Origin of the sequence: Pedobacter sp. SYSU D00535 (assembly GCF_017355855.1) — a bacterium.
GTDB lineage: Bacteria > Bacteroidota > Bacteroidia > Sphingobacteriales > Sphingobacteriaceae > Desertivirga.
Genome location: NZ_JAFEWD010000017.1, coordinates 1 through 55,686, shown reverse-complemented (window position 1 = coordinate 55,686; position 55,686 = coordinate 1). Strand labels below are relative to the sequence as shown.

Sequence of the window (55,686 nt, the reverse complement as noted above, 5' to 3'; positions counted from 1 at the left end):
TTTGCTATTCGATGAATTGACTTTGGATAATTTGTTAACGAGTAACTGTGTTATCTTACTCGTTATGCTACATGAATATTTCTTAAAGAACTTTCTCGCCTCCCCGTCTCAGTTCGGCTATATCTAAACTACTTCGCTAGGCTCCGTAGTATTTAGTATTTCAACTTTTTTTGTTTTGCTCTAAGCCTTGCGCTTTCAAGCTTTTGTCTCTTTCAAGACTCCCTCGTTTTGGGACTGCAAAGGTGAGAATCTTTTTTGATTCCTGCAAGAAGTTTTTGAAAATAATTTTGAAGCTTTTTTCTTCCTTATCTCCAGCATTTCCTGCCCCTCTTTTCATTCCAGTCAAGCCTTGCGCTTTCCCGTTTTTCCCAGCCCTTCTCCGTTTTGGGATTGCAAAGATGAGAAGTTTTCTGGCTTTTTGCAAGAGAAATTTAAATTTTCTAAAACTATTCTTGCTCCTGTTTGTAAATCAGCCTCTTACGACCTCTTAGCCCTTGCCATTCTTTCATTTTATCGCCTTCATCGCGAAAGCGGACAACAAAGATAAGAGGTTTTGACAATAGCTGCAAGAGTTGTTTTTACTTCGTCTCCCTCCACCGAACAGTTTAACTTGTAGTAGGAAAAGAAGAAGGATGGGGAAAGCAATTTAATTAAGAGAAACAAAACGGCTGGAAATTATAAATCCTGCGATTCTAATGTACTCCTTTTAGACTTTGACCGTTTAGACTTTTTCTTTTGGATCCGTTGTGGTCTCACCTGAAGAGCTATCGGGATATCTAAAAGGTCCCGAATGACAACAGAAGCACACATTCCGCCGAAAGCGGCAGGAAGATAGGAGATCGTACCGTAAGCAGAACGCTTGAAGTTGCTCCCATCTGTCATAATCAAGGAGTCCAGCTTTACCTCTTCCAATGAAAAAACTGCTTTGATTCCGGCCTGAACACCTAACCGTTTCACCCGTTTTCGTACATACTCAGCAAAGCGACATTGATAGGTCTCTAATAAGTCCGTTACTCTTAACTTTGACGGGTCGAACTTCCCTCCTGCTCCCATCGAACTTACTACCCGTTGACCCGATTGGTAAGCCGTAGATAATAAGGTAACCTTTGGAGTAATACTATCAATGCAGTCCATCACATAATCAAAGCGAACTTCCAGTATTTCACGACATTTCTGCGGTGTGAGAAACTCGCTTATGACATGCAGTTTCAGGTGCGGATTAATAGCTAATAATCTTTCGGCCATAATTGCTGCCTTAGACACCCCGTGGTTAGTTGCTAAGGCAGGCAACTGCCGGTTTCGATTCGAAGGATCAACCACATCACCGTCCACTATGGTCATTTCACCCACCCCGGAACGACATATAAATTCTGCCGCAAAAGAACCTACACCACCTAGACCTACTACTAAGACATGCGTTTTTTGCAATTTATCGATACCGTCATCGCCTACCAGCAGGGCAGAACGAGACAACCAGCCTAACTCTGACATATTAAAAGCTATACGAAAGGAGAAAGAAGAGGTTATAGTTCTTCTTCAATTTTTAAACTCATCCAGTTGGCAAAGATAATGTCTCTCATCCGATTAAGGCTAATGTTTCTAAGTCTGGCAGCCGTCTGATACACGTCTTCAATCGAAACGTCCCGATCGTCCGTCTCTAAAAAAAGAGACTGCTCCGGAATATCTTTTACCATCGCCGCAGCATTGGAATTCTCCTGCAGCAATGCGGCGCCAAAGGATAGACGAAAACCGTATTTTAAGAGTTGAGCAGCTATCTGACGATTATTATTGAAGCCATGCACTATCAGGGGAATGCTTAGTTTGAGGTTCTGCCTTATTTGAACTAATTCGCTAAAGGACTTAACGCAATGTATTATTACCGGCTTCTTAAATTCCTCAGCCATTAGGAGCTGCTCTTTGAACACCTCTAGTTGAATAGAAAAAGCAGGACCCTTTAGACGATCGAGGCCGCACTCCCCAAGAAACACTACCTTTTCCATACTCAAAAGCTCGCGCAGGTTCTGAAGCTGTAGCTCCTGGTGCTCAAGCTGTATATACCATGGGTGAATTCCGGCAGAATAAATAAGGCCCTTTGACGAAGCAAAATTATCCTCTCCCACAATGAGATTTGCAATCGCTTTGACTCCTGGTTTGGGATCTTTTAAATGCGTGTGTATATCGATGTACATCGAAAAGAATCTTTTATGCAATAATAAGGATACGTCGCTAAAGAAGCAGCAAGTGGATTAATAGACCTGATTGCAGCGGCAGCTTTTTTGCCCGAAGGGGTCGAAGCCAAGGTGGCAAAAAACTATAGCGGAAAGCAGGACCGTGGCCAATAGAAGGCAATTCCGCTGTTCTTCTAAAAAATCAACCTTTTACATCTAATTTCTTGACGTTGTTGAAAAAACGGAGATGGTAAGCATTTTTTGCCGTTGCGCCGAGCTGTTCGAGCAACTTGTAATTGACAACCGCACCTACCGCCGCTCCAATGAAGGGTATCAGCTGAGCAATTTTTGCCAGATCTATGTAGTCCCGGTATTCCTGTTGAAAAGTGCGCCAGTCAAATTCCTCTGCATTCGCAGGCAGCTCCGAAACATAGGTGTCCCAGCTCTCAATAAGTTTATAGATTTCCTTCCGACGCTTGCGACTTGAAAACGTCAACTGAAAAATATGGAGGATGTACAGTCTTTCCTTGTAATCTTTCGTATCATGTCCATAAATAGAAGCGGCGCTAAAGAGCAGTTTAATTTTCAAAGCAATTAAAATTGGGAAGTCCGCCAGTCCCAGCAGAATTCCACCGGCACCCGTAATAGCTCCTTCTGTTGCTGCCGCATTCCGGTAAAACTCGAGCCTCTCTTTGAACTGCTGATCTCGAAAAACCAAGGGAACATGTAGCAAGGGAGGGGCAGTTGTGTACTTTGACCCGAAGAGCACAGCTTCGACCATCTTTTGTATAGTTACAGTGAGGAGCTTATGAACCTTCTCCGGGATGAACTGATTGACTTTGTTCTGCATCCCCTTAGATATTCGATCCAGCAAGCCTGGGTTTTGTTGCATTTTCAATTGCCATAGTTGGAGGTTGGCAAAGGCGGTTTCTTCATAGGTTTCCATAATGGGCGGAGGGTCAATTAGATGCAATTACGCTATTCCTCCCTAAATAACAAAATTGATTTGTGGTAATCTAGTGTGAAGATAACAGGAAAATAGAGTAACTCAGATCTATTTTCCTGTTTGTTGCAATCAGCTCAGTAAGCCCTGTTGGTTTGATTATAGATGTAATAGAAAATATCAAATTGCGAAGCTGTTTCGATAGCTCGCTAAATTGTAATTTTGGACCATGAGCAACAAACTCCCCTCCTCCCTTATAAAAAGACTAAATGAAGAATTTGGATTTGAAGAGCATTTATTCTTCAAGGTGCATGAGGAAGCTGAACAGCTCACTTCAATAAGGCTAAACCCTTTTAAAAAATCGGACGTTTTTCCAGATGCCGCCCTTATCCCCTGGACCAACAACGGGCGTTACCTGCAAGAAAGGCCATCCTTTATTGCCGATCCACTGTTTCATGCGGGTTGCTATTATGTGCAGGAGGCTTCTTCGATGTTTTTGGAGCACATTTTAAGAGAAGCAGTCGATCTGGACGAGGAACTTCGGATTTTAGATCTATGTGCAGCGCCGGGGGGCAAAAGCACTTTAATTTCTTCGCTAATTAATCAGGACAGTCTGCTTATATCGAACGAGATAATTAAAACGCGGGTACCTGTATTGGCAGACAACCTAACGAAGTGGGGCAGAATTAATACGGTGGTAAGCAGCAACGATCCTCGCGATTTTCAAAGATTGGCAGGGTACTTTGATGTAATGGTAGTAGATGCACCTTGCTCTGGTTCTGGAATGTGGCGGAAGGACCCGGGAACGTTGAACGAATGGTCGGAAGCAAACGTTGCGTTATGCAGCCAGCGACAGCAACGCATTTTAGCGGACGCCTACCCTGCCCTGAAAGAAGGGGGACTGCTAATCTACTCCACCTGCTCTTATTCCCGTGAGGAGAATGAGGAAATAGCAGATTGGCTTTTTGATAATTTCGACTTAAGTCCTGTCAGAATTCCCACAAATTCGTCTTGGAACATTGTAGAGACAGAATCGGAGAAACATCACTGTCCGGGATATCGGTTCTACCCTCATAAGGTTAAGGGAGAAGGTTTTTTTGTTAGTTGCTTCAAGAAAAACGAGGAAGAAAGTCCGGTTGCAACGCCACGGTCTAAACCGATAAAACCAAATAAAAACGATACCGCTATTGTTGAAACCTGGATACGGACGGATAGCGATTTAGCTATTATTCCGGTAAAAGAGAGTTATGCTGCAATTCAGGGGGGCCAGCTGGAGGATATACAATTACTACAATCAAAATTATATCTGAAGAAATCAGGGGTTATGGTTGGGAAAATAGTCGGTAAAGACTTAGTCCCTGACCATGAATTGGCACTTAGCTTAATTCTAAATGAGCGCATCAGCAGAACTGAGCTAAACTATGAGCAAGCCATTTCATATTTACGAAAAGACGAACTGCGAATTTATGAAATAAGCCAGGGATGGAGTTTGATGTGCTACAGCGGCTTTGGATTGGGTTGGGCCAAAATCTTACCTAACCGCCTAAATAATTACTATCCCAAGGAACTACGTATTCTAAAAGACATCTAAGCAGAGTTAGTATCGTTTGGCCTCTTTTAAATCTTTGACCCTAATAATGTCCCGTGGATAACATTACCAGGGTGCAGGCGTAAAGAGTTTCAATTCCCTTTTGGTTAGCCATCAGCTCCAACTCGGGATTTTCAGTCCCCGGATTGAAGATGATCCTCTTCGGTTTCGTATCAAGTATGTAATCGTACAGGCCCTTTTGATTCTGCGGTCCCACATAAAGGGTAATGGTGTCAACGTCTGTATGAATCTTTTCCGGTTTTTCAATTTGCACTCCGGCAACTTCCCCCTTTTTTATCCCGACATTAATAATTGGATGCCCATATCTCACCAGTTTGTTAGCGGCCAGGTAAGCATATCTGCTGGTATCAGGAGTTGCGCCAAGAACTAAAGTCTTTTTCATTTTTATGCGAGATTAATTTATCCTTTCACTAGTTTCCACGCAGCATCTGCACAATTCATGCCATCGATAGCGGCAGAAACAATCCCTCCCGCGTATCCAGCCCCTTCGCCGCAGGGAAAAAGGCCTTCGACGCCGGGATGCTGTAAAGTGTCCCGATCCCTGGGGACCCTCACGGGAGATGAAGTTCGGGACTCTACCCCGACCAAAATCGCCTCATTTGTAAAATACCCCTTCATCCTCTTACCGAAAGCAGGCAGGGCCTTTTTCAGCGAAGTATAAACGAAGTCAGGAAGCACCTCTTTTAGATCAGCGCTGTTAGTTCCAGGAAGATAAGAATTACCTGGAAGATCGACAGAGATTTTCCCCTCAACAAAATCAACCATCCGCTGAGCGGGAGCTACGAGACTTCCTCCTCCGGCTATAAAGGCCTGATGTTCTACCTGAGCCTGAAAATTCAACAGTTTAAAAGGGTCCTGATCCGACCCTTTAACGTCTTCCATGTTTATTTGAACGACAGTTCCTGAGTTTGCATACGGGTTATTTCGCTTAGAGGGCGACCAGCCATTCACTACGATCTCATCAAAATCAGTTGAACAAGGCGCAATAATTCCACCTGGACACATACAAAAAGAAAATACTCCCCGATTATCCACTTGCTCTACCAGGCTATAATAGGAAGGTGGCAGGTAGGCATCGCGCGATTCACACTTGTATTGCGCCTGATCAATAACAGATTGAGGATGTTCGATTCGTACGCCGAGTGCAAACGGCTTCGCTTCTAATAAAATATTTTGCTTACTAAGAAGGTGGAAGATGTCCCGGGCTGAATGACCTGTTGCCAGGATTAGTGCTTCTGCGCTAAAACCCCTTCCGTCCGCTGTTTTCGCTCCTTTTATCTTTCCTGCCGAAATCTGAAACTCGGTTACTTTTGCATCAAAATGAACCTCTCCGCCCGCATTTAAAATGCTTTCTCTTATCGCTGTAATTATTTGAGGAAGTTTATTGGTTCCGATATGTGGCCGTGCATCCACCAAAATTTCTTCCGTCGCTCCGTGAGCAACAAATGTCTTCAACACATACTGCACATCGCCCCGTTTATTGGAGCGGGTATAAAGCTTTCCATCCGAATACGTTCCTGCTCCCCCCTCACCGAAGCAGTAATTCGATTCGGGGTTGATCCGTCCTTCTTTATTTATGGCTGCCAGATCTCTTCGACGCTGTTTTACATCTTTTCCCCGTTCCAGGATAACGGGCTTCAGTCCAAGCTCAATACATCTTAGTGCTGCAAACAAACCCGCTGGGCCTGCTCCTACAATTAAAACCGGCTTTTTGTCGCTGACATCAGGATAATTTACTGCAAAAACTTCAGGTATAAAAACTTCGTCCAGGTATACGTCTGATTTTACGCGAAATACTACCTGGCGCCCCCTGGCATCAATAGAACGTTTGCGGACTTTAACTGCTGAAATGCGTTTTTCGGGAACTCGAAGGGCTTGAGCGGCCTTTTTGCGTAAAACAGATTCATCACTTGCTTCGTTAGGAAGAAGCACTAATTCAATTTCCTTTACCATTGTTTGCCGGGTTTTTATCCTGGATTGGTAACAAAGGTATGAAAATTGATATCTAAGCCGTAACATTGAAAAAGTTTTAACCCTTACAAAAAAATGAGAAGAGTATTATTTGCAATAGTAGGTTTATTTGGAATCCTTTCCTTATCCTCATGCGGCTACAACACGATGGTTCAGTTAGATGAGCAAGTACAGTCACAGTGGGCACAGGTGCAGAATGTGTACCAGCGACGGGCAGACTTGATTCCTAACCTGGTAAATACCGTGAAAGGAGCGGCCAACTTTGAAAAAGAAACCCTGACACAAGTTATCGAAGCAAGAGCCAAAGCAACATCAATTCAGGTTGATCCTAACAAGCTTACCCCCGAGAATATTCAAAAATTTCAGCAAGCGCAGGGAGAGTTGAGCACTGCCCTGGGACGTCTGATGGTAGTGACGGAAAATTATCCGCAATTGAGGGCAAACCAAAATTTTCTAGAGCTTCAGGCGCAACTGGAGGGAACTGAAAACCGCATCACAGTAGAAAGGCAGAAGTTTAATGAGGTGACCCAACAATACAATTCGAAAATCAGAAGCTTCCCAAATAATCTAATGGCGGGCATTTTCGGGTTTGAGAGGAAAGGCTATTTTGAAGCGCAAGCTGGCGCTCAAAACGCACCGAAAGTAGAATTTTAAGTTCAAACAAGCCCTGCCACAAAACAGGGCTACTTTATAAAAAATAGTACCGTGGCTCTATTTACGAAACAAGAAGAAGAAGAAATTCGGAAAGCTGTTGAAGCAGCCGAAGCAAAGACCTCAGGTGAAATCCGCATTTGTGCTGAAAAAAAATGCCCGGAAGATCCTTTAGATAGAGCCGTTGCTTACTTTACACAGTTGGAGATGGACAAAACGGCACTGAGAAATGGGGTTCTGATCTACATTGCCACAGAAGACCACAAGTTCGCTATTATAGGCGATTCTGGTATTAATAAAGTGGTACCACCGAATTTCTGGAACACCACCAAGGAGGCAATGCTCGCCCATTTCCGCAAAGGAGAGTTAGCAGAGGGTATTATTACTGGGATTCATATGGCCGGAGAAAAACTACAGGCGTTTTTTCCTCTACAAGATGGAGACGTAAATGAACTTTCGGACGACATTTCTTACATGTAGAGGCAAACTAATAGATTGATGAAATTGAGAAAATTTTTCTTTGTCCTAACAACAACCGTTCTCGCTTTTTTACAGTTAGCCGCGCAGGAATTTCCGGCAACTCCAAATACACTCGTCAACGACTTTACCAACACCCTATCTGCGGCTGAAATTAATAGCCTCGAGCAGAAGCTTGTTGCTTTTGATGATTCTACCTCCACTCAAATTGCTGTAGTAATTATGCGATCAGTGGGCGCTTATGATATTGACGATTACACCGCCCGCCTTGGTGAAAAGTGGGGAGTGGGAAGAAAAGGAAAAAACAACGGACTTGTACTCCTGGTAGCTTTGGAAGACCGGCAGGTGAGTATCCAGACGGGCTACGGGCTTGAAGGAGCTGTACCAGATGCGATTGCTAAGAGAATTATTGAAAACGAAATTAAGCCAAATTTCAGAGCTGGTAATTATTATGAGGGGTTGGATCAAGCGACCGATGCTATAATATCCTATACCAAAGGAGAATATAAGAACGAAGACCCAAAACGCAAACAATCAAGTAAAAGCGGAGGTTTTCCCTGGGGACTAGTTATTATCATCATTATCGTTCTCCTTATATCAAGAAGAGGCGGCGGGGGTAGAGGCGGACAAATAATTGGTGGTCGCGGCGGTGCAAGTCCGTTCTGGTGGATGCTAATGGGTTCTCAAATGGGCAGAAGTCGAGGTGGCTGGGGCGGTTTTAGCGGAGGCAGTGGCTACGGTGGTGGTTTCGGCGGCGGTGGTGGCTTCGGAGGTTTCGGCGGCGGAAGCTTCGGAGGTGGTGGTGCCAGTGGTGATTGGTAGTCTTAAAATCAAACAAAATTCTTGGATTATGTACCGGAAAGACTTTATTGACGCAGAAATACAGAAACTGGCTCAGGTATTAGCCAGGATAATTGGTTTAAAAAATGAAGGTAACGTGGACGAGGCGATGGAAATCGCTAATCAAACCCTCCGTGATAATTTTGGCCTTGAAAGATCTTTTCTAGAGCAGGAAGCAACGGAGGACTTTAGAACCTGGGTAGACGAAAAAAACCTCTCAGCAGAGCAACTCAACTTGCTGGCACAACTTCTTTTTGAAAGTGTTTATCCATTTACAGAAACCGAAGAAACGATGCAAGTGCTGCATAAAACAGCCCTTATCTTAAACCTACTGGAGGAACAGTACCACCAGCAATCTCTCGAAAACTTGCATAGACGCGAGATGATTGACAAATTTTTTAGTAATCGTCAGTATGAGTAACCTTAAGTGGGAAAAGTTATCCTCTAAATATCTTGTAAAAGAAAAATGGGCAACGCTTCGAGTAGACGCGTGTAAAATGCCGAACGGTACAGTAATCGACGACTACTACGTTTTAGAATATCCGGACTGGGTGAACGCGGTTGCTCTCACAGAGGACAATCAGGTTGTATTGATAAGACAGTACAGACATGCAGCGGGAGAAGTATTTCTGGAAGTCCCCGGGGGATGTGTGGATCCTGGAGAAGCCCCGGAAGTGGCAGTGCGAAGAGAACTGCTGGAAGAGACGGGGTACGAATTTGATTCGCTAGAACTAGTTTCAACTATCTATGCTAACCCCTCCACGTCTTACAACAAAACCTGGTGTTATCTGGCAAAGGGCGGTAAAAAAGTAGCTGAACAAAGTCTGGATGGTGCCGAAGAGATAGAAGTTCTTACGGTCAGCCTTGCTGAACTCAAAAAACTGCTACTTGGAAATAAATTCGGGCAAGCTCTACATATCAGCTCGATCTTTTACGCGTTGACGAAGCTGGGAGAGCTTAAGTAATAAAATTGTACTTTCGCCTTCAATTCGAAGGATGAAAGTACAAGATATTTATACCTATCCCGTCAAGTCCCTTGGTGGAATAAAAACTGATTCAGCGCTAGCATTAGAAAAAGGCTTTCAGTTTGACCGGAGATGGATGCTAGTTGACTTGGATGGCAAGTTTTTATCCCAACGTACCGAACATCAACTCGCACTATTCCAAACCCAAATAACAGAGGGGGGCCTCCTCGTCACACATAAACTTGATTTTGAAAATGGGGTTACTATTCCCTTTTCCACAACCCTGCAGAATTCCCTTGAGGTTTCTGTGTGGGATGATACAGTGGAGGCTCTCGCGTTAAGCGAAGAAATTGACGACTGGTTTTCTTCATATTTAAAAAAGCCCTGCCGCCTTGTATTCTTTCCTGAAGGTTACGAGAGAGCCGTAAGCCCTAAGTACGCAGACCACGGAGAGAACGTTAGCTTTGCTGACGCATTTCCCTACCTTCTCATTTCCCAAGCCTCACTTGATGATCTGAATCAAAAGCTTGACAAGCCAGTGCCAATGAACAGGTTCAGGCCCAACCTGGTTGTTGCCGGAGTGGAACCCTTCTCGGAAGATATCTGGAAGGAGATCCAAATTGGCGAAGTTAGGTTCAAAGTGGCAAAACCTTGCGCCAGATGCGTCCTCACTACTGTTGACCAGGAAACAGGAATAAAAGGCCGGGAACCACTTGCAACATTAGCAAGGTATCGTACGGTTGACAAAAAAGTACTTTTTGGGCAAAATCTTCTGGCCTTGAACGAGGGTAGAATTAACGCAGGCGACCCGGTTAGAATCATCAGCTATAAATCTTAACAGTCAATCTTACTTCATAAATGATAAATTACAATCCTAAAGAATGGCTTCCCTTTATTTTCCGGCTTAGAAAGGAAGATACCTTCAGAAAACTTCTGCCACTAATGGTGGCCGTGGGTATTTATTCCGGTTTGATAGCATACCTTGAACTTGAGGTATTCGAAGTAACGAAAACAAGCCATATAAATAACTTTGGCCTCATGCACGGAGTACTAGGCTTTGTCATTTCCCTTCTTCTTGTTTTTCGTACGAATACTGCTTATGACCGCTGGTGGGAAGGCAGGAAGCTTTGGGGCTCTTTAACCAATAACTCCAGAAACCTGGCGATCAAAATCAACAGTTTGATTTCGGGAGCGGAAGACCGCGCTTTCTTTCGATCAACGATTCCAACTTTTGCCTTTGCGCTTAAAAGTCACTTGCGGGAAAATGAAAACTATGAAGTGGACCCATTGCTACAACTGGAGAAAGACCTCCATCAGCCTAATCAGCTCGCTTCACTTATTTTTTCAAGATTTGCAATGTTGGCACAACAGGGGCTGATTACAACCGAGCAGCTGTGGTTAATGAATGAAGAAATACGCTCGTTTACTGACATCTGCGGCGCTTGCGAGCGAATTAAAAATACACCCATCCCCTACACCTACAGTGTGTACATTAAAAAATTCATCTTCCTTTATGTGCTCACTCTCCCATTTGGGTGGGTAAACAGTCTTGGGTACTTTATTATCCCTGTTGTTATGTTCATCCTTTACGCGTTTACGAGTTTGGAGCTGATTGCCGAAGAAATAGAAAATCCATTTGGAACCGATGCCAATGATTTACCTGTTGATCAAATTTGCAACAACATAAGAAAGCATGTGACAGAGCTAATTCCCTAAGCTCTATAAAATAAAAAAGTCCCGCCGATCGGCAGGACTTTTTCTTTCACATTATACTCTCGTTAACTCATTTTCAATTTCTTCTGGATATCCTGCACGTAGGCTTTGAACTTTTTATCGGTGTCGATCAGGTCTTCTACTGTTTGACATGCGTAAATTACAGTTGAGTGATCCCGCCCCCCGAAGAAACTACCTATAGATTTTAAAGATGTCTTCGTATGATTTTTTGCGAGATACATGGATATCTGGCGAACCTGAACTATTTCACGTTTACGGGTTTTCGACTTCACCATCTCTACCGGTACCTCGAAATACTCACACACCAGCTTTTGGATATACTCCATCGAAATCTCTTTTGAGGTATTCTTGATGAAGTTTTTCAGCATCGATTTAGCTAAGCCCAAATCGATCTCCTTTTTATTTAGGGTAGACTGCGCAAGTAACGAAACCATGGCGCCCTCCAACTCTCTCACATTATTATCGATATTATGTGCCACATACTCGATAACCTCGCCTGGGAGTTCTATACCGTCTGTATACATCTTCTTTTTCAGGATAGCCATTCTGGTTTCGAGATCCGGCACCTGAAGATCAGCCGAGAGTCCCCACTTAAATCGACTCAGCAAACGCTCCTCTAAACCTGCAAGGTCTTTAGGTGCCTTATCAGAAGTAAGAATCACCTGCTTTCCTGACTGATGCAGCTGATTGAAAATATGAAAGAAGATATCCTGAGTTTTTTCCTTACCGGCAAAATTGTGAACGTCGTCCATAATGATGACATCCATGGCCTGGTAAAAGTTAACAAAATCGTTGATCGTGTTATTTTTTAAAGAGTCAACAAACTGTTGACAGAATTTTTCGCACGACACATAGATAACAAGTTTATCCGGCTGAGAACGCTTTATCTCATTTCCTATCGCTTGAGCCAGGTGTGTTTTTCCAAGCCCTACCCCTCCATACAACATCAACGGATTGAAAGACGTGCCTCCGGGTTTACCCGCAACTGCATATCCGGCAGAACGGGCAAGTCGGTTACAATCACCTTCAATAAAATTCTCAAAGCTATAGTTAGGATTTAATTGCGGATCGACCTGTAGTTTTTTTAATCCTGGGATTACGAAAGGATTTTTAATATCCTTATTCAGGGCAACAGGGATTGGCATCGACTGATTCTTCGCCTCGGATCCGTTGCCATTAGAAGGCATATTCGTAGTGTATGGCTTGTTGTTAGATGACTTCTCTACAACGATGTTATATTCTAACCGACCTTCGTCCCCTAATTGCTTCTTTACCGTCTTCCGCAATAGACCTACATAATGCTCTTCAAGCCACTCATAGAAGAATAAACTTGGTACCTGTATGGTAAGTACGTTACCTTCCAGACGCAAAGCTTTGATTGGTTCAAACCAAGTCTTAAAACTTTGAGCCGGAATGTTGTCTTTTATGATTTGAAGACAGTTTTCCCATACGCTTGTACAAGTTTTTTCCATTGTTAATTTGTTAATAATCTGATTTACAACTGGCCCTGAAATCATTTTCATGGCCGGTTTTGAACCTCGAATATTCTAAAAAATTTCTGTTAATAAAACTAATTTTTCAAATAAGTGTTAACCGACTCAACAGCAGAAGTATACCCCAATTTTCCTCCTGTATTCCTTTCAAACACGAAATCTAACCGGCCCAAATTCAAGCCAGCGAAGCCCACCTGGTTGATCAGAACAGGCTTTTTATCTAAATTCATCATCACCTCAGGGGTATTCATAAAGGTATGTGAATGCCCCCCGATTATGAGGTCAATATAACGAGTATTTTCCGCAATTACCACATCAGAAACTTTTTTATTGGGGTATCTGAAACCTAAATGAGACAGGCAAACTACGAGGTGACATTTTTCGTCTCTTTTTAATATAATTTCCATCTCCTGTGCTGTTTTCACCGGATCAAGGTAGACGGTATCACCATATTGCGGCTTGTTTACTATACCTGCCAATTCAATTCCAAGTCCAAACACACCAATTCTTATCCTACCCTTTTCAAAAACCTTGTATTTGCGGGTTTTCCCGGAAAGGATTGTATTGGAGAAATCATAGTTAGCGGTGAGAAAGGGAAATTTAGCGTGCATCAGTTGCTTGGCGAAACCATCAAGCCCAATGTCAAAATCGTGGTTGCCCATCGTGGCTGCGTCATAACCCAGCATGCTCATTAGCTTAAACTCCAGCTCTCCTCCATAGAAATTGAAATACGGGGTTCCCTGAAAAATGTCGCCGGCATCCAATAACAACACATTCTTTTCTTCAGCCCTAATCCTATTGATCAGTGCTGCACGCTGTGCAATTCCTCCTCGCCCGGGATAATCTACGTCGTCCATAGGAAAGGGATCTATTCTGCTGTGCCAGTCGTTCGTATGAAGAATTGTTAATTTGGTTATGTCGTCAAATGAAAAAGCACTGCCAAGCCCTCCAAGGGCGATTAAGGCCGAGCTTGCCAACGTATTCTTGATAAAGCTTCTTCTATTCATTGCTACTCGGCTTATCGCTGATTATCCTACCTTCTATTGCGGGATTAATTGACTTTCCCTTGGCCGTCTCACCTTTTAAGTACGAGATAATCGCATCCCGAACTTTTATCCTTGAATCCCTACGATCCAAACCCTTTTTATAAAACACAGCATCATCTCCCCCGTTAGCCATATAATCGTTCGTTAGTACGATATATGACCTTGATAGATCGATCGGTCTTCCCTGAACTTTTATATTCACCGCTTTACCGTTGCCGATTTCAAACGATGCCTTCGCAATCGGATCTCCTCCTCTCGCGGCTATGTAGTTAAAGACCTCCAGGATCTCCGATCCCTTGAGCTTCAATGTTACCAGGTAGTTTTCAAAAGGCATCAGCTCATACACCTTGTAGGTCCTGATGTCTCCTGCGGGAAGCGGAACCCGTAATCCCTTATAATTAGCGTGAACAAAATCGAAATCTATTCCATTTGCTGCAGCTGCCGCAGCCATTGCGTCAGTAACCAGGTTATTAAGCCTTCCTTCCGGCTTTTTCCGTAGGATTTCTGCCGAGGACCTGGCAATTACAGCATTCATTTGAGAGTCTATCGACGTTTTGTAAGGTTGGTAAAATCGCCAAACCGTTGAATCTTTCGGCATGTCCTTCTGCAGCTCATACAGCGCCGAATTCTGTTTCCTTGGGACTAGCCTTGGAGCGCAGGAAGAAAGTAATATACAAGAAAAAGAAACTAACGCTACGTAGTAATATTTCATTAAAAAGAGACCGTATGAATCAGAAAATTTGCTGGATGTCGGCTTTTACAACTGCCAATGCTACTTCGTAGGGGTTCTCGTCCATAGCTGCCAGATGCGCCAGAATTGTTTTACTTAGGTCTACAGATTTCGCATCAGCTGGCAATACTTTAGCTGTGTTGTTGATCATCGCTATAGTCTCTTCTTTGAGTCGCACTATTACAGCCCAGGATTCCTGGCTTAAATACACCTGCTGAGTAACATTATGGCCATACTCGTTTTTGATCTCGTTAACCAAAACGTGCTGCATTTCCTGTGCTGACATACCAGCTACGTGCAGGCGGACCAGCAAACTGGAAGGATTTAGCCGTTCTATAAATAACACCATTCGCTCGTAGGCCTGAAGCCTCAGCGGAAGAACGGTTTGCTGAGCCGCGTTTTTCAAATCAATCAACTTCATATGTCTATTTTTATCAACCTCTGGCTTTATAACAGAATACGCGATAAAAAAGACAATCGTGCCTGCTGCCGAAAATTTTATAATATCTAGGAGAAAAGGGATCAGAGCGTTCATTGTATGTTTTGTTATTTAAGAGTCAAATAGGTGTGAGGCCGACAAAAATGGTCAATTTCGCTTATATTTGTACTAACAAAAAAAGAAAGAAAAAAGTATGGAAACAACCACTTCAATTTCACCGGTTTCTTTTACTGAAGGTGCTAAAAAAGAGTTACGAAAATTAAAAGATCAACAGGAATTAGGTGAAGATTTTGGTTTGCGTGTTGGCGTTGAAGGTGGTGGATGTGCGGGTATGAACTACATTCTTGGCTTCGATCAGAAAAAAGAAGGTGATCAGGAATTTGACATAGATGGAATTAGAGTTTTAATGCACAAAGCTCACGGACTGTATCTTGCGGGCATGGAGGTAGATTTCCAGGATGGACTTAACGCCCGGGGTTTTACCTTTAATAATCCAAATGCAAGTAAAACTTGCGGATGCGGAACATCCTTTTCCGTTTAAAACTTCTTCTTCAGACATAGAAAATCCCGTCTCTGAAAATGCGGGATTTTTTGTAGAGCATAACTCTTTATTGTAACTAATACGCGGCCCACAAGCTAACTTTCTAACTGCAGCACCTACCCCAGTAAAACTAAAGCATCTGATTTTGCAGCGGATAATTCGATAATAGCTTATGGACATAAGGCAACCTAAGGGCATGATCTAACATTTGAACGTGCTTCATCTTATGCAAATCAGTACCAATAAAATCGATCAAAAAAGCATCTACCAGTTCTTCTGCGGCTTTCTGGGCCGTCTTCCCGTAAAAGCCTGTTAGCGAAGTAGTGTTCAACTGCAAGTAGCAACCGGCGTTCTTAATCCGGTGATAATTTTCGATATCAGAGGCCAGATAAGAATACCGCTCGGGATGAGCGAGCAAGGGAGTATAGCCCTTATCTTTTATTTTGGAGATCGTATCCATCAGGTTTTGAGGGTAGTTGACAAAAGACAATTCAAATAGCAGAAATTTCCCTCCTATCAATAAAATATCTCCCTTCCGGATTTTATTTTCAAGTGTTTCATCCAGATAATACTCGGCCGCAGCATCTATTTCGATTTCAACCTGCTGCTTCTGTAACTCCTCACGCACACCATCCAAGCCTCTTCGGATCCCGTCTGAGGTGTTGCGATAATAGTCGGCCATAACGTGGGGCGTTGTAATCACCTTTTTAAAGCCAAAATCCATCATCCTTTTTATCAGGATGATAGATTCTTCCATGGTTTGCGCACCATCGTCGATTCCCGGTATCAGGTGAGAGTGCATATCCGCTCCCACTGTCGAGAAGTCAACACCCTGATGCTCTGTATCTTTTTTCTTCTTTCTAAAAAGGTTAAAAAACATTAGCGGTTTGCATATTGCTCTTCATAATAAGCCTGGTAATGTCCTGAAGTAACGTCATTCAGCCATTCTTCATTCGTCAGATACCAGTCTACTGTCTTCTCTAAGCCTTCTTCAAACTGGAGGCTCGGTGTCCAACCCAGCTCCTTCTGCAGCTTGGAAGAATCAATTGCGTAACGCAAATCATGACCAGCACGGTCAGTTACAAAAGTGATCAACTGCTCAGAGGTTCCAGGCTCTCTGCCTAGCTTTTGATCCATTATTCTACACAACAAGCGAATAAGGTCAATGTTCTTCCATTCATTGTGTCCACCGATGTTATAGGTTGTGCCTGCAGCAGCATTATGAAAAATAACGTCTATCGCTCGTGCGTGGTCTTCCACCCAGAGCCAGTCGCGAACGTTCTCTCCTTTGCCGTAAACCGGCACCGGTTTATTGTTCTTAATATTGTTGATAGCAAGAGGGATCAATTTTTCCGGAAAATGGTAAGAACCATAGTTGTTGGAACAATTGGATATAACCACATCAATCCCGTAAGTGTCATGATAAGCACGAACAAAATGATCTGAACTTGCTTTTGACGCAGAGTAAGGACTGTGAGGATCGTAAGGAGTGTCTTCTGTAAACATTCCTGTTTCCCCAAGCGTTCCGTACACCTCGTCGGTAGACACGTGGTAAAAGCGCTTACTAGAGTAATTGCCTTTCCAATTCTTCCGTGCTGCGTTCAGGAGGTTAACCGTACCGACAACGTTAGTCATTACAAAATCCAAAGGACTAACGATAGAACGATCGACGTGGGACTCAGCTGCCAGATGTATCACGGCATCGAATCCCTCCTGCTCAAACAGAGCATCAATAAACTCCGCGTCTACAATGTCTCCTTTTACGAACTGATAATTAGGCTTACCCTCAACGTCCTTCAAATTCGCAAGGTTTCCTGCGTATGTGAGTTTATCAAGATTTACAATGTGATAGTCAGGATAAGTATTTACAAACCTGCGGACTACATGCGAACCAATAAAGCCCGCACCTCCTGTGATAAGAATCTTTTTCATCTATACTATGAAAAGTGCAGGTAGAAAACCGTCTTCCTACCTCACCTATAATTAATTAAAAGGATGTTCTTTAATGTAATTCTCCCAGGCCCAGGCAGATTTCATCATATCTTCGAGACCTAGTTCGGCTTTCCATCCTAACTCATTCTCAGCCTTACTTACATCGCCCCAAACCTGCTCTACATCTCCCGCCCGTCGAGGACCGATTTTATAATCCAGTTTGACACCAGTGCTCTCCTCAAACGCCTTGATTACTTCCAACACCGAGCTTCCCTTTCCTGTACCTATGTTGAAGATTTCGAAATTACCGCTCATTTTCGCCTCTTCCTGACGTCTCAATGCAGCAATATGCGCCTTCGCCAGATCAACTACATGGATGTAATCTCTCACGCAGCTTCCGTCAGGAGTATTGTAATCATCCCCGAACACGGTGATCGGGCCACGTTTACCAATTGCACTTTGCGTGATAAAAGGAACAAGATTTTGAGGTACGCCAATAGGGAGTTCACCAATTAAAGCTGATTCATGTGCTCCTACGGGGTTGAAATACCGCAACGAGATTACGTGGTAATTGGAGTTTGCTCCCGATACTTCGACCAAAATTTCTTCAGCTATCTGTTTGGTATTTCCGTATGGAGATTCCGCCCTCTTAACGGGTGCTTCCTCTGTAACCGGCAGTTTGTCTGGTTGACCGTAAACGGTGCAAGAGGAAGAAAATACAAAATTTACTTCTCTGCCAGCAAACGCAGTAAGCAGATTAATTAGTGAGAAAAAGTTGTTTCTATAATATTTTAAAGGCTTTTGTACTGATTCGCCTACTGCCTTATGAGCTGCAAAATGAATAACGCCGGATATGTCGGGATTTTTGGCGATCAGATCAACAGTTGCCGCTTCATCACACAGATCCAATTCATAAAACTCAGGCTTTTTCCCTGTAATCTCGGTAATCTGATCCAATATCTGGATGCTTGAATTGTCTAGGTTATCTACAATTACTACATCATATCCAGCATTTTGAAGCTCAACAACGGTATGCGAACCAATATATCCCGTACCACCTGTTACTAATATTTTGCTCATTATCTATTTATTATAGCTACTAAAATCTTTATGCTCGATTTTCTCAATCAAATCCTGCGGAAGTGATTTAAAATATTCGTAAGTGATTTTCAGCCCCTCTGCTCTCGATACCTTCGGCTCCCAGCCTAAAATCTCTTTCGCTTTTGTAATATCCGGACGACGCTGTTTCGGGTCGTCTGTCGGAAGAGGTTTTGTGATCAATTTTTGCTTCGTTCCTGTAAGCTTGATAATCTCCTCGCCAAACTCCCTGATCGTGATCTCATCCGGGTTACCGATATTGACCGGACCTGCGTAATCGGAAAACAACAGGCGGTATATACCTTCGATCAAGTCGTCCACATAACAGAACGATCTGGTTTGGGATCCATCGCCAAATACAGTAAGATCTTCACCACGAATTGCCTGACCGATAAAAGCAGGAAGCACCCGTCCATCATTCAAACGCATACGAGGACCGTATGTGTTAAAAATTCTGACAATCCGCGTTTCCAATCCATGGAAAGTATGATAAGCCATAGTGATGGCCTCCTGAAAGCGCTTCGCTTCGTCATAAACGCCACGAGGACCAACTGGATTTACATTACCCCAGTATTCTTCAGGTTGCGGATTTACGTTAGGATCACCATATACTTCAGATGTAGAAGCAATAAGGATTCTGGCCTTTTTATCCTTTGCAAGTCCTAATAAATTGTGGATACCCAAGCTCCCTACTTTCAGTGTCTGGATAGGAATTTTAAGATAATCGATAGGACTTGCCGGTGACGCGAAGTGCAAAATGTAATCCAGCTCGCCCGGTACATGAACAAACTTCGATACATCGTGATTATAGAACTCAAAGTTCTCCAAATGGAACAAGTGTTCGATATTACGCAGATCACCAGTAATCAGGTTGTCCATTGCAATAACATGGAAATCTTCTTTTATGAAGCGATCACAAAGGTGAGATCCAAGAAAGCCGGCTGCGCCGGTAATAAGTATGCGTTTTCTGCCCATTATGCTTCTACTATTTTACGGCCAATACTATTGTAATAATAACCGCAATCTATCATTTTTTGAAGATCGTACAAGTTCCGCCCGTCAAAAATAACCTTGGATTTCAGGTTTTTCTCCATCTTTTCAAAGTCAGGGGTGCGGAATAAAGACCATTCAGTAACAATGATCAGGGCATCAGCTCCTTCTAATGCTACATACGGATCCTCCGCGTATTTAATTACATCACCTTTCAGTCTTTGTACGTTAGCCATTGCTTCAGGATCGTATGCTACGATTTCAGCACCTTCTTTCACCAGTTCATCAATGATGTACAAGGCTGGAGCTTCACGGATATCATCAGTTTCAGGTTTGAACGCTAATCCCCACATTGCAAACCTTTTACCTTTCAAGTCTCCATTATAGTACTTCCGCATCTTTTCCACCAACACCGTCTTCTGCATCTCGTTCACTGCCATCACTGACTTAAGTATGCGGAAATCATAATTCGCTTCCGCAGCCGATTTTTCTAAGGCCTGCACATCTTTAGGGAAGCAGCTACCGCCGTATCCAACACCTGGAAATAAGAAACGCTTACCGATACGCGCATCTGCACCAATACCGCGACGAACCATGTCTACGTCGGCACCTACCAGCTCACACAGGTTCGCAACCTCGTTCATGAAGGTAATTTTGGTAGCAAGGAAAGAGTTTGCTGCATATTTAGTAAGCTCGGAAGAGCGCTCGTCCATAAAAATAATGGGGTTACCAGAACGCACATATGGAGCATAAAGCTCCTCCAACAATTTCCGTGCTCTATCGCTGCTTGTTCCTACAACCACCCGATCCGGTTTCATGAAATCCTCAACAGCTACACCTTCGCGCAAAAACTCAGGATTTGACACCACATCCACTTCAACATCTGTATTCTCAGTAAATACCGCTTTCACCTTGTCGGCGGTACCCACTGGAACAGTTGATTTGGTGATTACAACTTTATAATCCGTGATAATCTTTGCGATATCTTTTGCTGCTCCCAGCACGAAGCTTAAATCGGCAGAACCATCACCTCCCGGAGGAGTTGGCAACGCCAAAAAGATGATCTTTGCATCGGTAATTGCTTCAGCTAGATCAGTAGTGAATTTTAGCCTTCCCTGTGCAATAGTACGGTGAAAAAGGATCTCAAGACCAGGTTCATAAATCGGGATCTGGCCCTGTTTCATCTTTTCAACCTTCTCCTCGTTAATATCAACACAGGTTACAGTATTACCTGTTTCTGCAAGACATGTTCCGGTTACTAAACCTACATATCCTGTACCTACTACGGCTATTTTCATATAATGAAATGTTATTTAACAGATTTAGAGTATTTTCGGCGAATATAAAACATTTAAGCAAGCAAAATGCTAATTCTTTACAACTTTGGTATAGGAATTTATTACTTATTAATATTTATTTTCCATTTCTTTAATACCAAGGCTAAACTCTGGATCGAGGGAAGGAGAAATCTGTTTCAAAGAATAGCACAAGAAGTAGATCCGAGAGCTGAAAAAGTATGGTTTCATTTTGCTTCTTTGGGCGAATTTGAGCAAGGACGACCGGTGCTTGAGAAAGTTAGAGAACAATATCCAAACTATAAAACTCTCATCACCTTCTTCTCCCCCTCCGGCTACGAGCTCCGCAAAAACTACCAGGGAGCGGATTACATCTTCTATCTTCCACTTGACACCAGGTTCAATGCTGAAAAGTTCATACAGCTGACCAAGCCACAACTCGCTATTTTCACTAAGTACGAATTTTGGTATCATTACTTCAAAGAGCTGCAACGAGAAGGCATACCGCTCTACCTCATTTCCGGTATCTTCCGGGAATCGCAACCATTTTTTAAATGGTATGGAGGACTAAACAGAAAGATGCTGAAGCGGGTGAGTCACTTTTTTGTTCAGGATGGAAGAAGCAAACAGTTGCTAGAGGACATCAATATTAACAATGTAACTGTAAGCGGGGATACGAGGTTTGATCGGGTAGCCGAGAATGCAGCATCTGCAAAGCAGTTTGAGAAAGTGGAAACTTTCTGTGGAGTAAATCCCGTTTTAGTAGCTGGCAGTACCTGGCCCGAAGATGAAAAATTAATTGCTGGCCTTGCAAAAGAATACCCGCAGTGGAAGTTTGTTGTTGCACCGCACGAAATCAAAGAAGAAAAAATTCAGGCCTTTATATCCCTGCTCGAACCCGGAATCGCTGTTAGATACTCGGAGTTCGATCAAATTGAGAAAGCGTTCCAGCATCGTGTTCTGATAATTGATAATATTGGGATGCTCTCTTCACTGTATCAATATGGAAAAGTTGCTTACATCGGCGGAGGTTTTGGAGTTGGCATTCACAACACCCTTGAAGCTGCTGCTTTTGCCATTCCAGTCATCTTCGGCCCTAATTACGACAGATTTCTGGAAGCGAAGGCACTAATTTCTGCAGAAGCAGGTTTTTCAATTAGTAATCGGGAGGAGCTACAAGATATCATGCGAAAGCTGCAAAATGAAGAATTTCGCACAAAAACCGCTGCCGCCGCCGGTCGATTAGTTCAGGAAGGAAAAGGCGCCACAGGGATTATCCTCAACCATTTGGAGAAACAGCTGGCGAACCCATCGAACTAGTTTCTGATATTAGCGAATTAGCTTTGGGGGCCTGCCATTGCACCAAGAACTAGCCCTTCACCATTTTCTCCAGCGCAGCAATCCAACGCGGATCATCGTTCAAGCTTTCTACCAGTTGCACTTTCTCCCCGCCTAAAGCTTTGAACTCTTCGTTGTACTCTTCAACAATCTCATATAGTGTTTCAAGGCAATCGGCGACAAACGCTGGACTAAAAACCAATAACCTCTTTGCACCTTTTTCAGCTTGCTCTTTCAAAACATCGGAAGTGTAAGGCTTTTTCCAGGGGGAGTTGCCCAATCTTGATTGGAAACATACGGTGTACTTATCCCTTGAAATACCCAATTTTGCAGCAATCAACCTGGCAGTATCGTGCGATTGTGCAGAGTAGCACATTCTGTTTGCATCATTAAACCGTGAACAGCAGTCTGCTACCTTCAAACAATATTTCCCGGTATCATCTGCTTTGGTGAGTTGCCGTTCAGGCAGTCCGTGAAAACTAAACAGAACATGATCGAAGCTATCTGGATTATATTTTCTTGCGTTTTCTGCAAATACCTCTATCATCCCTTCATTATCATGAAACGAACTAATGAAAGAAATATCTGGAATAGTTGGCCATTTACTTACAATTTCCATCACCTTTTGGTTAACAGAACCAGTTGATGCTGAGGCATATTGAGGAAAAAGAGGAATTACTTTAATACTGGCAACTTGCTTTCTCTTAAGGGCTAAAAGCGCCGACTCAATGGAAGGACTTTGATATCGCATGGCTAATTCAACCACGTAATCGTTACCCAACCTTTCCTGCAGCAATTCTTTCTGGCGGATACTATAATAAAGCAGCGGAGAGCCGGTTTCATCAGACCAGACTTCTTTGTAAATTTTGGCTGATTTAGGCCCGCGAAAAGGAACGATAATACCTTTGACAAGGAGCGTTCTGTTAATAGTTGGAATATCGATTACCCGCTCATCCATTAAAAACTCGTCCAGGTATTTACGAACATCCGAAACTGAAGGACTATCTGGTGTACCCAGATTAACCAATAACACTCCCTGTTTTCTCATATTTCTTTTTAGCTAGCCGAATGGCTTATAGAGTCTGCTTTTAAAACTGCAAATATATGTGGGCGATATTATTGCCAGTTAACGGAAGATAATATTTGACTTAAGCAACACAATTTGCGGATCATGAGCACTTAACGCAGCTTCCAGAGCTGCCACCAGGGGGTTCCAGGAGAATTATGGTGCTCGTAATGATAACCAAAGAAGTAGCAGGACAAAAACGCGAGTACATGATTTTTCCGCTGCGTTCTCGAGTGGTGCTTGTTCAAATGTTCTCCGTGGTGGGGTAGCCAGGTTCCGAAATAAAATAATTGCAAAGTACTAAGCAACGAGGGTAGCACCCAGAACAGTAGTAAGTTCCGCTCCTCAATCCAGATCTTCAACACATTGAAAACAAGAGCCATAATAAGCACCTGCCAGATACTGAGGTACTCCTTCATAAACTGAAAATACCAGCTCCAGAAACCACCTTCGTGGTAATCGGGATCCAACTCCGAGTGTACATGCCGATGATGCTCATGGTGTTTCTTATACAGCCTGGAAAAGGGAAAAGCGGCGTACAGAGCCGTACAAATTTGGCCAATGACCCGGTTGACGGTTGCAGAAGATGAAACTGTACCGTGCATGGCGTCATGGGCAGTAATGAAAAGTCCGGTATAAAGGTGCATCTGCACCAAGATCATCAGATATACGAGAGGGTTACTCCAGGAAAAATCCCATAGAAAAAGAGAGGACAGGCAAATCAGCCAGACCGATATAATAACTACAGCTACTACTACCCCGATGTTTGACGCAGGCTTCATACCTGTTTTAAGCCCTGAACCGGAAAAATGTTTGAGCTTAATAAGCTTCGAGCGTTTGTTTTACCTTCTCCATCAACCACATAGGCGTAGAGGTAGCTCCGCAAATCCCTATCTTATCGTTTCCGTTAAACATTGAGGGACTGAGTTCTTCTGGCTGAGAAATAAAATAGGTATCCGGATTGTATTGCTTGCAAACTTCAAACAACACCTTGCCATTAGAAGATTTCTTGCCTGAGACAAATACGATTTTGTTGAATTTCTTTACGAAGTTTCTGAGTTCCTCATCCCGGTTAGACACCTGGCGACAGATGGTGTCATTAGCTTTTACCTCAAAACCGCGGTTCAGCAACTCGGACTTTATCTGGTAGAACTTGTCGGTACTTTTGGTGGTCTGACTATAGAGGGTAAACTTTTGAGGGAGATCAACATTGTCCAGCTCTGCCAGGTCTTGGAAAACTAAGGCATCGTTATTAGTTTGCCCTTGCAGCCCGATCACCTCAGCATGACCGTGTTTCCCGAATATCAAAATCTTCTCGTTGTCGTCGTAAGAGTTTTTAATCCGGTTTTGCAGTTTTAACACAACAGGGCAGGATGCGTCAATCAACGTGATATTATTCTCCAAAGCTGTCTTGTACGTTTCAGGAGCTTCTCCGTGTGCTCTGATCAACACCTTCTCGTTGTTCAGGCTTTTCAGGTCTTCATGATTGATGATCCTAAGTCCTTTTTCCTTTAAGCGTGCCACTTCCTCGTCGTTATGAACGATATCTCCGAGGCAATACAGATAACCTTCTTCTTCGAGAATTTCCTCCGCCATATCAATAGCGTAAACTACTCCGAAGCAAAAGCCCGAATCCTGATCTATCTTAACCTCAAGGTTTAAACTCATAGCGCAAAAATACTAAATTGTTTTCAGGCCGCTTTTACATTCAAGGCTATAAAAAACAAAAACTGAACGACAAATAATACGGCTCCTGTCGGATTTCGCTTCTCGAAGTTCAAATAAAAGAACAGGGCTGATACTACCAGGGAAAACAAGAACCACGCAAGGTAGTTTTGCAGCGGCACGGATTGTCCCACCCAATCCCAATAATCAAATCGGATAGCTACTGGCTCTATCAAAACGTCCATGAGCGTTACCAATGCGGCGCTGATAATAGTCGACACCAGTTTATTTCTTAACCCCAGGTGGTAGATAAAAGCGCCGGCCGAGTAAATTACCAATACCCAATTTACCCCAATCATCAAGGGGATCTCCGCTACTTTATATCCCAGGGTAGTCTTGTAGAAGTACTGTCCGAAAATCATTCCGGTATGCACGCCTATGAATTCTATAAAATATCCTGCCAGGTAAACAACCAGAAGAAAAACGCCAAATGGCCCGTTTCTGTCCCTATGACTCAGCAACAAAAGCAGAAGCATTAGCAACAGATGACCGGGAACCAATTGCTTAAAGACTGGTACAAGCTGGGGTATAGAAAACCCTATGAAGCCAACGAGATGAAAGACAACAACAATTAAGCTACAAACAGATTCCTTCGTTAATCTCATTCTAATTAAGGGCTTATTCTCCGTCCTTTCCAGCGAATACTTTTGTCCAAGTGTTTTTTAATGGAGACAAACGAGATAACCAGCATCGAAAGCATCTGTATGGGATGAAAGAGGAGATTTAACAGTACGTTTTGTCCGCTAGCCAGCGAGATCATTATCCGCGAAAGCACAATCAGGGCAATAGCGAAAAACAAGAGCTGGAGGTCGAGGTAAAAAGCGATAAACAAAGGACCGAGCATGACGAGCAGTAAGTAACACAATAAGGCGGGAATACTATTATTGAATCCGGCTAACAGGTTTTTACTAAATCCATCTACCGCTTCCGAGAAACTTTTATACATCCTGCAAGAGATATACTTGTTGGCCAAGAGCGCCTCTACAGGGTATTGATAGGCTTTCACAAGTTTCATTATTTCCATGTCCTCCACCACTTTATCTTTCACTTGAGCATGCCACAGATGGGCGTGGTAGGAAGCGGCATCAAAAAACATAAATTGGCCGCTGGCGGCTGAGAACTTTGCACTCCTGGAAAGTCTGACCAGACGTAAGGGCAAGGTATTCAGCAATAGATAATGCATCAAAGGAACAACCAGGCGCTCGCCTACTGATCCCATGATCTGGTTGGTAAACAGACTTAGCAGCGCAAGTTTCCCCATCTTCATGCGATGAATCACATTATTAATCAGACCGTTTGCAACAACTTCATCCGCATCTAAAAACATGAGATACTTCCCTTTAGCCAGAAGGGACAACTGGTGGCAGGCATAGTTTTTCCCCAACCACCCTTCTGGCAGTTCCGCTCCCTTTACAACCGAAAAGCGTTTATCGCCCTTACAGAACTCTTCACAAACTTCGAAAGTACTGTCGTCTGAATCGTCGTCCAGAATAATTACCTCGTAGTTGGTATAGTCCTGCTCTTGAATAGATTCTAGTAAGTCCAGAATATCCTCCTCCTCGTTTCGGGCCGGAATTAAAATAGAAACAAGCTCATTATAGTGCCTGGGTGATCTGGTAAGCTTTGGATTCGAAATAAAATTGAACAGCGTAACAGAAAATCGAAGAATCAGGAAAAAGAAGACTATATAAAATATTAGCATCCGTTATACTGCATGGCGACTGTGTAGCTGTCGCGAATGTTCATAATGATTATTGTAGGCTTTTTTTATTAGCTGTAAACTAAGGTATTCCTGCGACTGCCAAAGTTTAAGATAACAATAAAAGGACGGTTTCCGTTTTTCGAAATAATCAACGAAAGTTGCAGCAAAAAGGTATTGGAATTTTTTTTCGGATGAATTGATAATGGCCGAAACACCTTTTTCGAACTCGACTGAAGGCACCTGATTGGAGTACAATTTCCCTTGGGGGAACACTAGCACAAGATTTTCAGGCTTGTTCAACAAGGAGCCGGCTTCCTGTAAAGATTCTATTACCTTTCTCGATCCCGCATAAACTGGAAAGGCACCGAGGTATTTCAAAAACCAGACATTGCGATAGTTCTCCTCCGACACCATCACATGGAATTTCTTTTTAAGGTATATCTTATTGATATGGAAGTAGAGAAATCCGTCCCACCAGGAAAAGTGATTTGCGAGTAATAAAACCGCTGTATCCTGAAGCGTCACCTGGTTGAAGTGGATAGTCTTGAAATCCTTGTTCAAGATGTAACTGATATACCAGGAAAAGAATTTTCGGACCAACAACTTCATGCAGGCAAGATAACTGTTGGCCCAAAGACTGCAAAATACTCTACGTCAATTTGAAAGGGCTTGTTGTAGAGCTTTATTCAGCGAAGATCTCAAACTTCTCCCAAAAACCATCTTTAGGTAAAGGAGCGACAATATCAATCGGTTCTTTTTTTATGGGATGAACAAAGCGAAGTCGTTTAGCATGAAGACAAATGCTCTTCTTCAAGCTCCCACGCGGATACCCGTACTTGTTATCTCCGACAATAGGACAATCAAGAGTGGAGAGCTGCACTCGTATTTGATGTGGCCTTCCTGTAATAGGATCTACTTCGATCAGGTAGTACCCATTTAGTTCTCCAATCAGCTTGTAGTTCAACTCAGAGCGAAGCGATCCCTGCACTTCCTTGTCGAATGCTTTTGTAACGTTTTTTTGCGGGTTTTTCACCAGCCAGTGAACAAGGTTGCCTGCTTCAGGTACGGGCTTGTTCCGCACCACGGCCCAATATGTCTTTTTCATTTCTCTACCCTTGAACATCGCATTTATCCGATCAAGGGCTTTGCTGGTCTTAGCAAAAAGAATCACTCCGCTCACCGGGCGATCTAGGCGATGCACAACGCCAAGAAACGCGCCATTCGGTTTATTGTACTTTTTAGCAAGATAGGTCTTTACCTTTTCATCAAGCGGCTTGTCGCCTGTCTCATCCACTTGCACAATATCCCCTGCCCTTTTATTTATAGCGATAAGGTGATTGTCTTCGTACAACACATCCCTATCTGTAATTTCAACAACTTGAGTATTTGCTGTTTTTTGTCCCTTAGATTTTTCGATCACTATCTTCTATCTACAATTCAACTAGATTTTTCCCGTACTGCTCAAATTAGTACTGCTCCTTCTCGCTCGGGAAATCTGAACTTTTAACGTCCGCCACATAGCCTTTAACTGCTCCACTGATTTCTTCGTATAGATTCAAATACTGTCGTAAAAAGCGGGGTCGAAAACCTTTCGTTAAGCCCAGCATATCGTGCACCACCAATACCTGACCATCACAAGCGGCACCAGCACCAATTCCAATGGTGGGAATTTTCACACTTTCAGTTGCCGCAGCAGCCAGCTTGGCCGGAATCTTCTCAAGCACCACGGCAAAACATCCTGCCTCCTGCAATACCAGCACATCCTTTTTTAGCTTTTCTGCCTCTGCCTCTTCCTTGGCTCTTACCGTGTAGGTCCCGAACTTATATATAGATTGAGGAGTAAGCCCCAAATGGCCCATCACGGGAATTCCTGCAGTAATTATACGTTCAATTGACTCCCGGATCTCCTCGCCGCCTTCCAACTTAACGGCATGAGCGCCGCTTTCTTTCATAATGCGGATAGCAGAGTTTAAAGCCTCTTTCGAGTTTCCCTGGTACGAACCAAAGGGAAGATCAACTACCACCAAACTTCTTTTTGCCGCTCTGACTACTGATGAAGCATGGTAGATCATCTGGTCAAGTGTAATCGGTAAAGTAGTCTCGTGTCCAGCCATTACATTGGAAGCAGAATCGCCCACCAGTATAGCATCAATACCCGCCTCGTCCACTATGCGGGCCATCGAATAGTCGTAGGATGTCAGCATGGAAATTTTTTCTCCCCGAAGCTTCATCTCCTGTAATGTATTGGTAGTAATGCGTTTTATTTCTGTATTAACCGACATTTTTATGTGTTAAAAAATCTGAAGTAAAGGTAGAAAGTAAATTTAAAAACAGACTTTAAAAAATGGGCATAATCTCTTACCTTTGTCTCCTGTGAAATTTGAAGTCGATTGCTTCAGCCTGTTGCATACCGCGGCCGGAAGTTCTTCCGGAAATCTTAAGTTTTTTCATTTATTTTCTGAAAATGAGGACTGTGAGTCCATTGATTCGAGCATGATTATTGCTTACGGAGCAGATGCGGACTATCTTGAGTATCAATGGCTGAAAGATTCTTTACACCAAAACAATTTAAAAAAGCAAAACACGATAAACTGAAATGACGAATTACACCAAATTACCTGCTGTACTCTTACTGGAAGACGGAACTGTATATCACGGAAAAGCTGCCGGCAAAATTGGCACCACAACGGGAGAGATTTGTTTCAATACTGGTATGACTGGTTATCAGGAAATTTTCACAGACCCGTCTTACTTCGGGCAAATAATGGTTACCACCAATGCACACATCGGTAATTACGGTGTAAACGATGAAGAAATCGAATCAGGCGACATCAAAATTGCAGGCTTGGTTTGTAAGAACTTCAATATTGTGTATAGCAGAAAGCAGTCTGACAAATCAATTCAGGATTACTTTCAGGAAGAGAACATCGTAGGTATATCAGATGTAGATACCCGCTCGCTAGTAAGACACATCAGAGACAAGGGAGCGATGAATGCGATCATCTCTTCAGAAATTCTTGATCTGGATGAATTGAAGCAAAAACTTGCTGACGTTCCTTCCATGGCAGGCCTCGAGCTCTCTTCTCAAGTGTCTACGAAAGAGCCTTATTTCTATGGAAAGGAAGATGCAAAAAACCGTGTCGCCGTCCTTGACCTGGGCGTAAAGAAAAACATCCTGAGGAATTTTGACCATCGTGATGTGTACGCAAAAGTATTCCCTGCTACTACTCCTTTTGAGGAGATGGAGAAATGGGCGCCAGATGGATACTTTATCTCCAATGGCCCTGGTGATCCTGCAGCTATGCCTTATGCCATTGACACTGTAAAAAAAGTTTTGGAAGCCGATAAACCGCTTTTCGGAATTTGTCTTGGACATCAGTTGCTAGCGCAGGCAAACGGCATTCGGACTATGAAAATGTTCAACGGACACCGCGGACTAAACCATCCTGTTAAAAATATCATTATGGACCATTGTGAGGTAACCTCCCAGAACCATGGTTTTGGTGTTGTTGCTGAGGACGTAAGAAACTCTGACAAAGTAGAAATCACTCACGTTAACCTAAATGATGACTCGATTGAAGGAATCAGAGTGAAGGACAAAAGAGCTTTTTCGGTTCAATACCACCCGGAATCATCTCCTGGCCCTCATGATTCACGCTATCTCTTCGATCAATTTGTCGACATGATGGAGAAAAAATAAAACTTGTAATAAAAAGCCCGCTTTTACTAACGAAAGTGGGTTTTTTATTACAAGTCGAACAAGAAAATTACAAATATCATTTTTTTAAGTATATAAAACATTAATTTTGATGGGCCTCTCCGCTTAGTGTCTGCATTACACTAACAATACCCGTGCAATTTAGATGTGGGAGATCCATTAGGTAAACAATTAATAAGAAACAAATGAGCTTAATTTTAGACGTACATGCCCGTCAAATCCTTGACTCTCGTGGCAATCCTACTATTGAAGTAGACGTGATTACTGAAAACGGCATCCTTGGTCGTGCTGCTGTCCCATCTGGTGCTTCTACAGGAGTACACGAAGCGGTGGAACTTCGTGACAACGACAAGGCAACATACATGGGAAAAGGTGTATTGAATGCTGTTAAAAACGTAAACGAAATCTTAGCTAAAGAACTAAAGGGTCTGGATGTTTTTGAACAAAACACCATCGATGCCCTGATGATTAAGATTGATGGCACAGAAAACAAGGGTAAGATTGGCGCGAACGCTATTTTAGGTGTTTCTTTGGCCGTAGCAAAAGCTGCAGCACAAGAGAGCCGTCAACCACTTTACCGTTACATTGGTGGAGTTAACGCAAATACGCTTCCTATCCCAATGATGAACATCGTAAATGGTGGTTCTCACTCTGACGCTCCTATCGCTTTCCAGGAATTTATGATCATGCCGATCGGCGCATCATCTTTTTCGGAAGCATTACGTTGGGGAACTGAAGTATTTCACAACCTGAAAAAAATCCTGCACGACAGAGGTCTTTCTACTGCAGTAGGTGATGAAGGTGGATTTGCTCCAACATTTGCAGGTACAGAGGATGGTGTTGAAACTATTTTACAAGCAATTGAAAAAGCAGGTTACAAACCGGGTGAAGATATTTACCTGGCCTTCGACTGTGCAGCTTCTGAGTTCTACAAAGACGGCAAATACGATTATACTAAATTTGAAGGTGAAAAAGGTGCCATCCGCAGCAGTGCAGAACAAGTGGAGTACCTGGCTCAGCTGGTAGAGAAATATCCGATTGTATCTATCGAAGACGGTATGGCGGAAGATGATTGGGATGGATGGAAAATGCTGACAGACCGCATTGGCGACCGCGTTCAACTAGTAGGCGACGACTTATTTGTTACTAACGTTAAGCGTTTACAACAAGGTATTGATAACAGCACTGGTAACTCTATCCTGGTAAAAGTAAACCAAATAGGTTCACTAACTGAAACTATCAACGCTGTTTCTTTAGCACAAAACAGTGGTTATACTTCCGTAATGTCTCACCGTTCTGGCGAAACCGAAGATGTTACCATTGCTGATTTGGCTGTTGCGTTAAACTGTGGTCAGATCAAAACCGGTTCAGCGTCACGTTCAGACAGGATCGCTAAATACAACCAACTACTTCGCATCGAAGAAGAATTAGGAGCAAATGCCAAATTCATTGGCAAGAACTTCAAATTCTTGAAAAAATAGTCTGCTGATTAATATCGGTAAACATAAACATCCCGGATTTTGATAAATTCGGGATGTTTTTATATTTGTACCTATGAAAAGAACAGTTGGGTTAATCAGCAATAAATACTTCCTTGTAACTGCGTTTTTCGTAGCCTGGATGTTATTCTTTGATCGAAACGACCTGATGTCGCAATACGAATACCGCTCTCAGTTAAACAAGCTACAAGAAGAAAAGGAATTTTACACCAAAGAAATTCAGCAAGTACGAAAAGACTTGGACGAACTGACCACGAACCGGGAGAGGCTGGAGAAATTTGCCCGTGAGAAGTACCTGATGAAAAAAGAGAATGAAGATGTGTATGTGATCGTAAAGGAGAAATCTAAAGAAGAAAAGTCGCTTTTTTAATAATCAATTTCAATTAAACCTTCTATCTGTCAAGTGCCGAGACTGTATTCCAACATACTCCGTGGACTGTTATTCTTTCAATTGATGACTGGAGTTGCTAGTACTTATGGAACTGAAAGATGGGATAACTATCGCGAATATAAGACGGAGTCTACACCTTCTATTAAAACCAGAATCTCCGAACTTTCCTTTGTTGGGGAAATACAAGGCATTTCATACATACGAATGACCCTTACCGAAGTACAACAGAAAACCACCTTCAGTAGCAGGGCGATACTAAAATACAAAGGCAGCTACTATGAAGCCGTCAGCGGTAAAACTTTTGCACTTGTAGGTTCTTTTGACACCGACAAACGCTCTTGGTCTTTCAAATGCTTTGATTCGCAAAATGTTAATGTCTCCAGTTTTATCGGCAAACAAGGTGTAGATGGAACAATCAAAGGCGTGTGGAAGCAGAAGAAAGCGTCTTTCCCCTTCTACTTGAAGCTACAAGAATAGAGAAAACCTAAAGCTCTCCGCTTCGCTTCCGCCCGAACCACTCAAGAGTAAGCAGGAAGAGTATCAAGAAGAAAATCCATTTAAGGTTGACTAGCTCATCAAATCTACGGTTTTCGTAAGATACCGTTTTTACCAGTTCGTTATTCTTAACTTTGTCTCCTAGTTCAGTTATCTGATGCGGAAAAACTGTCTCTCCACCACTTTCAACCGAAAGGGTATTTAACAATTGATGATTAGCCGTAGTCTCCCTCAGCTCAGCGAGTTGCTGGGTAATAATAAATTGCCCTCGCGCTGAATACTTGTTATTTCCAAGGGCTGTATTGGCAGTGAAAGTATATTCACCTGCAGGGAGGTTGCCGGCATCTAGAATATAGGAATTCCCAGTACGCGAAAAGATAAACGGAAAGCTTTTATTCGAGTTATTCTTCAATGTAACGGACACATCTGGAGTGTTAACCAATTCGTAGGCATCATTATAGAGCTCGGCGTTGAGCACTATATGTTCGCTTTCGTCAAAAGTATTCTGCGAGGTGTACACCCGAAATTTCCGTTTATCGTCCTTCCTTGAAAGGCACTGTACTGTTTTGCTGAGCAATTCGTCCACGGCCTGATGATTTCCATTTTCCTTAAAATCCTCCAACCGCCAACGCCATATCCCCTCGCCCGCTAACACCGCTGTTTTCCTTTCTCCTTCTGACGAGAAGGCGAGCAGAGGCTTGTCTGTCTGGATTTTCCCTACCCTTTGCTGAAGAAGTACCGAGCCTGGGCCTTTCAATCCGTAATCACCGAAAGGGGCAATAAGAGGCGAAAAACCGGCAATCTTCTTCCTTGTACTTTCGCTCAGTACAAACTCATAAAAATCACTGCTGAGGTCGGGGGTGACCTCCTGCATCGTGCCTCCCGCCGAAACCTTCAGTAAGCTCTGCGCATTAGAAAAAGCCGCTGTGTTACTTTGGGCACCCAGTATGTACCAAACGTTCTTTCTCCCCAACAACGGACCTAAACTTTCTATCGAACCTGAGGGAGACGGGACCTGATGCAAGATCACCAGATCCGCTTGTTGCAGTTGATCTTGCTTGATAAGGTTTATCAAACTACTGCTTACCTCGTAGTTCCTATTACTTTGGATGCTTTGCTTCAGCGCAGTTATATCGGGATGAGGGGAGTTCGCGATAATAAGCACCTTCTGCCGACCATCCACCACTTCCACGAAAAAAGTAAAGCTATTATTACGGGTGGATAATTCGCCTGGTACGGAGGCCACTTTCACTGTAAACTGCTGAATTCCTTTTTCTTTGGCGGATAAAGTAACAGGAACAGTTGTCCGAAACTCGTTAGAAGCGACAGAAACTATCTTACTGAACAAGACTCCATTTTTATCCGATAAGGAGACATGAGCAGCGGTTCCGCGGCTCTGAAAGGCCTCCAACAGAACCTCTACCTGAAACTCATTACCCAGAAAAACCAGGTTATTATAGTTAACGTTGGCAATCAAAAGATCTTTTTTAGGAATCGTATCGCCTAGTGCTACAGTATATACGGGAGCCTTTAAATTCAAAGCATTATATTGAGGCGTACCTCCGCGGTTGTAAATACCATCAGTAGCGAGGATAATGGCGCCGATATTTCTGTTTGCATAACGATCTGCAATAAAGCTAAAGACGGCGTTGATGTCCGTAACATTATCCTCATAGCTAGCCTGCAGTCCTTGGCGCACACTGCTACCGAAGCTAAAAGTTTTTACTTCATAGTCTCTGGAAAAGGATTGAGCGAGTTTCCTTATAGCTGTGTTGTAATTCGCCAGACTGAAACTCCCTGGAGCTCCCAAACTTACGGAAGCGGAGTTGTCTTGAACAAGTATGATCAGCGGCTTCTCGACTGTTTTATCGGATAGTTTGATATAGGGAGCAAAAAGCAGAAACACGGTAGCAGCAACCGCAAGGGTACGAGCTGCAAACAGAAATCTTTTCGTTGGTTCAGATAAATGGGACTTTTTTCTATAGAGAAAAAAAGCATATGCTACTCCGAGGAGGAGGCTAAACAACAGCCAAAGAATAGAAAAGGAAGTAAACTGCAGCTGAAATAAAAATGGCATATGTACAGAAACGTAAATATGCCATTTTTTATTTAAAAAAGTTTAAATCTGGTCTACAGCATTCCGCCATCTACGGCAATTACCTGCCCTGTGACGTAAGAAGCCATATCAGAAGCGAGGAATACACAAGCATTAGCTACATCTTCTGTTTCGCCAGCGCGCTTCAATGGAATACCAGCTTCCCATCCTTCAACCACTTTCGGGTCTAACACTTCAGTCATTTCTGTTTTGATAAATCCGGGAGCAACCACGTTCGTGCGGATGTTGCGAGAGCCTAACTCTTTCGCCATTGACTTAGAGAAGCCAATGATACCAGCTTTAGAAGCAGCATAGTTCCCCTGCCCCGCATTCCCCTGAACTCCTACCACAGAACTCATATTAATGAATACACCTTTACGGTTCTTCATCATGATTTTTGATGCGGCTTTGGTTACATTGAAGATCGACTTCAGATTCACTTCCAGTACTTCATCCCATTGCTGTTCGCTCATCCGCATCAACAAGCCGTCTTTAGTAATTCCGGCGTTGTTCACTACAATGTCAATGGTTCCAAAATCAGCAACTATATCATTAATCAATTTTTCTGCTTCATCAAATTTAGAAGCGTCAGAACGGTAACCTTTTACTTTTGTTCCTGCGGATTGAAGTTCCTGCTCTAAAGCTTGCCCCTTTTCAACCGATGATAAATAGGTGAACGCTACATTAGCGCCTTGCTCAGCAAACTTTTCAGCTATTTTACGGCCGATGCCTTTCGATGCTCCGGTAACTAAAGCCGTTTTTCCTTCTAATAATTTCATTATGTTCTATTTGAGGCCGTGAAGTTAGATATTTTTTAGAAATTGGAAAAAGAGACTAATCGACGTCTACGCCTATCTTTCTCAGATGTTCTCTGATGGAAACCGGCTTCTTGTTTTCGTCCAACGCTACAAAGGTGAGTGTACCGTGTATTGCTAGCTCCCTCCTTTCTTCGTACATCTGCTCAATAAAAATATCGACTCCTATTTTCAAACTAGTTCTTCCCAAATCCATTACCCTTGCCACCACCTCCACAATGGTACCTTCCGGGATGGGCTTACTAAAGTTAATGCGGTCGGATGACACCGTTACCACGGGAAGCCTGCAAAACCGGGTGGCAGCAATGAAAGCAGTGTCGTCCATCATTTTCATCGCTACTCCTCCGTGGAGAGTGCTGTAATGATTGGTATCTGTTGCAAAAACAGGTTTAAATATGCGTGTCTCAGAAAGAGCTTTCCGTTCTTCAATGTTCATAGGACTCAAAATAAAGAATTAAAGCCGCAATTAAGCGGCTTTAATTCTAACCTTTTTGTGGGAGTATAGTTTGGCTGCCAGGCCCTAAGAAGTTAAGACGATCAACACTCCTTGAGCATCTGGCGGTATTCCTCTTTCAGCGCCAACAAACAGGCTGCACATAAGCAACCATCAAACCTTTCGCTCACATACTGCACCTCGTTCAAGTTCAAAGACACTTTACTGCACTGGCATTTAGTGTATGAATTTGCTTTACACTCGATACGACCATTGCAGCGCTCGCAGGGAATGATTTCATGCTTAACCATGTTGATGTACAATGTTAAAAGTACCATTGCTTATGTTGATCTAATTACGATTTTAGGTTTACGAATTACGATAGCTTCGTAAATCATAAATCACAATTCGTAAATTTAACTTACGCTGAACAGGTCACGCAGCCTTCTTCCATAGAGCAAACCGGTCCTGCAGGAATTTCATCTGCAACCGCATCGACCGTTTCAGGTATAACAGGTTCCATATTTTTTCCGGCCTGATTTTCTACCGTGAACTTCACCGCCTGTGTAGCTGCTTGTGTCCGCAGGTAATACATTCCTGTCTTCAATCCCTTTTTCCAGGCATAGAAATGCATAGATGTAAGTTTTGCCGCATTAGGAGCATTAATGAACAGGTTGAGTGACTGCGATTGACAAATAAATGCGCCCCGATCAGAAGCCATATCAATGATGGTACGCATCTTAATTTCCCACACCGTTTTATACAGCTCTTTAATGTCTGCTGGAATCTCAGGGATATCCTGAATGGAACCATTAGCCGTGATGATCTTGTTTTTCATGTCGGTATTCCACAAGCCTAGCGAAACCAAGTCTTTCAACAAATGCTTGTTGACCACGATAAACTCACCACTCAACACCCGACGGGTGTAAATATTGGAAGTGTAGGGCTCGAAACATTCATTATTTCCCAGAATCTGCGAAGTAGAAGCAGTAGGCATCGGTGCTACGAGAAGCGAGTTTCTTACCCCGTGATTCATCACATCCAAACGAAGGTTCTCCCAGTCCCAGCGACCACTTTCCGGCTTCACTCCCCACATGTCAAACTGAAACTGCCCTTTTGATAACGGAGAACCTTTAAACGTTTCATAAGGCCCTTCCTGAATCGCCAGATCTTTAGAAGCTGTCATAGCCGCAAAATAGATCGTCTCAAAGATGTCCTTGTTTAGCTGCTTCGCCTCTTCACTTTCAAATGGCAGACGGAGCTGGATAAATGTATCGGCTAGCCCTTGAACACCTAAGCCAATAGGACGGTGACGGAGATTAGAATTTTTAGCCTCATCTATCGGATAGTAATTATGATCGATGATTCTGTTGAGGTTGAAGGTCACCTGATAGGTTACCTCGTAAAGTTTCTCATGATCAAAGACGCCGTTTGTGATATATCTCGGAAGCGCTAGAGAAGCCAGGTTACAAACAGCGACCTCATCGGCAGAAGTGTACTCAATAATTTCCGTACAAAGGTTCGAGCTCTTAATAGTTCCCAGGTTCTGCTGATTGGATTTCCTGTTGGCCGCATCCTTATATAGCAAGTAAGGCGTACCCGTTTCTACCTGCGCATCTAACACTGCAAACCATAGGTCCTGAGCCTTTACGGTTCTGCGGGCTCTTCCCTCAGCCTCATACTGCGTGTAAAGTGCTTCAAACTCTTCTCCCCAGCATTCGTGCAATCCCGGAGCTTCGTGCGGACAGAATAAGCTCCAGTCTTCATTGGCCTCTACCCGCTTCATAAACAGATCTGAGACCCACAGTGCGTAAAACAGATCACGCGCCCGCAGCTCTTCCTTGCCGTGATTCTTCCGCAGGTCAAGGAAATCAAAAATATCCGCATGCCATGGCTCGAGGTACACGGCAAAAGCGCCTTTGCGCTTGCCTCCGCCCTGATCCACATAACGGGCAGTATCGTTAAACACACGAAGCATCGGAATAATGCCGTTGCTCGTTCCGTTAGTACCGCTGATGTAAGAGCCTGTCGCCCGAACATTGTGGATACTCAAACCAATACCTCCTGCACTTTGTGAAATCTTAGCGGTTTGCTTCAAGGTATCGTAAATCCCGTCGATGCTGTCGTCCTGCATGGTTACAAGGAAACAGGAGGACATCTGCGGTTTCGGAGTACCGGCGTTAAACAGAGTGGGAGTCGCGTGCGTAAACCAACGCTCACTCATCAAGTTGTAGGTTTTAATGACATTTTCAATATCATGTTTATGAATCCCTACAGCCACTCGCATAAACAAATGTTGGGGACGCTCGACGATCTTTCCATCAATTTTCAACAGGTAAGATTTCTCCAGCGTTTTGAACCCAAAGTAATCGAAGCCAAAATCACGGTCGTAGATGATAGTGCTATCCAGAATATCAGCATTCGCTTCAATTGCTTCCCATACATCATCAGCAATCAGCGGAACCGGTTTATTTATTTTTGAATCTACGTAGAGATAAAGCTTCTTCATCGTTTCCGAAAAAGACTTTACCGTGTTTTTATGAAGATTGGAAACCGCTATTCGCGAGGCCAATAAGGCATAATCCGGATGCTTAGTGGTTAAAGAAGCAGCTGTTTCGGCAGCGAGACTATCTAGTTCGGAAGTTGTTACTCCATCATACAAGCCTTCAATTACCTTTTTGGCCACATCAATTGGATCAACCAATTCTGGGTTTAAGCCATAGCAAAGCTTCTCAATACGTGCGGTGATCTTATCAAATTTTACGGACTCTCTTCTTCCGTCTCTTTTTATTACAAACATATGCCCCTCCTACCCTTTACGGGATGGCTTTTGGTGTTACAAATATTTTAGTTTATTAAATCGTTCGGATGAAACTAGAAATCCTCATCCAGTGAAAAGGCCTGTGTATCCTTTGATGAAAGTACTCCGCTTTTCTGATAATCGCCTACCCGCTTCTCAAAGAAATTCGTTTTACCCTGCAGCGAGATCATCTCCATAAAATCAAAAGGATTGGTGGCGTTGTAGATCTTTGAATAGCCCAGTTCACTCAACCACCTGTCGGCCACAAACTCAATGTACTGACTCATTAGTTTCGCATTCATCCCGATCAGGGCAACTGGCAAGGCATCCGTGATGAATTCCTTTTCGATTTCTACGGCGTCCCTGATAATCTGATGCACCTGACTCTCCGGAAGCTTATTCTTCAACATGCTGTACAACAGACAGGCAAACTCACAATGCAGGCCCTCGTCGCGGGAAATCAGCTCATTACTGAAGGTTAATCCCGGCATTAATCCCCGCTTCTTCAACCAGAAAATAGAGCAGAAACTACCGCTGAAGAAAATCCCCTCCACCGCTGCAAAAGCCACTAAGCGCTCCGCAAAGCTTCCGTTCTCGATCCACCGTAGCGCCCATTCCGCTTTTTTCTTCACACAGGGAACCGTATCGATGGCATGGAAAAGGCGATCCTTTTCGGTAGCGTCTTTTATGTAAGTATCAATAAGCAGGGCGTAAGTTTCAGAGTGAATGTTCTCCATCATAATTTGGAAGCCATAGAAGCAACGGGCTTCGGGCACCTGCACCTCGCTCATAAAGTTCACAGCAAGATTTTCATTGACGATACCATCGCTGGCCGCAAAAAAAGCGAGGATATGCGAAATAAAATGCTTCTCTCCAGAGTTCAGGCTCTCCCAGTCTTTTTGATCTGAAGAAAGATCGATCTCTTCGGCGGTCCAAAAGCTGGCTTCATGTTTTTTGTACATCTGCCAAATAGCGGGATAGTTGATAGGGAGGATCACAAAGCGGTCCTTGTTCTCCTTTAGTAATATTTCATCCTGTTGCATAACAAGTTAATTAATGTTAATAGTGCTAACCAGGAATTGACAAAAGACAGGATGTCCGGAGACAGCGGGTCGCTGAAAACGGAGACGGGCTTTCGTCAAAACCTTATTCGTGAAAGTTATGACAAAATCGTTTCGGCAGGTGTCTGGCTTAGTCATATCGACCTTACAGTTGCACGTCAGCCCGTGATTTGCACACGGTTCCCTTTTAATCATAGCTTGTAAAACCTTACTATGAACCTGAACGATTTATGTTAAAGAACTTAATGAAACAAAGATAAGAGCTGGAACCTCTGTCGCAGACAGGAAGTTTTAAACAGCGGGATAGGTTATTCACAATACTGCGCTGTAGCTCCTTTTAAGCAGCTTCGGCTAAAGTTATTGAGAAAATGGCGCTGGGTTTTGAAGAACAAAAATCTCTGGAAAAAATCTGATATTCGAAAGACGATATTCAGAGAAAGCAAATCCGGATAAATAATGACACCAGAAGAATTAGACGCTATTGCTGGCGCTATTATAGACAGGTACCAGGCTCACTACTCTATCAATTTGACACTGCACCAAGCACGACTCGTGCACCGGTTTGAAGTGGAAGAGAACATCTTTCTGAATGACAATTTTCCTTCAGATCGCGAGAAGCATGACTATGAGATCGAAGCTCTTTCGAAAATCCTTCATTTGGATCAGTTTGAGCAATATAAAGCGGCATCTTTGAAAAACCTGCGACGCGCTGAGGAGGATAAGTTGGAGGAAGATAAAGCCCAGATCCATCAGGTGCGATACCATCAGGAAATTTTCAATTTTCTGAATAAAGAGATTCATCCTTCGTTCTTCCGCAACGAAATGCTTCTTTTCTCCTTAACAACTTCGGAATATCACAGTAAGGTAGCGTATCTTAAAGCCGAGTACAGTCGATTTCTTAACCTAGCCCATAAAAGATCGCTCATTAATCATTTCAGGTATCACGGCAACCTTCAGCCTAACACGCTTGAAGTACTTCGGCTTCGAAATAAGATCCGGCACCTGGAACCGGATTGGGGATACTTCTATCATCAGATGGATACCCAAACAAAGGCTATTGCCGACTTGCTCCTCAGCAAATTAGACTATTTGGCCTCGCTAAACCAAAATTTTTACTCAAATATTCAGCGTAAGATCTACGAATTTCACGTTGACTTGAACGCGCGCCATTTCAGCGGACCGTCTAAGTTCAGCCATAGCAGGTATCAGCCAGCAGAAGAAAAAAGTGTAAGCTCCTGGACACCGACTCTTCTCCTCATTGACAAAAACAAATACGGCCTGGATTCGAAATGGTAGGACTATTAATCAGTTTTTACGATATTCAATCTTCACGTTACCCACTCCTTCATCCAGCATACCAATCTTTCGTGCCGCCTTTCTGGAAAGGTCGATGATCCTCCCTGCAACGAAGGGCCCTCTATCATTAATTTTAATCTTCACAGACTTCCCATTTTTCAGATTGGTTACCCTCACCTTTGTACCGAAGGGAATTGAGCGGTGAGCAGCGGTCCGTTTATAGCTTCTATACTTTTTTCCGCTGGCTGTTTTTCTACCGTTAAACTTCTTTGCGTAATAAGATGCTTTTCCTGTCTGCACTACCTTGGGCGCACAGGAGGGAGCCAGGAAAACTACAAGGGCTATAAAAAAGAAAAGGCGGATCATCATATCCGCCTAATTTAATAAATGTTATTAATTCGCCAGCTAAGAGCTACTTCTTCTCGGCAGGGATAAAATTCATGGAAATTGAATTAACACAGTGACGGGTATTTTTATTAGTAAACCCTTCCCCTAAAAATACATGACCAAGGTGTCCGCCGCAATTCGCACAGACGATCTCCGTTCTCATGCCATCGGGATCAGGGATCCTTTTTACTGCGCCCTTTATCTCGTCATCAAAGCTGGGCCAACCGCAGTGCGATTCGAACTTATCCTCCGAACGATACAAAGGAGCATCGCAGCGTTTGCAGGTGTAGGTTCCTTTCTCCTTATTATTCAATAGTTTCCCTGTTCCGGGATACTCAGTGCCTTTATGAACTATTACTCGTTCCTCTTCTGGTGTTAGTTGATTATAAGTCATATTTTTTTCAGTGTTTATCGCCTCTTGCTTTGCATTTTTCTGCTGCCCGCAGGAAACCAGCGCCACAAATAAAAGACAGCTAAAAATATAGAAGGTTTTCATATCCATTTTAAAGATAACGTTTATTGATCTTCTCCTGATATACGATGGACGGATCAATTCGGATTTTAGGGTATTCTATTTCAGCGGCGCTCTGAAAAGCTGATTTTACCATTAACTTTGCTGGTTCATAAGGCATCCATGAAGATCACCCTCCTTGTACTGGGAAAAACAGAAGACAAGTATCTGAAAGAAGGCATCGAAAAGTATTTGAAGCGCCTGAAGCACTATATCCGGTTTGAGCTGGTCGAAGTTCCCGAACTGAAGAACACGAAGAACTTGACTGAAGATCAGCAGAAGGCAAAAGAAGCTGAGCTTTTATTAAGACATATTAGTACTAACGACCATATAGTGTTGCTGGACGAGACGGGTGATGAATTCAGCTCTTCCCAGTTTTCTGCTTTCATTAACAAAAAAATGCTGGGGAGCGTTCAACACCTCATCTTTATCGTAGGTGGTCCTTATGGTTTTGACGCGGCGATTTATGGAATTTCAAAGGGAAAGTTATCTCTATCTAAGATGACCTTCTCGCATCAAATGGTACGATTATTTTTTGTAGAACAGTTGTACAGGGCATTTACCATATTGAAGGGCGAGCCCTATCATCACGAGTAAAATTTAGAGGTATGGAATTTAAAACAAGGAATTACAGATACAAGGGAGTGAATCCCGGAAATGAGAAAAATAATTTCTGGCTAATGGTACTTATCGCACTTGTTATTTGTGCGGCCATCATTTACTTCTTTTAAACAAAAAGAAGGCTTATTCAGCCTTCTTTTTGTTTTTTGATGCTTTTTTAGCAGGAGCTTCTTCCTGCACCTCTGCTGTCACTGGCTCTTCGGCAACTTCTGCTGTAGCCTCTTCTGCTTCAGTGCCTGCCTCTTCTGTAAATAAAGGCAAGTCTTTTATCAGATTATACCAGGTGATGATCTTCTTCATGTCCGACGAGTATACCCTGTCCTCGTCGTGGTCGGGGGCTACTTCACGGAAGTATGTCCGAAGTGTAGTTCCGTCAGCTTTTGGATCCGGAACTGAGGTTCCCTTCATCCGCTCAAAGATATCCGACAGCTTTAAATCCTCATCCTGCCCAAAAACAGTGATATCTTCTAAAGATGCCAGTTTAGCTGTTGACAGGTTGACTACCAGCTTTACTTTCTGAGCATCCAGGCTTTCCAATACGAAACCGGATTTATTTTGACCGATAATTTTATATAGTCCCGGCTTTCCCGAAACTGCTACTAATCCTCTTAAGTTCATATTTGTTAGTTCCAAGAAACAAGCACAGAATCGTGCTGTTTCCTATCCTTCCTCAATTACATCAATTCCTAAAATCTTATCGCCCTGGCGGATATCATCCACCACGTCTACATTCTCCACCACTTTTCCGAAGCAGGTATGATGACGATCCAGGTGTGCAGTATTTTGGCGGCTGTGACAGATAAAGAACTGAGAGCTTCCTGTGTCTCTTCCGGCATGAGCCATCGAAAGAACTCCTCTGTCATGATACTGATTATCACCGGTTAGCTCACATTTAATCCGTGTTCCAGAACCTCCGGCACCTGTTCCTGTAGGGTCGCCTCCCTGAACAACGAAATTAGGAATAACACGGTGGAAAGTTACACCGTCGTAAAAACCTTCCTTAGCTAATTTGAGGAAGTTAGCTACTGTATTTGGGGCGTCTTTGTCGTAGAACTCTACAGTCATGTCGCCTTTCTCTGTTCTTATAATCGCTTTGCTCATATCGTTTAGTTTAGAGCTGGCAAAGTTAATTATTTCAGCTACATACATTCTATCCTTTTAAAAAATCGAACATTTAGCGGCTTTTTATAACTTCGGAAAGCTATTTACGTTTATAAAAACATGTCGAGGTTTGGTCTGCTATTTCTCCTTATTCTGATTAGCCTGAGTTCAAAAGCGGCTTCCATCCTGATCCCAATGGATGAAGATCAGAAGAACCATTTGAAAGCCTATGGTATTGCGTTCTGGACGTTGAAAAACGGATTGGAATCTGACTGGCTCCTGAACTACCGGGGAGGAAGTTTTCTGATGAAATACGCGGAGCCACTGGAGAAAGAGTGTAAGATCAGGGGCGTTTCCTATGAGGTAATAACTGACGCAAAAGTCACCTCTATCCTTACGGAAATCTCGGATCCTTCGGTAAATATGGATTTGGTCAAGCTGGAAAAGGCGCCCAAGATTGCTGTTTACTCTCCGAAAAATAAGTTGCCCTGGGACGACGCAGTAACGCTTGTGCTTACTTATGCGGAAATCCCCTACGAGGTTGTTTACGACGAAGAGGTTTTAAAAGGGGATCTGCCGAAGTATGACTGGCTACACCTCCACCATGAGGATTTCACCGGACAGTTCGGACGCTTCTGGTCAGTGTATCGTAATGCGAGCTGGTACATGGAAGATGTGAAACTACAGCAGGCCACGGCGAAAAAATTGGGTTACAAGAAAGTTTCAGAGATGAAGCTGGCTGTTGCTAAAAGCATCGCCAATTTCTGCTCAGGCGGAGGATTTTTATTTGCCATGTGTTCCGGAACAGACAGCTTTGATATTGCTTTGGCCGCGGAAGGGATTGACATTGCACAAAGCATGTTTGACGGAGATGGGGCCGATTCCGACGCACAGTCAAAGCTCGACTTCAATAAAACCTTTGCCTTCCAGAACTTCAGGCTGGACATGAACCCTAACAACTACGAATTCTCAAACATAGACGCCACTCCCACACGCATGCTTACGCAAACAAACGACTACTTCACGCTTTTCGACTTCTCTGCAAAGTGGGATGTCGTTCCTACCATGCTCACTCAAAGTCACGACAAGGTGGTGAAGGGGTTCATGGGACAAACTACTGCTTTCCGCAAAGACGTTCTGAAACCTGACGTTTTAGTGATGGGCGAGACGAAAACAGCGAATGAAGCAAGGTATATCCATGGAGAATTCGGAAAGGGACAATGGACCTTTTATGGAGGTCACGACCCCGAAGATTACCAGCATGCTGTCGGCGACCCCCAGACGGACCTTAGCTTACATCCTAACTCGCCCGGCTACCGGCTCATCTTAAATAACATCCTGTTTCCTGCGGCGAAAAAGAAAAAGCAGAAGACTTAACTTCTGCTGCTATCTGTTAGTTATAAAAATTCCAGTGAATACCTAATCTGAAAAGTGCATCAGGCATCGGGTAGGGCCGTACGGTGAAATAGCCCTTCGAGAAGAGGCCCTGATTTGCGTAATCGTATCTTACAAAGACATTAGCCCTGCGCAGAGAAAAGCGAGCCCACAGGTCTACGATAGGATACGATTCGTATTGTATAGGTGTGTCGCTACCGATTGAAGCATTATAAAACTGACCGACATTGGGTGCATAAGCAAGTCCGGGGAATGATGAATTCCACCTGACATCGAAACCAAGATTAGCGGTAACTGCATTGAAAAACCTGTTCCCGTAGTAAAAAGTATTATAAGTATAAATTTGAGGAGTTCTTAAAATTTCCTGAAAATCTGTTTGTTGTACGGCTACGAAGCTCTGCAGGTTAAACTTGCCCAGGTGAAAATCTTTCCTCAACGTTAACTTAAGAAGATTGATCGGGCTACCAGCCTGAACTGGGGTAATCGCATTGGTGTCGGATTTCAGTTCGCGGTAATAAAGGTAATTGTTAATCAAAAAGTACTCGGCCCTGGCCCGTAAATGGAATTTGGGGTTAACATACGTAAAAGACAGATTATTGTACTTTTCGTTCACAAAATCATTGGACCATTGATGATAGTGGTAGTTTGAACGTTGCATCAACCGTTCCGGCGATCTATTCTGGATGTAGGCACCAAGAATGATTCGCCCCACAGATCGACTGAGAAGAATTTGAGTCTGAGCATCGTACAAATAGTCTCCCGCATTTCTACCCTGGGCAATCTGTTGAAACTCTCCGTTGAGGGAAACCCGGTCACTAAACCGGTATCCAATGTTACCCTTGAGCGTGATATTCTGAAAGTTCAGGTCATCCCCCATCTGATTATAGGAGTAAAAATCATGCTGCAAACCCAGGTCCAGCTTCATCTCGTTCCTAATAAACTTCACAGATCGTCCCCGAAGGTAAAAGCTGTACATAAACTCGTTTCGAACATTTCGAACTATGGTAGAGTCGACCACGCGATTCGTATCAGCAAGTCCCGGAAAGACGTTAAGAAGGGAATCGTCACGTTGATTTTTGTAGAATTTGTATTGATCGGAAGAGTAGCTTAAAGAATGGGAAAGCCGTTGTGTAGGTAAGATACTTGAGCTCTCGCTACCCACCAGGCTGTCGATTCTTCCGATGTAATAAAACTGCTTAAGGAAGAAGTTCTTCTGACGCCAGGTCTGCCGAACGGGGTCCTGACCAGTCAGTCGCACGGGCGGTTCAAAGCCCTCCGGCTCCCTTCCGGGCTCGAAAATCCGCTCGTCTACAATTCCTCCGTTTTCCGCAGCCTTCAACGTATTGAAAAGTCCATTAACTAAGATATTATACCTCTTTTTCGGCGACTCATACCAGGTAAAAAGTGAAGCATTCAGGTGATCCGAGTTTTGGTTGATGTAAAAACCGCGCGCTCCAATTCTGAAGTAATTAGCCCCTATATTCCAGTTAGGCTTAATATTCTGCGAGTGAATAACTCTGAAGGTTTGTTCCTTTAAAGTTCCGTTAACATAGTATAGGGAGGTAAAAGGAGTCCGGGCCCGATAATATTTCAGGGAATCCTGGGTCAGCCGGTAAATGTCCAGCGCATAAAAGCCGGGATCAAAACCGATTCGCTTGCTCGGCTCGAATAGCATTTGCCGATAGGCTAAGCCCAGGTTGCCCAGGTTAACTGTCGGGTGCTCCGGCCTGTTCAGGGGATTATAATGATGAAAGTTTTCTAAGGTTGTATCGAGCGGAACCGTCTGTGTACTATCCTGTAAAAGTCCAAGCGTAGTATATCGAATATATTTCGCCGTAAAGATGACGGTGTCTTGCCCCTCCTCTTCCAATTTACGCAACGAATCAAGCTCAGCACCTGCATCAGGAACCGGTCTTTCCTGCGCTAAAGAAGGCTGGATGCAAAGACAAACAAACGCTGCTAATACAAAAAAAAGATATTTCATTCTATAATGAGGAAAGCAGTTCTTTAAGAATCAGGGTCATTTTCGGCTCTGCTTCTTCTGCCACTTTTAAAATCTCTTCAACTGAAATCGGCTCCAATTCTTCCGGAAAACCTTCATCTGTAATAACAGAAATAGCAAAGACTGGCAAGCCCATATGGTTGGCAACAATTACTTCAGGAACTGTACTCATCCCAACCGCATCACCTCCAATAATCCTCAAAAACCGGTATTCGGCTTTAGTCTCCAGGTTAGGACCTGCAACAGATACATAAACGCCCTTATGGCAATTAATGTTGTTAGCTTTCGCGATCTCCATACCCTTTTTTATCAGGTCTTTCTGATAGGGCTGGCTCATATCCGGGAAGCGAGGACCAAGCTCGTCAAAATTCCTTCCCCGCAAGGGATTATCATGTTGCAAATTGATATGATCTTCAATGATCATCAAGTCACCTTTCTTAATATCGGGATTCAAAGAACCACTGGCGTTCGAAACAAACAGCTGTTTGATACCCAGCATTTTCATCACCCGTACGGGGAAAGTAATCTGCCTCATATCGTAGCCTTCGTAATGATGCAGCCTTCCCTGCATTGCAACTACTCTTTTACCCTTTAACAATCCGAAAATCAAACGGCCGGAATGAAACTCGAGGGTAGAAATTGGAAAGTTTGGAATGTTCGAATACATCAGCTTATGCTGAATTTCAATTTCTTCCACTAAACCACCTAAACCAGTGCCCAGGATTATCCCAACTTCAGGTTCAAAGTCCCCAATGCGGCGTTTTATATATTCAGTTGTGTTGTAAATCTCTTGTAACATACGCTTCAATTACTGAGTTAAAAAGTTCTTCCTCCGCCTGATGGAACTTAGCTTCCACCGGCAGGTAGTAAACGGGTAAATCTTTCAAAAGTTCTTCAAGCTCGGGCACGCCCAATCGCTGGGCATCCTTCTCAGTGGTAACAATCAGCTTTTCCTCTGCAGGGTCAGACTTGAAAGCTTCTGCAAGTTTAGCAATATTTTTCTTGCTGAAAACGTGGTGATCAGGGTAGTCATGATGAATTACCTTTGCCGCTGCCTCCTCTAATCTTGTTAAAAGCGGGTAGGGATTAGCAATCCCCGTAAGGAGAAAAATAGTACTCTGAGATTCGATGCTAGGCACTGCTGCTTGCTCCACCTTGAAAACAGGCCTCAGTGAGCCATAACTAAGGTAAGAGAAAAAGACCTTCTGAGTATCCAGAGGTCGGATTCTTCGAATCGCCGCCTCGCGCTGCTCGGCAGTAAGATGCTCAGGAGTTTTTGTTATAACAATCAGGTTTGCCCTGGCCCGCTGAGAAAACGAGTCGCGGAGATTTCCGGCAGGCAGCACAACAAGAGGTTCGAAAAGACGGGTGTAGTCGAACAATAAGATATTGAGGCCCGCTTTCACCGCCCGATGCTGAAAGGCATCATCCAAAATGATGAGATGATGTTTGTCTTGCAAAATTTCAATTCCGGTGGCTCGCTTCTCTGAAACTGCAACAGTGATATTCTTAAACTTCCGTCGAAACTGCAAGGGCTCGTCTCCGGCCTCCAAAGGTGTATCTGTAAACTCTACCAGCCTAAATCCCTTCACCTTGCGCCCGTATCCCCTGCTTAACACCGCAGTTCGATACTTATTACCAAGCAACCGGATCAGATACTCTGTCATCGGAGTTTTTCCTGCTCCTCCCACGGCCAGATTTCCCACGCAGATAATGGGTAAATTGAATTTCCGGGACTGAAACAAGCCCAAATCATAAGCCATGTTTCTACACCAGATTACCAGACCGTACAAAAGGGAAAAAGGGAGCAACAAAAGTCGCAGGTATTGCATGCCGTAAAGATACAGAAATGCACAACTTTTACTTATACGGTAGAATCAGCAGCTTCGAGCACCTTTTGAGCCACCTGAATGCCGCTTACTAAGGCAGCCTCCACCGTTCCCGCAAAGGGCCCTTCATAGGTAGCTTCACCTGCAAAATAAAGGGTGTCCTCTACCGGGCGGCTTAGCTGGCCAGGCGCATGTGCACCGTCTACTGTTTCGTAGCCGTAAGCACCGCGGGAAAATGGATTTTGGCCCCAATGCTTAACTACTCCCTTCACCAGCATTTGTTCGACCGCTGCTTTCTGCAGACCAAATAGCCTGGCTACTGATTCAAGGGCGAGATTCAGAAGTTCCTCCTCGGTGTTCGAAACTAATTCATCCGTCTTCGGACCAGCCAGCCAACCAGTCAACATGGGGGCAGTATCTGGAAACTGCGTCCACCAGGTAGGAATTACTTCTTCCGAAAATATAAATCCAGGCGCAGGTTGCTTGGAGTTAAGCCAGAACGCTTCTTTAAAAGACAAAACAACCTTCAACACCGAGCCAAACCCCATTGCCCTTACTGCTCCCATTCGCCTGGGAAGAGGAGGTGTGAAGTTTACAAAACCGAGACTTCCGTCCTTGATTTGAAGTACCCCCACCGGCAAGGTGACAATTGCCTTAACTCCAGCATATCGCTCCCCATCCGTAGTAATAGCTTCCACAAAGCCTTCACTCCAATTAAAATGGCTTACTACTTTGCTTAGAAAAATCAGGCAGTTGTGCGCGAGGCATTCCTTTTCGAGAAAATCAATCATCCGCCCGTAGCCTCCTACCACCCGATATTGTTCATCATGCCCCTGCAACCACTCCTTTTTTAAGGATAAAAGGCTGACATGCTCAGGATCTGCTGCGTCATACCCCTGGGCAAATCGTAATACCGACTCTCGCAGCTCTTTTTCATCATGGGGATCAAGGTACTTGTCGAGGAATTCAGTCAAGGACATATCTTCATTTACGTCCTGCAACTTCTTCATCAGCAATGACCAATCGGGATCTTCATATTCATCCTTTACCAATTTACCATTTAAGCTTCGATAACTTTCGCCCGCAAAAGGCATGTATTTTATTCCAGCCTCCTTGAGCAAGGAAATGGTTACCGGCACATTTCCATGGATAAATTCTGCCCCCATCATAAAGGGACCAGAACCGCCCTCGCTTTCCAAATCCAAAATCCGTCCCCCGATTCTTCCCTGGGCTTCGAGTATCGTAACGCGTTTACCAGCCTTTGACAGTTCCCGGGCAGCCATCAGTCCTGCGGCACCGGCTCCAATTATTAGAATGTTCTCGTCGGTCATGCCTCATTTAAACAATTGCTCATTCAACTAGTTTCGCTTATATATACATCTAAGACGGGCATTTCCGCCACATTCGTATCTTTAATCAAATCGTGTCAATATGTCAAAAGGATTTTTTACTGCGCCGGAAGTTGTAAACGAACCGGTACTAAACTACGCTCCCGGCAGCAAGGAACGTAAACTTTTGAAAGAAGCAATTGCAGCGGCTTATGCCCGGCAATTGGATATACCGATGTTTATCGGAGGAAAAGAAATACGCACGGGTAATACAAAGGAAGTCCGGCCACCGCACAACCATCAGCAGGTGCTGGCCCATTACCATTATGGAGAAAAACAGCATGTACAAGATGCCAGTGAAGCTGCCCTTAAAGCAAAAGAACAATGGGAGAGTCTGTCCTGGGAACATCGCGCCTCCATTTTCTTAAAGGCTGCTGATTTAATTGCAGGACCGTATCGTTACCAACTGAACGCCGCTACTATGATCGGGCAATCCAAGAACGCTTACCAGGCAGAAATTGATTCCGCCTGCGAGATTGTCGATTTCCTTCGTTTCAACGTAAAGTACATGGCGGAGATCTATGCGCAACAACCGCCGATTTCACCACGCGGAACCTGGAACCGAGTCGAACAGCGTCCTTTGGAGGGATTTGTATTTGCCTTGACACCGTTCAATTTCACGGCTATTGCCGGAAATTTGCCTGCTTCGGCAGCGTTGATGGGGAATGTAGTAGTTTGGAAACCCGCAGACACCCAGATCTACTCGGCCCATGTGTTGATGAAAGTTTTCAGGGAAGCCGGGCTGCCCGATGGAGTGATCAACCTGATATTTGTTAATGGGCCGGAGGCTGGTGATGTTATCTTCAATCACCCCGACTTCGCAGGAATTCATTTCACAGGTTCAACTAAAGTATTCCAGGAGATCTGGAAAACGGTCGGACAGAACATTGATAAGTACAGAAGTTACCCTCGGATTGTAGGCGAAACGGGTGGCAAGGACTTCATACTGGTTCACGCTTCCGCGGATGCTGAAGTAGCGAGCACTGCAATTCTGCGGGGAGCGTTCGAATATCAGGGGCAAAAATGTTCTGCGGCCTCGAGGGTCTACATCGCCAAATCGGTTTGGCCTGCCGTGAAAGAGCTGATGTTACGAGATCTGGCTACTTTTAAAATGGGGCCGGTAGAAGACTTCAGAAACTTTATCAATGCAGTTATAGATGAGAAATCATTTGATAAGCTGGCTAAAGCAATTGATGAAGCAAAGAACAACCCTGACCTGGACATCATCGCAGGAGGAAACTACGATAAGTCAGTGGGCTATTTCATTGAGCCGACTGTCATCGTAACCAAAGATCCGTTTTACTTGACCATGTGCGAGGAACTTTTCGGACCAGTACTAACGGTTCACGTTTACGAGGATCAGGAATTTGAAGAAACATTAAAAATCATCAACAAAACCTCCATCTATGCACTCACGGGAGCAGTGATTGCACAAGACCGCTATGTGATTGAACAAGCAAGTGCAGCACTTCGTAACGCTGCAGGGAACTTCTACATCAACGATAAGTGTACGGGAGCAGTAGTAGGTCAACAGCCTTTTGGCGGGGCAAGAGGATCAGGAACAAACGACAAGGCGGGTTCAATGATCAACTTATTGCGCTGGGTATCTCCAAGAACCATAAAAGAGAACTTCGACCCGCCGAAAGATTATCGTTATCCATTTTTGGAGGAAGAATAGAAAAGCAAGCGGATAAAGCGGTTCTAATACCAACGAGGGTGCTGAACCGCTTTATCCTACTGTTTATTGCTTTTCAATATTTTCAACAATACTCCGTTCGTCCAGCCAAATCCGTCCTGTGTCGGGTACTCCCCTCCCCCCGCGATCAAGGTTGTATCGATCACGTTGTATTTCTCCAATAATTTGCCGGTTTTGTGAAATACCCGAATATTCAGCCCCGACCATCTTTTGGCCACTTCGTTGGCGAGTGCATCCTGCCGATAATTCCGGAGTCCCTGGATAGCGAGCCATTGCAGCGGGGCCCAACCGTTAGGAGCATCCCATTGTTCGCCGGTATTTACTAAAGATGTCACTAATCCTCCCGGCTTCAGGAACTGTTTTTGAAGCATGCGTGCCACCGCCTGAGCTTGCCCCTGGGTCACCATCTTGAAATACAAGGGATACATCCCCGCAAGGGTAATTTGGTCGGTTTGTTTCAAGGTTTTCCAGTTATAATCGCGAAAGTATCCCATTCGCCGGTCGAAGCAAAAGCGTTCAACAGCGCTCCTGCGCCGCTCGGCTGCCTCTTCCATATGTTCCTTTGCCCGCTGCTCTCCCAGCTTCTCATAGGCGAGAGCCAGCATTTTTTCTGTATGGTACAAGAGGCAGTTCAGGTCGACAGGAATGATATCGGTGGTCTGGATAGTCGCTAAAGATTTTCCGTCTGCAAACCACCTGCTGCTGAAATCCCATCCTGACTCTGCGCCCGACCGCAAATCCCGCCAAACTACAGGCTTCGATCTACCACTTGCAACAGCGGTTTTTACGTCTTCCACGTACGCTTCCTCTCTTGGCCAGTCACCCTTATCGAAATACCTGTTTAGAATACTCCCGTCCGGCAAGTGCACCACGTGATTGCTTGCGCCCTTCTTCACTCCCTGGTCGTTCATCCAAAAATGGTACTCTTTCTCCAGGACATCGCGATTAGCTTTTAAGATAGCATCTGCCTTATTCTTTTTGATCTCCATCAGCAGCTGCAACATGAGCGAGAAAAAAGGGGGTTGAGAGCGGGTGAGGTAATAGGTTCTGTTTCCGTTGGGAATAAACCCGTAGGTGCGAATTAACCAGGCAAAGTTGTTCACCATATCTTCAATCATCGCCTCCTTGTTGCTCTCCTGAAGGCCCAGCATGGTGAAATAAGAATCCCAGTAGTAGATCTCGCGAAAGCGGCCGCCGGGAACAATGTAGGGGTTAGGCAGGTTAATCAAAGAACTGTACTGATCATACTTGCCAGATTTCCGTCTCAAGACATCCCACAATTCATCAATGTGCTCTTCGATACCTTGCTGCTTATCGGTTTTAAAGTCCGTTGCTACCTGTTCGGGCTGCTCAAAATTCTCCTCCACAAACTGTTTCAAATTAAACCCGGCTTCTGCCTTGCGCTCCTGAAACTCCTGCAGAATTTCCTCAGGTGTTTTTTCAGGTATGCAGTCGGGGAAGGTTTTGCTATCAGGGAATATATGGGCAGTTTGCACTGCGTCAAAAAGGCCCGGATAAAGATCTCGCGGCGACTTAACTTTAAGCTCGCGGGGCTTCTCCTTACATCCGGCAATTAGGACAAAGAGGATAAGAACAGTTCTTACGAAAAATTTCATATCCTTTATTACATATTAATCCTTTTTTAGTTTATAGGCTCCAATGAAGAAATGACTTGATTTTAACCGATCGAACTTTGAAACTCTCGATATTCGTTACGTACAAACAAATTACATATGAGATTTAGATCCCTAATCGCTCTTGTAGCAATTTTCACAACACTTGCTTTTAAGCCGAAATTTAAGGAAGAAGTCTTTAAGGTGGATACAAATAGCTCATCCATAAAATGGGTTGCAGGAAAAGTGGCAGGTCAGCATGAAGGCCTGGTAAAACTTGAATCCGGCAGCCTTACCATGGACGGCAACAACCTAAAGAATGGCAATTTTGTAATCAACATGAGAACGATCAGCGTTACCGACCTGAAAGGGAACGCCAACGCGAACCTATTGAACCACCTGAAAGGTGACGACTTCTTCTCAGTTGAAAAGAATCCGAGCTCAAGCTTTCAAATTACCAGGATCAGCAATATCGGCGCAGAGCGCGTGAATGTAACCGGCAATCTCAGCATCAAGGGAATTACTAATTCAATCACCTTTCCGGCTACGGTAAAAAGACAAAAAAACACGGTGGTTGCAGTAGCTAAAGGAGTAAAAGTGGATCGTACCAAGTACGACATCAAGTACCGGTCAAAAAGCTTTTTCGGTGATATCGGCGATAAAGCAATTAACGATGAATTTGAGCTGGATATTAATCTGGTAGCAAAGAAATAAATAAAATCAACAGAGGCTCAATCAAGTCTTACTAACAGAAATAGAGCTCGCAATTGCGGGCTTTATTTTCGGGTAATTATTATTTGATCTTCGCCTTCCTTTATCCCCATGGTCCCATTTTAGACCTTTACAAAAGTTCGGGATCAACAGCACCGTGGACTGGACTGCCCCGGTTTAGGTATTCTTTTGCAAAAACCTGCTCCCCTGGCAACGTCCCTCACCTCTCTCTTTATCATTGCTACCGCAACAACGGGTGATGATCGGATGAATAACGGATCTAAGCTGGGCGAATATCGCTATAAGGTCGCTATAAAGTCGCTATAAGGTCGCTGTAAGGTCAGTGTAAGCTTTGAAAATTGTTAAAAGAAGAGTCTTTTTAGGAGGTGATGTTATAAACATAGCAAAAAAAACTAAGCTATCCTGAAAAAATTAAAAAAGCTAAAAGGGACTGGCTTGGGCAGGGGCGCAGTAAGCCTAATTTCGTAAACCCCTCCAATTTGGGCGGGTTTACGAAATTGATACGCCTACCTTACACACGTGCAAGTTTTATATGCTGTAATAAGAGAGGTATCCTATCCTGCATAGCTATTCAACCTTATCGCGGGAACCAGTACCTGATTAGAAGCGGCAGTAAACAGTAAACATGCGATGATGATCTTAATCTCGCCCCACTCAATTGCGGTAAAAACTAATCTCAGCTACATCTCCCGACACTGCCGGGACGCGAAAGCAGAAAAACCGCCGGAATCTATCCAGACACATCGCCATCTGTGGTTTTGATCTGATCAGGAGCCCGCTATACAACATTGTTGTTCAATTTGAAATGATGAAAAATAGTGTTAACTATGTACGATGAAGCCTGAAAACCAAACCGAAAAGACAACGAACGAGAGGGAGAGAATAAATTCAGGTAAATGGGATATATACGAAATTCGTAAACCCGGATGTTACGGGCAAGTGTATAATCTAGCCAACACCTAAGAGCAGATGAAAAAGACCCCGATTTTGTATGTTCTCTTTGCAGCTTTCTTGGTGCTCGGGGCGTTTGTTTATTTCGTCTCTCAATTCACGTC

57 protein-coding genes and 1 riboswitch are annotated in these 55,686 nt (G+C 43.7%); of the genes, 20 read left to right on the top strand and 37 right to left on the bottom strand.

Annotation, left to right across the window (positions count from 1 at the left end; all coding sequences use genetic code 11):
- Positions 1-675: 675 nt before the first annotated feature.
- From J4N23_RS20400 to J4N23_RS20390, 3 genes are all read right to left on the bottom strand, one after another.
- Positions 676-1,491: a ThiF family adenylyltransferase gene (locus tag J4N23_RS20400; protein WP_207429697.1), complete on the bottom strand. Its 816-nt coding sequence runs from the start codon at positions 1,489-1,491 to the stop codon at positions 676-678.
- 32 nt (positions 1,492-1,523) lie between these two features.
- Positions 1,524-2,189, bottom strand: coding sequence for a TatD family hydrolase (locus tag J4N23_RS20395; protein ID WP_207429696.1), 666 nt, complete (start codon positions 2,187-2,189; stop codon positions 1,524-1,526).
- A gap of 181 nt (positions 2,190-2,370) precedes the next feature.
- Positions 2,371-3,114: an EcsC family protein gene (locus J4N23_RS20390; protein ID WP_207429695.1), complete on the bottom strand. Its 744-nt coding sequence runs from the start codon at positions 3,112-3,114 to the stop codon at positions 2,371-2,373.
- Between the two features lie 226 nt (positions 3,115-3,340).
- Here J4N23_RS20390 and J4N23_RS20385 point away from each other — a divergent pair, with 226 nt between their 5' ends.
- Complete coding sequence (locus J4N23_RS20385) at positions 3,341-4,702, top strand: RsmB/NOP family class I SAM-dependent RNA methyltransferase (RefSeq protein ID WP_207429694.1); 1,362 nt, start codon at positions 3,341-3,343, stop codon at positions 4,700-4,702.
- Between the two features lie 40 nt (positions 4,703-4,742).
- On the opposite strand, the gene J4N23_RS20380 is transcribed toward J4N23_RS20385, so the two are convergent.
- Both J4N23_RS20380 and J4N23_RS20375 read right to left on the bottom strand, forming a co-directional pair.
- Positions 4,743-5,102: a CoA-binding protein gene (locus J4N23_RS20380; protein ID WP_207429693.1), complete on the bottom strand. Its 360-nt coding sequence runs from the start codon at positions 5,100-5,102 to the stop codon at positions 4,743-4,745.
- A gap of 17 nt (positions 5,103-5,119) precedes the next feature.
- Complete coding sequence (locus J4N23_RS20375) at positions 5,120-6,673, bottom strand: NAD(P)/FAD-dependent oxidoreductase (RefSeq protein WP_207429692.1); 1,554 nt, start codon at positions 6,671-6,673, stop codon at positions 5,120-5,122.
- A gap of 93 nt (positions 6,674-6,766) precedes the next feature.
- On the opposite strand from J4N23_RS20375, the gene J4N23_RS20370 reads away from it, so the two are divergent.
- The 7 genes from J4N23_RS20370 to J4N23_RS20340 are packed head-to-tail and all read left to right on the top strand — an operon-like array spanning position 6,767 to position 11,340.
- The gene (locus J4N23_RS20370) at positions 6,767-7,345 is read left to right on the top strand and encodes a LemA family protein (protein ID WP_207429691.1); all 579 of its coding nucleotides are present in this window, start codon (positions 6,767-6,769) and stop codon (positions 7,343-7,345) included.
- A 51-nt stretch (positions 7,346-7,396) separates the two neighbouring features.
- Positions 7,397-7,822 carry a TPM domain-containing protein gene (locus tag J4N23_RS20365; protein WP_207429690.1) on the top strand — a complete coding sequence of 142 codons (426 nt, stop codon included), beginning with the start codon at positions 7,397-7,399 and terminating at the stop codon, positions 7,820-7,822.
- A gap of 18 nt (positions 7,823-7,840) precedes the next feature.
- Positions 7,841-8,641, top strand: a complete 801-nt coding sequence (locus tag J4N23_RS20360) for a YgcG family protein (protein WP_207429689.1) — start codon at positions 7,841-7,843, stop codon at positions 8,639-8,641.
- Positions 8,523-9,080 (top strand): hypothetical protein, encoded by a 558-nt coding sequence (locus tag J4N23_RS20355; protein WP_207429703.1) that lies wholly within the window; start codon positions 8,523-8,525, stop codon positions 9,078-9,080. Before J4N23_RS20360 ends, J4N23_RS20355 begins: the two co-directional genes overlap by 119 nt.
- Positions 9,073-9,624: an NUDIX hydrolase gene (locus J4N23_RS20350; RefSeq protein WP_207429688.1), complete on the top strand. Its 552-nt coding sequence runs from the start codon at positions 9,073-9,075 to the stop codon at positions 9,622-9,624. The genes J4N23_RS20355 and J4N23_RS20350 overlap by 8 nt, the downstream gene beginning before the upstream one ends.
- A 31-nt stretch (positions 9,625-9,655) precedes the next feature.
- A complete protein-coding gene (locus J4N23_RS20345) occupies positions 9,656-10,462 on the top strand; it encodes an MOSC domain-containing protein (RefSeq protein ID WP_207429687.1) in 807 nt (268 codons plus the stop codon).
- A 20-nt stretch (positions 10,463-10,482) separates the two neighbouring features.
- Entirely contained in the window at positions 10,483-11,340 is an 858-nt protein-coding gene (locus J4N23_RS20340) for a bestrophin family protein (RefSeq protein WP_207429686.1), read from the top strand.
- A gap of 62 nt (positions 11,341-11,402) precedes the next feature.
- Here the strand turns inward: J4N23_RS20340 and dnaA are convergent, their stop codons facing one another.
- From dnaA to J4N23_RS20320, 4 genes are all read right to left on the bottom strand, one after another.
- Positions 11,403-12,830, bottom strand: coding sequence for a chromosomal replication initiator protein DnaA (gene dnaA, locus J4N23_RS20335; protein ID WP_207429685.1), 1,428 nt, complete (start codon positions 12,828-12,830; stop codon positions 11,403-11,405).
- A 98-nt stretch (positions 12,831-12,928) separates the two neighbouring features.
- Positions 12,929-13,858 (bottom strand): metallophosphoesterase, encoded by a 930-nt coding sequence (locus tag J4N23_RS20330; RefSeq protein ID WP_207429684.1) that lies wholly within the window; start codon positions 13,856-13,858, stop codon positions 12,929-12,931.
- Positions 13,851-14,609, bottom strand: a complete 759-nt coding sequence (locus J4N23_RS20325; protein WP_207429683.1) for a 5'-nucleotidase C-terminal domain-containing protein — start codon at positions 14,607-14,609, stop codon at positions 13,851-13,853. The genes J4N23_RS20330 and J4N23_RS20325 overlap by 8 nt, the downstream gene beginning before the upstream one ends.
- A 19-nt stretch (positions 14,610-14,628) precedes the next feature.
- A complete protein-coding gene (locus J4N23_RS20320) occupies positions 14,629-15,048 on the bottom strand; it encodes a hypothetical protein (protein WP_242689309.1) in 420 nt (139 codons plus the stop codon).
- Between the two features lie 211 nt (positions 15,049-15,259).
- Between J4N23_RS20320 and J4N23_RS20315 the strand changes: the two genes are divergently transcribed.
- A complete protein-coding gene (locus tag J4N23_RS20315) occupies positions 15,260-15,607 on the top strand; it encodes an iron-sulfur cluster assembly accessory protein (protein ID WP_207429681.1) in 348 nt (115 codons plus the stop codon).
- Between the two features lie 130 nt (positions 15,608-15,737).
- On the opposite strand, the gene J4N23_RS20310 is transcribed toward J4N23_RS20315, so the two are convergent.
- The 5 genes from J4N23_RS20310 to J4N23_RS20290 are packed head-to-tail and all read right to left on the bottom strand — an operon-like array spanning position 15,738 to position 20,925.
- On the bottom strand, positions 15,738-16,487 hold the full coding sequence (locus tag J4N23_RS20310) for a tyrosine-protein phosphatase (protein WP_207429680.1): 750 nt from the start codon (positions 16,485-16,487) through the stop codon (positions 15,738-15,740).
- Positions 16,487-17,539: a dTDP-glucose 4,6-dehydratase gene (rfbB, locus tag J4N23_RS20305; RefSeq protein ID WP_207429679.1), complete on the bottom strand. Its 1,053-nt coding sequence runs from the start codon at positions 17,537-17,539 to the stop codon at positions 16,487-16,489. The genes J4N23_RS20310 and rfbB overlap by 1 nt, the downstream gene beginning before the upstream one ends.
- A gap of 51 nt (positions 17,540-17,590) precedes the next feature.
- The gene (gene galE / locus J4N23_RS20300) at positions 17,591-18,619 is read right to left on the bottom strand and encodes a UDP-glucose 4-epimerase GalE (RefSeq protein ID WP_207429678.1); all 1,029 of its coding nucleotides are present in this window, start codon (positions 18,617-18,619) and stop codon (positions 17,591-17,593) included.
- A gap of 3 nt (positions 18,620-18,622) precedes the next feature.
- The gene (locus J4N23_RS20295) at positions 18,623-19,612 is read right to left on the bottom strand and encodes a UDP-glucuronic acid decarboxylase family protein (protein ID WP_207429677.1); all 990 of its coding nucleotides are present in this window, start codon (positions 19,610-19,612) and stop codon (positions 18,623-18,625) included.
- Positions 19,612-20,925 carry a UDP-glucose/GDP-mannose dehydrogenase family protein gene (locus J4N23_RS20290; protein ID WP_207429676.1) on the bottom strand — a complete coding sequence of 438 codons (1,314 nt, stop codon included), beginning with the start codon at positions 20,923-20,925 and terminating at the stop codon, positions 19,612-19,614. The genes J4N23_RS20295 and J4N23_RS20290 overlap by 1 nt, the downstream gene beginning before the upstream one ends.
- A gap of 66 nt (positions 20,926-20,991) precedes the next feature.
- Here J4N23_RS20290 and J4N23_RS20285 point away from each other — a divergent pair, with 66 nt between their 5' ends.
- The gene (locus J4N23_RS20285; RefSeq protein WP_207429675.1) at positions 20,992-22,242 is read left to right on the top strand and encodes a 3-deoxy-D-manno-octulosonic acid transferase; all 1,251 of its coding nucleotides are present in this window, start codon (positions 20,992-20,994) and stop codon (positions 22,240-22,242) included.
- Positions 22,243-22,291: 49 nt separating this feature from the next.
- Here J4N23_RS20285 and hemH read toward each other — a convergent pair whose 3' ends face one another.
- From hemH to panB, 8 genes are all read right to left on the bottom strand, one after another.
- On the bottom strand, positions 22,292-23,308 hold the full coding sequence (gene hemH, locus J4N23_RS20280) for a ferrochelatase (protein WP_207429674.1): 1,017 nt from the start codon (positions 23,306-23,308) through the stop codon (positions 22,292-22,294).
- Between the two features lie 131 nt (positions 23,309-23,439).
- The gene (locus J4N23_RS20275; protein WP_207429673.1) at positions 23,440-24,108 is read right to left on the bottom strand and encodes a fatty acid desaturase; all 669 of its coding nucleotides are present in this window, start codon (positions 24,106-24,108) and stop codon (positions 23,440-23,442) included.
- 37 nt (positions 24,109-24,145) lie between these two features.
- Complete coding sequence (locus tag J4N23_RS20270) at positions 24,146-24,994, bottom strand: 4-hydroxy-3-methylbut-2-enyl diphosphate reductase (protein WP_207429672.1); 849 nt, start codon at positions 24,992-24,994, stop codon at positions 24,146-24,148.
- Positions 24,995-25,017: 23 nt separating this feature from the next.
- Positions 25,018-25,656: a carotenoid biosynthesis protein gene (locus J4N23_RS20265; protein ID WP_242689308.1), complete on the bottom strand. Its 639-nt coding sequence runs from the start codon at positions 25,654-25,656 to the stop codon at positions 25,018-25,020.
- Between the two features lie 5 nt (positions 25,657-25,661).
- The gene (locus J4N23_RS20260) at positions 25,662-26,753 is read right to left on the bottom strand and encodes a glycosyltransferase family 2 protein (RefSeq protein WP_207429671.1); all 1,092 of its coding nucleotides are present in this window, start codon (positions 26,751-26,753) and stop codon (positions 25,662-25,664) included.
- Positions 26,754-26,756: 3 nt separating this feature from the next.
- Positions 26,757-27,362: a 1-acyl-sn-glycerol-3-phosphate acyltransferase gene (locus tag J4N23_RS20255; protein ID WP_207429670.1), complete on the bottom strand. Its 606-nt coding sequence runs from the start codon at positions 27,360-27,362 to the stop codon at positions 26,757-26,759.
- Positions 27,363-27,435: 73 nt separating this feature from the next.
- The gene (locus tag J4N23_RS20250) at positions 27,436-28,173 is read right to left on the bottom strand and encodes an RluA family pseudouridine synthase (RefSeq protein ID WP_370527305.1); all 738 of its coding nucleotides are present in this window, start codon (positions 28,171-28,173) and stop codon (positions 27,436-27,438) included.
- Between the two features lie 46 nt (positions 28,174-28,219).
- Positions 28,220-29,035, bottom strand: a complete 816-nt coding sequence (gene panB / locus J4N23_RS20245; RefSeq protein WP_207429669.1) for a 3-methyl-2-oxobutanoate hydroxymethyltransferase — start codon at positions 29,033-29,035, stop codon at positions 28,220-28,222.
- Positions 29,036-29,349: 314 nt separating this feature from the next.
- Between panB and carA the strand changes: the two genes are divergently transcribed.
- The 4 genes from carA (at position 29,350) to J4N23_RS20225 (ending at position 32,838) form a co-directional block, all read left to right on the top strand.
- Positions 29,350-30,453 carry a glutamine-hydrolyzing carbamoyl-phosphate synthase small subunit gene (gene carA / locus J4N23_RS20240; RefSeq protein WP_207429668.1) on the top strand — a complete coding sequence of 368 codons (1,104 nt, stop codon included), beginning with the start codon at positions 29,350-29,352 and terminating at the stop codon, positions 30,451-30,453.
- 203 nt (positions 30,454-30,656) lie between these two features.
- Positions 30,657-31,952, top strand: coding sequence for a phosphopyruvate hydratase (gene eno, locus J4N23_RS20235; protein ID WP_207429667.1), 1,296 nt, complete (start codon positions 30,657-30,659; stop codon positions 31,950-31,952).
- A gap of 73 nt (positions 31,953-32,025) precedes the next feature.
- The gene (locus J4N23_RS20230) at positions 32,026-32,340 is read left to right on the top strand and encodes a septum formation initiator family protein (protein ID WP_207429666.1); all 315 of its coding nucleotides are present in this window, start codon (positions 32,026-32,028) and stop codon (positions 32,338-32,340) included.
- Between the two features lie 84 nt (positions 32,341-32,424).
- Positions 32,425-32,838: a hypothetical protein gene (locus J4N23_RS20225; RefSeq protein WP_207429665.1), complete on the top strand. Its 414-nt coding sequence runs from the start codon at positions 32,425-32,427 to the stop codon at positions 32,836-32,838.
- Between the two features lie 7 nt (positions 32,839-32,845).
- On the opposite strand, the gene J4N23_RS20220 is transcribed toward J4N23_RS20225, so the two are convergent.
- From J4N23_RS20220 to J4N23_RS20195, 6 genes are all read right to left on the bottom strand, one after another.
- On the bottom strand, positions 32,846-34,933 hold the full coding sequence (locus tag J4N23_RS20220) for a hypothetical protein (protein ID WP_207429664.1): 2,088 nt from the start codon (positions 34,931-34,933) through the stop codon (positions 32,846-32,848).
- Positions 34,934-34,986: 53 nt separating this feature from the next.
- On the bottom strand, positions 34,987-35,730 hold the full coding sequence (gene fabG, locus J4N23_RS20215; protein ID WP_207429663.1) for a 3-oxoacyl-[acyl-carrier-protein] reductase: 744 nt from the start codon (positions 35,728-35,730) through the stop codon (positions 34,987-34,989).
- A 55-nt stretch (positions 35,731-35,785) separates the two neighbouring features.
- Positions 35,786-36,202 carry an acyl-CoA thioesterase gene (locus tag J4N23_RS20210; protein WP_207429662.1) on the bottom strand — a complete coding sequence of 139 codons (417 nt, stop codon included), beginning with the start codon at positions 36,200-36,202 and terminating at the stop codon, positions 35,786-35,788.
- A 101-nt stretch (positions 36,203-36,303) separates the two neighbouring features.
- On the bottom strand, positions 36,304-36,510 hold the full coding sequence (locus J4N23_RS20205; protein WP_207429700.1) for a cysteine-rich CWC family protein: 207 nt from the start codon (positions 36,508-36,510) through the stop codon (positions 36,304-36,306).
- A gap of 110 nt (positions 36,511-36,620) precedes the next feature.
- Entirely contained in the window at positions 36,621-38,999 is a 2,379-nt protein-coding gene (locus J4N23_RS20200; protein ID WP_207429661.1) for a ribonucleoside-diphosphate reductase subunit alpha, read from the bottom strand.
- Positions 39,000-39,073: 74 nt separating this feature from the next.
- Positions 39,074-40,042: a ribonucleoside-diphosphate reductase small subunit gene (locus tag J4N23_RS20195; RefSeq protein ID WP_207429660.1), complete on the bottom strand. Its 969-nt coding sequence runs from the start codon at positions 40,040-40,042 to the stop codon at positions 39,074-39,076.
- Between the two features lie 116 nt (positions 40,043-40,158).
- Positions 40,159-40,298, bottom strand: a riboswitch (cobalamin riboswitch).
- 218 nt (positions 40,299-40,516) lie between these two features.
- Here J4N23_RS20195 and J4N23_RS20190 point away from each other — a divergent pair.
- Positions 40,517-41,356 (top strand): hypothetical protein, encoded by an 840-nt coding sequence (locus J4N23_RS20190; RefSeq protein WP_207429659.1) that lies wholly within the window; start codon positions 40,517-40,519, stop codon positions 41,354-41,356.
- A gap of 9 nt (positions 41,357-41,365) precedes the next feature.
- On the opposite strand, the gene J4N23_RS20185 is transcribed toward J4N23_RS20190, so the two are convergent.
- Positions 41,366-41,725, bottom strand: coding sequence for a septal ring lytic transglycosylase RlpA family protein (locus J4N23_RS20185; RefSeq protein ID WP_242689307.1), 360 nt, complete (start codon positions 41,723-41,725; stop codon positions 41,366-41,368).
- A gap of 43 nt (positions 41,726-41,768) precedes the next feature.
- Complete coding sequence (locus J4N23_RS20180; protein ID WP_207429658.1) at positions 41,769-42,239, bottom strand: methionine-R-sulfoxide reductase; 471 nt, start codon at positions 42,237-42,239, stop codon at positions 41,769-41,771.
- Positions 42,240-42,377: 138 nt separating this feature from the next.
- On the opposite strand from J4N23_RS20180, the gene rlmH reads away from it, so the two are divergent.
- Both rlmH and J4N23_RS21155 read left to right on the top strand, forming a co-directional pair.
- Entirely contained in the window at positions 42,378-42,851 is a 474-nt protein-coding gene (rlmH, locus tag J4N23_RS20175; RefSeq protein WP_207429657.1) for a 23S rRNA (pseudouridine(1915)-N(3))-methyltransferase RlmH, read from the top strand.
- An 11-nt stretch (positions 42,852-42,862) separates the two neighbouring features.
- Positions 42,863-42,985 (top strand): hypothetical protein, encoded by a 123-nt coding sequence (locus J4N23_RS21155; protein ID WP_255534864.1) that lies wholly within the window; start codon positions 42,863-42,865, stop codon positions 42,983-42,985.
- A 13-nt stretch (positions 42,986-42,998) separates the two neighbouring features.
- Here J4N23_RS21155 and J4N23_RS20170 read toward each other — a convergent pair whose 3' ends face one another.
- Both J4N23_RS20170 and J4N23_RS20165 read right to left on the bottom strand, forming a co-directional pair.
- Positions 42,999-43,493: a DUF5606 domain-containing protein gene (locus tag J4N23_RS20170; protein WP_207429656.1), complete on the bottom strand. Its 495-nt coding sequence runs from the start codon at positions 43,491-43,493 to the stop codon at positions 42,999-43,001.
- Positions 43,494-43,535: 42 nt separating this feature from the next.
- A complete protein-coding gene (locus tag J4N23_RS20165; RefSeq protein WP_207429655.1) occupies positions 43,536-43,976 on the bottom strand; it encodes a peptidylprolyl isomerase in 441 nt (146 codons plus the stop codon).
- A 195-nt stretch (positions 43,977-44,171) separates the two neighbouring features.
- On the opposite strand from J4N23_RS20165, the gene J4N23_RS20160 reads away from it, so the two are divergent.
- On the top strand, positions 44,172-45,353 hold the full coding sequence (locus J4N23_RS20160) for an asparagine synthetase B (protein WP_207429698.1): 1,182 nt from the start codon (positions 44,172-44,174) through the stop codon (positions 45,351-45,353).
- 16 nt (positions 45,354-45,369) lie between these two features.
- Here J4N23_RS20160 and J4N23_RS20155 read toward each other — a convergent pair whose 3' ends face one another.
- From J4N23_RS20155 to J4N23_RS20140, 4 genes are read right to left on the bottom strand one after another with little or no spacing between them, the layout of a single operon-like run.
- Entirely contained in the window at positions 45,370-47,355 is a 1,986-nt protein-coding gene (locus J4N23_RS20155; RefSeq protein ID WP_207429654.1) for a putative porin, read from the bottom strand.
- Position 47,356: 1 nt separating this feature from the next.
- Entirely contained in the window at positions 47,357-48,172 is an 816-nt protein-coding gene (locus J4N23_RS20150; protein WP_207429653.1) for a purine-nucleoside phosphorylase, read from the bottom strand.
- On the bottom strand, positions 48,144-49,205 hold the full coding sequence (gene lpxK, locus J4N23_RS20145; RefSeq protein ID WP_207429652.1) for a tetraacyldisaccharide 4'-kinase: 1,062 nt from the start codon (positions 49,203-49,205) through the stop codon (positions 48,144-48,146). Before lpxK ends, J4N23_RS20150 begins: the two co-directional genes overlap by 29 nt.
- A 32-nt stretch (positions 49,206-49,237) precedes the next feature.
- A complete protein-coding gene (locus J4N23_RS20140) occupies positions 49,238-50,533 on the bottom strand; it encodes an NAD(P)/FAD-dependent oxidoreductase (protein ID WP_207429651.1) in 1,296 nt (431 codons plus the stop codon).
- A gap of 100 nt (positions 50,534-50,633) precedes the next feature.
- On the opposite strand from J4N23_RS20140, the gene pruA reads away from it, so the two are divergent.
- A complete protein-coding gene (gene pruA / locus J4N23_RS20135; RefSeq protein ID WP_207429650.1) occupies positions 50,634-52,268 on the top strand; it encodes an L-glutamate gamma-semialdehyde dehydrogenase in 1,635 nt (544 codons plus the stop codon).
- A gap of 56 nt (positions 52,269-52,324) precedes the next feature.
- On the opposite strand, the gene treF is transcribed toward pruA, so the two are convergent.
- The gene (gene treF / locus J4N23_RS20130) at positions 52,325-53,902 is read right to left on the bottom strand and encodes an alpha,alpha-trehalase TreF (RefSeq protein WP_207429649.1); all 1,578 of its coding nucleotides are present in this window, start codon (positions 53,900-53,902) and stop codon (positions 52,325-52,327) included.
- A gap of 117 nt (positions 53,903-54,019) precedes the next feature.
- Here treF and J4N23_RS20125 point away from each other — a divergent pair, with 117 nt between their 5' ends.
- Entirely contained in the window at positions 54,020-54,613 is a 594-nt protein-coding gene (locus J4N23_RS20125; protein ID WP_207429648.1) for a YceI family protein, read from the top strand.
- Positions 54,614-55,686 lie beyond the last annotated feature (1,073 nt).

Coding starts and splice junctions, on each gene's coding strand:
- J4N23_RS20400 (WP_207429697.1), bottom strand. CDS start 1,491: ATGTCAGAGTTAGGCTGGTTGTCTCGTTCTGCCCTGCTGGTAGGCGAT.
- J4N23_RS20395 (WP_207429696.1), bottom strand. CDS start 2,189: ATGTACATCGATATACACACGCATTTAAAAGATCCCAAACCAGGAGTC.
- J4N23_RS20390 (WP_207429695.1), bottom strand. CDS start 3,114: ATGGAAACCTATGAAGAAACCGCCTTTGCCAACCTCCAACTATGGCAA.
- J4N23_RS20385 (WP_207429694.1), top strand. CDS start 3,341: ATGAGCAACAAACTCCCCTCCTCCCTTATAAAAAGACTAAATGAAGAA.
- J4N23_RS20380 (WP_207429693.1), bottom strand. CDS start 5,102: ATGAAAAAGACTTTAGTTCTTGGCGCAACTCCTGATACCAGCAGATAT.
- J4N23_RS20375 (WP_207429692.1), bottom strand. CDS start 6,673: ATGGTAAAGGAAATTGAATTAGTGCTTCTTCCTAACGAAGCAAGTGAT.
- J4N23_RS20370 (WP_207429691.1), top strand. CDS start 6,767: ATGAGAAGAGTATTATTTGCAATAGTAGGTTTATTTGGAATCCTTTCC.
- J4N23_RS20360 (WP_207429689.1), top strand. CDS start 7,841: ATGAAATTGAGAAAATTTTTCTTTGTCCTAACAACAACCGTTCTCGCT.
- J4N23_RS20350 (WP_207429688.1), top strand. CDS start 9,073: ATGAGTAACCTTAAGTGGGAAAAGTTATCCTCTAAATATCTTGTAAAA.
- J4N23_RS20345 (WP_207429687.1), top strand. CDS start 9,656: ATGAAAGTACAAGATATTTATACCTATCCCGTCAAGTCCCTTGGTGGA.
- J4N23_RS20340 (WP_207429686.1), top strand. CDS start 10,483: ATGATAAATTACAATCCTAAAGAATGGCTTCCCTTTATTTTCCGGCTT.
- dnaA (WP_207429685.1), bottom strand. CDS start 12,830: ATGGAAAAAACTTGTACAAGCGTATGGGAAAACTGTCTTCAAATCATA.
- J4N23_RS20330 (WP_207429684.1), bottom strand. CDS start 13,858: ATGAATAGAAGAAGCTTTATCAAGAATACGTTGGCAAGCTCGGCCTTA.
- J4N23_RS20325 (WP_207429683.1), bottom strand. CDS start 14,609: ATGAAATATTACTACGTAGCGTTAGTTTCTTTTTCTTGTATATTACTT.
- J4N23_RS20320 (WP_242689309.1), bottom strand. CDS start 15,048: ATGAAGTTGATTGATTTGAAAAACGCGGCTCAGCAAACCGTTCTTCCG.
- J4N23_RS20315 (WP_207429681.1), top strand. CDS start 15,260: ATGGAAACAACCACTTCAATTTCACCGGTTTCTTTTACTGAAGGTGCT.
- J4N23_RS20310 (WP_207429680.1), bottom strand. CDS start 16,487: ATGTTTTTTAACCTTTTTAGAAAGAAGAAAAAAGATACAGAGCATCAG.
- rfbB (WP_207429679.1), bottom strand. CDS start 17,539: ATGAAAAAGATTCTTATCACAGGAGGTGCGGGCTTTATTGGTTCGCAT.
- galE (WP_207429678.1), bottom strand. CDS start 18,619: ATGAGCAAAATATTAGTAACAGGTGGTACGGGATATATTGGTTCGCAT.
- J4N23_RS20295 (WP_207429677.1), bottom strand. CDS start 19,612: ATGGGCAGAAAACGCATACTTATTACCGGCGCAGCCGGCTTTCTTGGA.
- J4N23_RS20290 (WP_207429676.1), bottom strand. CDS start 20,925: ATGAAAATAGCCGTAGTAGGTACAGGATATGTAGGTTTAGTAACCGGA.
- J4N23_RS20285 (WP_207429675.1), top strand. CDS start 20,992: ATGCTAATTCTTTACAACTTTGGTATAGGAATTTATTACTTATTAATA.
- hemH (WP_207429674.1), bottom strand. CDS start 23,308: ATGAGAAAACAGGGAGTGTTATTGGTTAATCTGGGTACACCAGATAGT.
- J4N23_RS20275 (WP_207429673.1), bottom strand. CDS start 24,108: ATGAAGCCTGCGTCAAACATCGGGGTAGTAGTAGCTGTAGTTATTATA.
- J4N23_RS20270 (WP_207429672.1), bottom strand. CDS start 24,994: ATGAGTTTAAACCTTGAGGTTAAGATAGATCAGGATTCGGGCTTTTGC.
- J4N23_RS20265 (WP_242689308.1), bottom strand. CDS start 25,656: ATGAGATTAACGAAGGAATCTGTTTGTAGCTTAATTGTTGTTGTCTTT.
- J4N23_RS20260 (WP_207429671.1), bottom strand. CDS start 26,753: ATGCTAATATTTTATATAGTCTTCTTTTTCCTGATTCTTCGATTTTCT.
- J4N23_RS20255 (WP_207429670.1), bottom strand. CDS start 27,362: ATGAAGTTGTTGGTCCGAAAATTCTTTTCCTGGTATATCAGTTACATC.
- panB (WP_207429669.1), bottom strand. CDS start 29,035: ATGTCGGTTAATACAGAAATAAAACGCATTACTACCAATACATTACAG.
- carA (WP_207429668.1), top strand. CDS start 29,350: ATGACGAATTACACCAAATTACCTGCTGTACTCTTACTGGAAGACGGA.
- eno (WP_207429667.1), top strand. CDS start 30,657: ATGAGCTTAATTTTAGACGTACATGCCCGTCAAATCCTTGACTCTCGT.
- J4N23_RS20230 (WP_207429666.1), top strand. CDS start 32,026: ATGAAAAGAACAGTTGGGTTAATCAGCAATAAATACTTCCTTGTAACT.
- J4N23_RS20225 (WP_207429665.1), top strand. CDS start 32,425: ATGACTGGAGTTGCTAGTACTTATGGAACTGAAAGATGGGATAACTAT.
- J4N23_RS20220 (WP_207429664.1), bottom strand. CDS start 34,933: ATGCCATTTTTATTTCAGCTGCAGTTTACTTCCTTTTCTATTCTTTGG.
- fabG (WP_207429663.1), bottom strand. CDS start 35,730: ATGAAATTATTAGAAGGAAAAACGGCTTTAGTTACCGGAGCATCGAAA.
- J4N23_RS20210 (WP_207429662.1), bottom strand. CDS start 36,202: ATGAACATTGAAGAACGGAAAGCTCTTTCTGAGACACGCATATTTAAA.
- J4N23_RS20205 (WP_207429700.1), bottom strand. CDS start 36,510: ATGGTTAAGCATGAAATCATTCCCTGCGAGCGCTGCAATGGTCGTATC.
- J4N23_RS20200 (WP_207429661.1), bottom strand. CDS start 38,999: ATGTTTGTAATAAAAAGAGACGGAAGAAGAGAGTCCGTAAAATTTGAT.
- J4N23_RS20195 (WP_207429660.1), bottom strand. CDS start 40,042: ATGCAACAGGATGAAATATTACTAAAGGAGAACAAGGACCGCTTTGTG.
- J4N23_RS20190 (WP_207429659.1), top strand. CDS start 40,517: ATGACACCAGAAGAATTAGACGCTATTGCTGGCGCTATTATAGACAGG.
- J4N23_RS20185 (WP_242689307.1), bottom strand. CDS start 41,725: ATGATGATCCGCCTTTTCTTTTTTATAGCCCTTGTAGTTTTCCTGGCT.
- J4N23_RS20180 (WP_207429658.1), bottom strand. CDS start 42,239: ATGAAAACCTTCTATATTTTTAGCTGTCTTTTATTTGTGGCGCTGGTT.
- rlmH (WP_207429657.1), top strand. CDS start 42,378: ATGAAGATCACCCTCCTTGTACTGGGAAAAACAGAAGACAAGTATCTG.
- J4N23_RS21155 (WP_255534864.1), top strand. CDS start 42,863: ATGGAATTTAAAACAAGGAATTACAGATACAAGGGAGTGAATCCCGGA.
- J4N23_RS20170 (WP_207429656.1), bottom strand. CDS start 43,493: ATGAACTTAAGAGGATTAGTAGCAGTTTCGGGAAAGCCGGGACTATAT.
- J4N23_RS20165 (WP_207429655.1), bottom strand. CDS start 43,976: ATGAGCAAAGCGATTATAAGAACAGAGAAAGGCGACATGACTGTAGAG.
- J4N23_RS20160 (WP_207429698.1), top strand. CDS start 44,172: ATGGATGAAGATCAGAAGAACCATTTGAAAGCCTATGGTATTGCGTTC.
- J4N23_RS20155 (WP_207429654.1), bottom strand. CDS start 47,355: ATGAAATATCTTTTTTTTGTATTAGCAGCGTTTGTTTGTCTTTGCATC.
- J4N23_RS20150 (WP_207429653.1), bottom strand. CDS start 48,172: ATGTTACAAGAGATTTACAACACAACTGAATATATAAAACGCCGCATT.
- lpxK (WP_207429652.1), bottom strand. CDS start 49,205: ATGCAATACCTGCGACTTTTGTTGCTCCCTTTTTCCCTTTTGTACGGT.
- J4N23_RS20140 (WP_207429651.1), bottom strand. CDS start 50,533: ATGACCGACGAGAACATTCTAATAATTGGAGCCGGTGCCGCAGGACTG.
- pruA (WP_207429650.1), top strand. CDS start 50,634: ATGTCAAAAGGATTTTTTACTGCGCCGGAAGTTGTAAACGAACCGGTA.
- treF (WP_207429649.1), bottom strand. CDS start 53,902: ATGAAATTTTTCGTAAGAACTGTTCTTATCCTCTTTGTCCTAATTGCC.
- J4N23_RS20125 (WP_207429648.1), top strand. CDS start 54,020: ATGAGATTTAGATCCCTAATCGCTCTTGTAGCAATTTTCACAACACTT.